Raw genomic sequence first — 57,671 nt, 5'->3', positions numbered from 1 at the left:
GAACTCCTCCAGCCCCTGTCGGCCCTGCCGTCGGTCCGCCTGCTCATCGGTACCCGACGCGACCTGATCCCCGCCCTCGGCCACGCGGTCGAGGTCATCGACCTGGATGCCGACGAGCACGCGCGCGAGGCGGTGACGGAGTACGCCCGAGCGGTGCTGCTCGACGCCCACGACCCCGACAGCCTCTCCCCCTACCGGGCGGATCCGGAGCCGGCCCGCCGGGTCGCCACCGGCATCGCGGCCCAGGCCGGCCGCTCCTTCCTCGTCGCCCGGATGAACGCGCGGGCGCTGGTGCACCGGCAGGAGGTCGTCGACACGAGTGTCGAGGGCTGGGAACGGACGCTGCCGAGCGACGCGCGGGAGGCCTTCGCGGCGTACCTGGACCGTTTCGGCGCGGCCCGCCAGAGGGTGGTTCGTCTGCTGCGCCCCCTCGCGTACGCGCAGGGCGAGGGCCTGCCGTGGTCGACGGTCTGGGCACCGCTGGCCGAGGCGCTGTCGGGGACGCCGTGCACGAACGACGACCTGGACTGGCTGTTCGAGAACGCGGGGTCGTACATCACGGAGTCGGACCACGGCACGGGGTCGGTGTACCGGCTGTACCACGAGACGATGGCGGAGTACCTGCGGGTGCCGAGCCGGGCGGCGGAGCATCACCGGGCACTCGCGACCGGCCTGACGGCTCTGGTGCCGGCCGATCCCCTCAACGGCGAGCGTGACTGGGCGACGGCCCACCCCTACGTCCTCACGCATCTGGCGAGCCATGCGGCGGCGGGGGGTGGCCTGGACCGGTTGCTGACCGATGCGGAGTATCTGGTGCACGCTCATCCCGCTTCCCTGCTGCGGGCGTTGGACTCCGCGACGAGTGAGGAGGGGCGGAGGGTCGCGTCGGTGTACCGGACGTCAGCGCATCTCCTGCCACGGCTGAGCATCGGCAACCGCCGGGACGTCCTCTCGGTGGACGCGGCGCGCTACGGCGAACAGGAGTTGTCACGGCGGCTGGCCCGGGGGCGGGGGTGGAGGGTGCGGTGGGCCACCGGGGGGCTGGTGCATCCGGCGCATCGGCGGACGTTGACGGTGGAGGACGACGTTTCCGCCGTATGCAGTACGAGCATCAACGATCGCCCGCACGTACTTGCGGCCTGCGACAGTGGCGTGGTGCACGTGTGGGATCTGCAAACCGGGGACTGCACGCTGACCCTTGACGACGCCGAGGGCATAACAGAGGTCAGCGGCATCGACATCGGCCATCAGCCCTACGCCCTCACCTTCGGCTACCAGGACACCGTGTGCCTGTGGAACCTGCTGACGGGAGAATGCCGACTCGTCATCAAGGAGCCCGGCGACGTCCGAGCACTCTGCGGCGTGACCCTCGACGACCGCCCTCACGCCCTCACGGGAGGCAGGAACGGAATTCGTCTCTGGGACCTCCTGACGGGAGAACGTGTTCTCGACCTCGGTGAACCGAAGGGCGTCAGCGCCCTCTGCGGTGTCACTGTCGACGACCGGCCGCATGCTCTCACCTGCGACGGCGACGGCATCGTACGTCTCTGCGACCTCCGCAGCGGGGAGCACACACTCACTCTCGACGCACGCACCACCGCCCTCGTCGCCTGCAGCGTCGACATCGACGGTCGGCCGCACGCCGTCACCACCAGCGACGAGACCGTAGACCTGTGGGACCTGCGGACCGGGCAGCGCCTGCGCACACTCGCCGGACACACCGCCGGCGTGCAATCGGTCTGCGGTGTCACCGTGGACGGCCGACCTCATGTCCTCACGTGCGGCGACGACGAAACCGTCCGTCTCTGGGATGTCCGGACCGGCGACTGCGTCCTCGTCCTCACGGGACACACGAACGCCTTGCTCGCGGTGTGCGCAGCCACGGTGAACGGCCGCCCCCACGCCGTCTCCGGCGGTTACGACACCACACTGCGTGTGTGGGACCTGACCAGCAGACACATCGCCTCCCCGCGCGGCTGGCACAGCAACTGGATCACCGCGATCGACAGTGTCCTCGTGAACGATCGCCACCACGTCATCACCAGCGGCTACGACAATTCGGTACGCCTCTGGGACCTCGGCACCGGGCAGTGCGTCGACGCTTTCGTGCCGCTGGACGGCGTTCGGAGCGTGCAGTTCGCCGTCATCGACGGCCGACCCCATGCCGTGACCAGGGGCTCGGAGCGCGCCCTGCACGTCTGGGACTTCCGGACGAGGCAACGCGTCCTCACCTTCACGGGACACGACAAGATTGTCCGGGCGGTCGGCCTCCTCGATGTGAAGGACGGGCCCCGCATGGTGACATGCGACTACGACCATTCCCTGCAACTCTGGGATGTCACCGACGGAGCACTCGTCCGGGTCGTTCCTCAGGCGGTCGCCAATTCCGTGGAGGGCGCTGTCGCCGGCGTCCTCCTCGAGGATCGCCCGCATGCTCTCACCGCCACGTTCGACGGCCGGGTGGAAGTGTGGGACATCGAGGCGGGAAAACGTGTCCGCACGCTCCACGGGCACAAGCGGGGCGTGGAGGCGATCTGCTCCACGACCCTCGACCACCGCCCCCACGCTCTTACCGGAAGCTACGATCGCACGGTGCGTCTGTGGGACCTCCACACCGGGGAAACCGTCCTCTGCCTCACCGGGCACACCGCCCGGATCAACCTGGTCCGCAGCATCACCCTCGACGGCGAACCCCACGCCCTCACAGCCTCCGACGACCACACCACCCGCCTCTGGAACCTCCGCACCGGCGAATGCACCCACACTCTCGCCCTCCCTCTGGTCGCCACCGCCGTCACAGCCGTCGACAACCAGCTCGTCCTCTGTTTCGCCAACGACATGGCCCTGTTCGAGAGGTAATACAAAGCCCCCCATGCCCAGAGCCGGCCTCACCCCCGACCGTCTCGTCGCGGCCGCAGCCGACCTCGCCGACGAGGCCGGCTTCGAGCACGTCACCCTGTCCGCCCTGGCACGCCGCTTCGGGGTGAAGGACGCGAGTCTCTACTCGCACGTCAGGAACCTCCAGGACCTGCGCACCCGCATGGCCCTCCTAGCGGGCGGCGAGATGATCGACCGGATCGCGGCAGCCGTCGAAGGACGGGAGGCCGGGAAAGAAACCCTGGCGGCCTTCGCGGGGGCCTACCGGGCCTACGCCCTGGAACACCCCGGGCGGTACGCGGCGACCCAGATCCCCCTCGACCAGGCCCTCGTCACCGACTCCCCCGCGTTGCGCCGCACGGCCGACGTCACCTACGGCATGCTGCGCGCCTACGGCCTGGAGGAGCCCGACCTCACGGACGCCGTACGCCTGCTGCGCAGCACCTTCCACGGCTACTGCGCCCTGGAGTCCACCGGCGCGTTCGGCGCACCCCGTGATCTGCAGGCGTCCTGGGACAGGGCGGTCGACGCCCTGCACGTACTGCTGGAGAACTGGCCCGGCGAGAAGAGGACGGCTCATGCGTGACACGGCGGACCGGATAGCGGAGACCTACGGCCTCGGGCCCGGTCCCTGGACCATGTCCCCGGTCACCCGGGGCGCCCTGGGCCAGATCTGGAAGCTCTCCGGGAACGGGCACGCGTGGGCCGTGAAGGAGCTCCTCTTCGGCTGCGACCCGGCGCAGGTCGGCCGTGAGGCCGCGCTGCGGGACGCCGCGGCGGACCTGGGCATCGCCTCGCCCCGGCTCCACCCCGACCGGCACGGCGCGCACGTCACGTGTCCCGGCCTCCCGGGCGGGTCGTACGTGAAGCTGTACGACTGGGTCGAGGGCACGAAGGCGGACGCGTCCGACCCGGAGGTCCTGGACTGGTTCGGCCGGACCATGGCGCTGCTGCACCGGGCCGGTGCGGGCGCCGTCGAGGCGCCGGGCGACTGGTACGAGCGGTGTCCGGACGACGCCGAGTGGGAGGACGTCCTCAAGAAGGTGCGGGACGCCGGCCTGCCGTGGTCGGAGGAGCTCGCCCGCTTCGTCGCGACGACGGCGCCGCAGCTGGCCCACTGGGTGACACCGTCCGCGCCGAGCGGCCTGGTGACCTCACACCTCGACCTCCAGCCCCAGAACGTCCTGGTCGGCCCGGACGGGCCGGCCCTCCTCGACTGGGACAACGCCGGGCCGGTCTCGGCGGAACGGGAGTTCGCGCGGGCCGTCTACGTGTGGTCGGGCCGTAACGAGGTCGACGTCGCATCCGCACGGCGCCTCGCCCGGGCCTACCGCAGGGCCGGGGGCCCGGCCGCCGTGACCGGCCCGGAGTCGTTCGCGATGCTCTTCGCCACGGACCTGAACTACATCCACGTGCAGGCCGAGACGGCCGTCGATCCGGCTGTGACCGACGCGCAGCGCGAGTTCGCGGGACGCCAGGTACTCACCTTCCTGCGCGACGTGCCGGACCTGGCCGTGATCGCCCTGCTGGTCGCCGCGCTCGACACATAGGGCAGTGTCATCGGTGCGGGATCGGCCGGAGATTGACCGGAAACGCATCCGATGTCTTCGGTCCGGACCATTGACCACGTGACCTCGTGGCGCAACTCTGTATGGCGCTGCCGAACGAGTCGCTGAACTCAGTACACCCATGTGAACGCCGCTGCCCTGGACTTTCCATGCCCCCCACCTTCCGGAAAGCAAGGTCGCATCCATGAGCAGGACCACGACGCCGACCGCGTAGACGGAGGCTCCCCGGTCGCCAGACATCGGATGAAAGGGTCCGGCAGGCCAATGGCCCGTTCCGCAAAGGCCCCACCGCAAGGCCTTTTTCGAAAGGGAGGAACATGAGACGCCGACGCATGTCCGCAGCGCTGACGACCGTCGCCCTGGCCGCCGTCACCCTGTCCGCTCTCCCGGCGGCCGCCCCGGCCGTGGCCGCGGGCGTGCGGCCCGCGAGCCGCCCGGCCGCCGCCCCCGACTGGTCTGTGGCCCTCGTCGACTCCACCATGGCCCGCTACACCCCGAGCACCCTCGGCAACTGGTCCTACCCGGTCGGCCTCTACCTCTACGGCCAGTACCTCACCTACCGGCGCACGCACGAGGCCCGCTACCTCACCTACATCAAGGACTACGTAGACCGCTTCGTGAAGAGCGACGGCTCCATGGACCAGCCGTTCAACAGCCTGGACAGCATGCAGGCCGGCCGGCTGCTGGTGATCCTGCACCACGAGACGGGCGACGACCGCTACCGCAAGGCGGCGAAGAAGATCCGCGACCGCCTCAACACCTTTCCGCGCACCTCCGACGGCGGTTTCTGGCACGCCGACACCGCCAGCCGCGCGGGTCAACTCTGGGCGGATGGCGTCTACATGGTGAACCCGTTCCTCGTCGAGTACGGCAAGGAGTTCGGCGACCGGACGTACGCCAACGACGAGGCGGCCCAGCAGCTCGCCCTCTACGGCGGCCACCTGCAGGTCGCGAGCGGCCTGCTGAAACACGCCTACGACGAGTCGAAGAGCGTGAGCTGGGCGGACCCGCAGACCGGGCTCGCCCCCGAGCACTGGTGCCGGGCCGTCGGCTGGTACTCCATGGCGATCACCGACGTGCTCGACGCGATCCCCGCCAACCATCCCCGCCGGGCCCAACTCCTCAGGATCTTCCGCAAGTTGGCGGCCGGCCTGGAGAAGTACCAGGACCCGGCGACCGGGCGCTGGTTCCAGGTGATCGACAAGGGCGACAGCAGCGGCAACTGGACCGAGACGTCCTGCTCCAGCATGTTCACCTACGCCCTCGACCGCGGCGCGCAAAAGGGATACCTCGACCGCCACTACGAGGCCGTCGCCCGCCGCGGCTACCAGGGCGTCCTGGCGAAGCTGTCGATCGGCACCGACGGCCGCACCGAGCTCGCCGACATCTCCGAAGGCACGAACGTCGGCGACTACGCGTACTACATCGCCCGCAAACGGGCCACCAACGACTTCCACGGGCTGGGCGCGTTCCTGATCATGAACGAACAGCTGCGAGGTGATTAGTGTCATGAGCACATCCAGAAGGAGGCTGCTGGGTGCCGCCCTCGGCGGCGCGGCGGGAGCCGCGGTCGGTCTACCGGCCGCCACCACGGCGCACGCCGCCTCCTGGCAGCAGAAGTGGGCGCCGTCCGCGAGCGAGGACGGCCTGGGCGCCTTCGAGACGATCGAGGACGACCGCGCCGACTCGCACACCGCCGGACAGCCGCACATCTACGCCACCGGCAACAACTGGCGCTTCAACATGCACACGGTCGACCGCGACACGTCGACCGACCGGCAGCGGCAGGAGGTCACCGGGCTGCGCACCAGCGGCAGCAGCTACCTCAAGTGGACCCAGGGCCAGACCTGGCGGGTCACGTACTCCATGTACATCCCGAGCTCGTTGAAGGCGACCACCACCTTCACGCACATCATGCAGATGAAGCAGCCGGGCAGCGGCAGCTCGCCGATCGTCGTGCAGTCCCTGCGCCGGGTGGGCGGCAGGCAGACCATCGAGCTGAAGCTCGCCATCGACGACATCCTCATCGGCCGCACCGATCTGGACCCCCTGCACGACAAGTGGACCGACGTCGACTTCCAGATCAAGGTCGGCAACGGGTCGGCGGGTTCGGTCCGCTGGATCCTCAAGAGCGGCGGCTCGACCGTCATCGACGCGTCGAAGACCGGCGTCGACACCTTCCTGGCCGACCGCGTGCGCCCGAAGTGGGGCATCTACCGCTCCCTCGGTGACACCTCCGGATCCCTGCAGAACACCTACCTCCTGCTCACCAACCTCCGCGGCTACCAGCTCGGATGAGGAGCGACACCCCATGAGACCCCCCACCGTTCCCGGGCCCCGGGTCGCGGCGATCGTTCTCTTCGCCTTCGCCGTGGTCCTCGGACTCAGCCAACCCTCCGCCCCCGCGGCCCCGCAGACCACTCCCCGCGCCGCCGCCTTCGAGGTACGTGACAACGGCACCGGGGCCGACGGCTCCACCAACGGCACGCCCGCCATCGACGGGGCGAAGCCGCTCGACCTGGAGAACCCCCGCCAGGAATTTTTGCGCAACTCCGTCGGCGGTCTCTTCCTGCACTGGGGCCTGCGCACCGCGCCCGCCCACACCAGTTGCACCGACTGGGAGAACGACGTCACCGACGGCGGCTGGAACGCCGGCTACTGGGTCAAGGAGGCCCAGAAGCTGCACACGCAGTACCTCGTCCTCGCCTCCTTCCACAGCCGCCTCGGCTACGCCCGCGCCTGGCCGTCGAAGATTCCCGGCTCCTGCTCCACCGAGCGGGACTTCCTCGGCGAGCTGGTCAGCGCCGCGAAGGCCAAGGGGCTGAAGGTCATCCTCTACATGACCGACGACCCGCAGTGGCACGCCGAGGGCGGCCATGAGTGGCTCGACTCGGCGGCGTACTCCTCGTACAAGGGCAAGGACGTCGACCTGACCACCCGGGACGGCTTCGGGCAGTTCAGCTACGACAACTTCTTCGAGGTCATGGACCGCTACCCCGACCTCGGCGGCTTCTGGATCGACAACGACAACGCGTACTGGGAGAGCAACAACCTCTACGCGCAGGTCTACCAGAAGCGCCCGAACTACACGATCAGCAACAACAACGAAGACACGCCGATCATGGACATGATCAGCAACGAGCAGAAGACGGGAATGACGCCGGCGTACGACTACCCGCAGGCGGTCTACACGGCCCAGCCCCGCCTCACCGAGGCCGACTTCAAGCTGCCCTCCACGGGCTCCTGGTGGTACGGCGGTACCGACCCGGCGGTCGACAAGATGCTCACCCTCGGCCGTCTCGTCACCAACGCAGGCTCGTCCGTGAAGGCGCTGATGGCGGAGACCGCCCAGGTCAACGGCAAGTTCCCGGCCAACCAGGCCGACTTCAACGACTTCGCGAACTCCTACCTCGATCCCATCTGGGAGTCCCTGCACGGCACCGAGGGCGGCGGCTACATGTACGGCGGGCTCAAGCCGGGTTTCTGGAACGACGGCGCGCACGGCGTGACCACGATCAGCAAGACCAACGCCAACCGCCAGTACATCCATGTCCTGACCCCGCCCGGCACCAGTACCCTGCGCGTCCGCGACAACGGCTACCGCGTCGCCTCGGTCACCAACCTCCGTACGGGCGCGGCGGTTTCGTGGTCGCAGTCGGGCGGCGTCCTCACCCTCACCGGGCTCGGGAACTGGGACCCGTACGACACGGTGTTCAAGGTCACGACGGCCGGCCGCCAGGGGATCCTCTCCGGCGTCAAGGTGAGCGCGAGCGCCTCGGCGAGCTCTCACGCGGCCTCGGCCGCCGGTGACGGCGACTACCGCACCTACTGGGACAACGACAAGACCCTCCCGGTGAACCTCACCTTCGACCTCGGCAGCTCGAAGAAGGTCCAGTACCTCGGGCTCAACCAGCGCGAGGACTCCGTCGCCTACGCCCGCTCGGACACCGAGCAGTCGGCGCGGATCAAGGACTACAAGGTGTATCTGAGCGCCGACGGCTCGACCTGGGGCAGCCCGGTGAAGACCGGCCGGCTGCCGAGCCGCCGCGGCATGCAGGGCATCGACCTGACCGCCGCCAACGCCCGTTACGTACGCCTCCAGGTCGACTCCACCTGGGCCGCGGCCACCGACACGACCCGCTACCAGCGGCTGCGGATCGACGAGGCATGGATCGGCACCTCGTACGCGACTCCCGCGAAGAGGGGACAGTCATGACAGGCATCACCCGTGTCACCCGCGTCAGATCACTGGTCGTGGCCCTGGTCGGGCTGCTGATCGCCTCGGCCGTCCCGCTGCTGGCCGCCGCCCGCCCGGCAGCCGCCTCCGACAACGGCCAGTCCATTCGCCCCGCCATGGGCTGGAGCAGCTGGAGCTTCACACGCCGCTGGCCGACCGAGGCGAAGATCAAGGCCCAGGCCGACGCGCTGGTGTCCAGCGGCCTCAAGAACCACGGCTTCGTCCACGTCAACCTCGACGACTTCTGGCAGAAGTGCGACGACAACGGCTTCGTCGTCGACTCCTACGGCCGCTGGTCCGTGGACACGGCCAAATTCCCCGGCGGCATCAAGGCGCTGGCCGACTACATCCACTCCAAGGGCCTGAAGTTCGGCTTCTACGTGACGCCCGGCATCGCCAAGAACGCCGTCACCAGGAACACGCCGATCGAGGGGACCTCGTACCACGCGAAGGACATCGCGGACACCTCGAAGACCGAGAAGAACTACAACTGCAAGAACATGTACTACATCGACTACCAGAAGCCGGGCGCGCAGGAGTTCGTGAACTCCTGGGCCCGGCAGTTCGCCTCCTGGGGAGTCGACTACCTCAAGATCGACGGAGTGGGCAGCCACGACGTCCCCGACGTGCAGGCCTGGGACAAGGCGCTGCGCGCCACCGGACGGCCCATCAACTACGCGCTGTCCAACAACCTCGCGATCGCGGACGCCGCCACCTGGCGCAAGCACGCGAACAGTTGGCGCACCCAGGGTGACGTGGAGTGCTACTGCGGTCCGGGTGACAACGGCAGCGGCTATCCGCTCACCGACTGGTCCCACGTCTCCTCCCGCTTCAACAGCGCGGCCTCCTGGCAGCCGCACGCCGGTCCGGGCGGCTGGAACGACCTCGACTCCCTGGAGATCGGCAACGGTGACCGGGTGGGGCTCACCGCCGACCAGCGCCGGTCCCACTTCACCCTCTGGGCGATGGCGGCCTCGCCGCTGCTGCTCGGCACCGATCTGACCGATCTCGACCCGGTCGACAAGGCGATGCTGACCAACGACCGGCTCATCGGGGTCAACCAGGACGGCGTCGCCGCCAAGCGGATCGTGAACAGCGGGGTCAAGCAGGTCTGGAGCAAGAAGGAGAGCGACGGCCAGTACGTGGTGGCCCTGTTCAACACCGCTACGTCCGGCAACGCGACGGTCGCCGTGGACTGGTCGAAGGTCGGCTTCACCGGCTCCGGTGACGTCACCGACCTGTGGTCCGGCTCCCACAAGGGCGTGATCGCCGACTCCTACAGCGCGACCCTGCGGCCCGGCGAGACCCGGCTGATCCGCGTGAAGCCGGTCAGCTCCCTGAAGGCCGAGGCCGCTTCACCGGGTATGGCCGTCGCCCCCTACGAGTACCTCACGGGCTGAGGGGAATCGATTCATGAAGCGACCCACCAGAACCGTGGCGTGGGGCCTCCCGCTGGCCCTCGCCCTACCGCTCGTCGGCCTCACCGGGGGCAGCGCCCGGGCGGCCACCGACTACCAGGCCGAGGACGCCGCCATCTCCCAGGGCGCCGTCGCCACCAACCACACCGGCTACACCGGCACCGGCTTCGTCGACTACACCAACGTCACCGGCTCCTCCGTGGAGTTCACGGTGAGCGCGACCGCCGCCGGGACCTCGTCGCTCGCCCTCCGGTACGCCAACGGGACGTCCGCCAACCGGCCGATGGACATCTCCGTGGGCGGCACCGTGGTCGCCTCGGGTGTGTCCTTCCCGGCCACCGCCGACTGGGACACCTGGGCGACGAAGACAGTGAACGTGCCGCTGAAGGCCGGGTCCAACAAGCTCCGCGCGACCGCCACCACCGACGCCGGGGGACCCAACCTGGACCGCGTCAGCGTCGCGGCGGCAGCCGACAACCAGGCGCCCACCCGCCCTGGTCAGCCCGGCTGTCCGGACATCGGCGAGAACGGCCTGACCCTCGCCTGGGGCGCCGCCACGGACAACGTGGGGGTGACGGCGTACGACATCTATGAGCACGGCAACAAGATCAGTGAGGCGTCCGGGAGTTCGGTCTCCAAGGTGCTGACGGGCCTCACGCCCGGCACGACGTACAACCTCACCGTCATCGCCCGGGACGCGGCCGGCAACACCTCCTCCGCCAGCCCGGTCGTCGACTGCACGACCAAGCCGAGCTCCGACACCACACCGCCGAGCAGACCCGGCACGCTGTCCGCGGCCGGCGTCACCTCGAACGCCGTCGACCTGACCTGGGGCGCCGCCGCGGACGACCGGGCGGTCGCCGGGTACGACGTGCGCAGCGGCACCGCGGTCTACAAGACGGTCACCAGCGGCACGTCGACCACCCTCACCGGGCTCGCCTGCGACAGCCCGTACGCCCTGAACGTCGTCGCACGCGACGCGGCGGGCAACGTCTCCCCGCAGAGCAACACGGTGAACTTCACCACCAAGGCGTGCGCCACGGACGGCGGTGTCCCGTCGTCCGTCTCCACCCTGTCCACGGGCTGGACCATCCCGTGGGGCACCTCCTGGCTGCCCGACGGACAGTCCGCTCTGGTCACCGAGCGGGACGACTTCCGCGTCCGGAAGGTCACCAAGGCCGGCGCGAAGACCCAGGTGGGGACCGTCCCCAACGCCGTCACCACCAATGGCGAGGGCGGACTTCTCGGCGTCGCCGTCGACCCGAAGTGGGCGGCCAACCACTACGTCTACTTCATGCACACCGCGTCCGAGGGCAACCGCGTGGTCCGTATGACGTACGACGGCACGAAGCTCGGCGACTACACGGTGCTTCTCCAGGGCATCAAGAAGAACCGCTACCACAACGGCGGCCGCCTCGCCTTCGGCCCCGACGGCTACCTCTACGTCTCCACCGGCGAGGCCCAGACACCCGACCTGGCCCAGGACAAGAACTCCCTGAACGGCAAGATCCTGCGCATGACGACGGACGGGAAGGCGGCCCCCGGCAACCCGTTCGGGAACTACGTCTACAGCTACGGGCACCGCAACCCGCAGGGCCTCGCCTTCGACCGCAACGGCCGGTTGTGGGAGGCGGAGTTCGGCAACAGCTCCAAGGACGAACTGAACCTGATCAAGCCGGGCGCCAACTACGGCTGGCCGACCTGCGAGGGCAACTGCGGCGTCTCCGGGATGACCAACCCCAAGGCCACCTGGAACGTCTCCGAGGCCTCACCCAGCGGCATCGCCATCGTCCGCAACGTCGTCTACATGGCGTCCCTGCGCGGAGAACGCCTGTGGCGGATCCCGATCAACGGCGACTACGAGAGCGTCGGCACCCCGACGGCGTACTACGTCGGCACCTACGGCCGCCTGCGGACGGTCACCAAGGTGCCTGGCGCCGACCAGCTGTGGCTGTCGACCACCAACAGCGACAACAACGGAGGGGAGGCGGACGGTTCGGACAAGATCTTCCGGGTCGATATCAGCTGAGGGGTGTTGCGGGAGATCCACTTTCGCAACGGCTCTAGCCGGTCGCAAGCCCCGCCACCTCTGCGTACGACGGTGCCGCACCGCTGGGCGTCCGGCCCGCCCTGATGTCCGCCATCGCCTCCAGGGCCGCGCCCAGTGCCCGCCGGTACAGCAGGGAGCCGACGCTGACGCGGCGCACGCCGGCTGCGGCGAGGTCGGCGACGGAGGGGCCGCCGGGCGAGTGGAGGACGTTGAGGGGGGCGTCCAGCCGGCGCACCAGGGCGGTGATCTCCCGCAGGTCGGTGAGGCCGGGGACGAAGACCCCGTCCGCGCCCGCCTGCCGGTAGGCGTCGAGGCGGGCGAGGGTGTCCGTGAGGTCGCCTTCGCGGAGCCAGTGGGTGTCCGTGCGGGCGTTGACGAACAGGCCCGGAGCGGCCCTCTTGACCGCGGTGATCTTCGCCGCCAGCCGGTCGACGGGGCCGCAGCCGTCCTCCAGGTTGATGCCGGCGACTCCGACGGCGTACAGCTCCCGCGCGAACTCCGCCACCTCGTCCGGGTCCTCGCTGAAGCCCTCCTCGGCGTCGACGGACAGCAGGAACGGCTCGGACCCGAGGGCGAAGGCCAGGCGGAGTGTCTCCTCACGGGTCGCCGCCACCGCGTCCGGGAGGCCCGCGACGGCGGCTACGCCCAGGCTGGTCGTGGCGATCGCCCGGTATCCCTGCGCCGCCAGCATCCGCGCCGAGGCGCAGTCCCAGGCGTTGGGCAGCAGGAGCGGCTCCTCGGCACGGTGGAGGTCGGCGAAGGCGGTGGCCGTCTCCGCGGCCTGCGCGGTCTGCGGCTGCTTCGGGTGGTGTGCGCTCATGAGCACACGCTAGGTCCGGGTCGCTTCGGCCCGGACCGAAGTACGTCCGTGTCCCCACACCGCCCTGGACTCAGGAGACGTTCACCCCCGGACCGTCGAGCCGGACCCGCACCTCGGGGCCCTCGCCCCAGCGGACCGTCAGCTCCCCTTCGTCGGAGCTGACGGCGACGGTCCCCGCCAGCGGGACGGGATCCTCCTCCGCCGTCAACCGGGCCAGGGCGACGAAGAGGGCGGTGCCCTCGCCGGTGACGCCGGTGAGGGTCTCGTCCAGGCCGATCGCGGGCAGGAGTTCCGCCCGGACACCCTCCGGCGCCGACCAGCCGGTCACCCGCACCGGCGTGCCCGGCTCGGCCCCCGACACCCAGTGCGCCCGCACCTCCGTCGCTCCGCGCGCCAGCACCACGCTCGTCACCCGTGCCCCACCGCCCGCCGTGTGCCGCGAGGCCGCCCAGCCGTCGCCGGTGCCCAGCGGTTCGATGCCCGTGCGGCTCGGGTCATCGCCCACGAACACGCTGTTGTCGTACGACGGCGCCGGAGCCGTCACGGTCGAGTAGGCCAGGCGCGTGTAGTACGGGTCGTAGCGGACGTCCTCGCTGCCGTGGTTGTGCAGGCGGACCACGCCGTCGGAACGGGTGGACTGCAGCAGCCAGTTGGGCGGGCCGACGGGGGTGACGGCGTCCGCGCGCTCGGCCGGGGCGGGTTCCTCCGTCGCCGTCCACACCTCGTGGCCGGCAGGCAGGAGCAGGCCGAGGAAGCCCTTGCTCGCCCAGTACGGGGAGGCCGGGCCCGAGTAGCCCTGGAGGACGGACTCGTCGGGGCCGTGCCAGCCCAGGGACAGCAGGCCCCGGTCGTCCACCGCGCCCCGGTCGAGGAAGTAGCGCAGGGCTCCGGAGGCGAGGCGCCGGGTCTCGCCCGGCGCCAGCGGTGTACGGCCGGTCAGGGCGCCCAGCCACAGCGGGGCCGTCGTCGCGAAGCGGTACGTCAGGGAACGCCCCTGGTGCAGGGGCGCGCCGTCGCCGCCGAACAGGCGGGCGTAGTCGGAGAGGTGACGGGAAAGGCGCCCCCCGTACAGGTCCAGCAGGCGCTCGTCGCCCTCCAGCCAGGCGTGCAGCACCGGGTAGAGGTGCATCGCCCAGCCGTTGTAGTAGTCGAACTTGCGGCCGTCGCCGTCGGTGTACCAGCCGTCGCCCACGTACCACTGCTCGATGCGTTCCAGGCCCCGGTCGATCGCCGCGCGGGACGCCTCGGGCTCGTGGCCGATCTCGGCCAGGAAACCGCCCACGGTGACGGGGAACAGCTCCCAGTTGCAGGGCCAGGGTTCGGCGGTGAGGGCGTCGCCGAGCCAGGCGGCCGCCCGCTGCCGTACGCCGTCGTCCAGCCGGTCCCACAGCAGCTCCCGCGTCAGCCGCAGGGCGAGTGCGATCGAGGCCGCCTCCACCAGCGGCTGGCTGCGGTCCTCGATGCGGGGCCAGACGCCCGAGACGCCGGCGGCGAGGCCGTCGGCGTAGCGCTCCAGGGCCTTTTCGTCGCGGCGGAAGGCGGCCAGGAGCAGGGTGCGTGCGTAGCCCTCCAGGCCGTCGGAGAGGCGGCCGGACCAGCTGCTGCGGTCGCCGGGCAGGTGGTACAGCGCGCGGTCGTCGGTGGCGTACGGCTCGACTGCGGCGAGCAGGGCGTCGGCCGCCGCCTCCCAGTGGGCGCGGGTGTAGCCGGTGGCGGGGCTGGACGTGTGGTCGGCGGGCGGCAGTCGCATCGGTTCTCTTTCGTGCTCAGGACGCTCGGAACGGTCGGAACGGGTGAAGCCTGGAGCGCCCCGGTTCCGGTCGGGGCGCCCCAGGGGTTCATCTCACCCGCACCTTGCCCTTCGGCACCAGATGCCGGGTGACGAGTTCGTCGCGGACCAGGGCCGCGTAGGCCGTCGCACCGCGCACGGAGGTGTGCGTGTTGTCCCGCGCCTCGTTGTAGAGGTACAGCGCCTTCGACCCCTCCACGCCCAGGGACTCGACGAGTTCCTTGGTCTTCGCCGTCAGGTCGATCAGCGGGACGTCCCGCGCGGCCGCCACCGAGCGCGTGACCGCCGGGTGGTCGACGCCCAGCCCGTTGACCAAGAGCGCGGTTCCGTTGTTCAGCGTGCCGTCGGGGTTGAACCAGCGCCGCACGATGGGAGTGACAAGGACCGGCTGTCCGCCCCGCTCCCGGACTCCCGCCACCAGGGTCTCCAGGTTGGCCCGGTAGGTGGTCTCGTCCGTGGTCTTGTCGTTGTGGGCGAGCTGGATCAGGACCAGGTCGCCGGGGCGGATCAGGGGCCGTACGGTGGCCCACAGCTTCGGGTTCCCCAGATAGGAGACCGTACTCTCCCCGGAATCGGCGTAGTTGGCGACGGACACGCCCTCGCGGAGGTACTGGGGCAGTTGCTGGCCCCAGCCGGAGTACGGGTCGCCGGGCTGGTCGCAGACGGTGGAGTCGCCGACCAGGAAGATCTGTCGGGCGTGCCGGGCGGGGGTGACCCGGATATCGGCGAGGGCGGGCGCCGAACCGCCGATCCGCAAGGAGAGGCCGGGGGTGCCGTCGGGGCCGGTGGGCTCGCCCTCGGGTGTGCGGACGTTCACGGTGAAGCTGCGGGTGAGGCGCTTCCCGGCCGGGGCGGCCGTCTCGGGCAGCAGGGAGCGGCGGGTCTCGCCGCTGACGCTCGTGCTGGACGCGGCCGCTGCGCCGAGGGTGACCCGTACGTCGTACGTGCCGGGCGGGACGTCGAAGTGGCAGGTGCCGGCGGCGCAGTGCGCGAGGCCCGGCCTCCCGCTTCCCCCGTCGGCGTGGGCGGGCACGGCGGACAGGGCGGTGCTCAGCGTCACGGCGGCCAGCAGGCCGATGGTGAAACGTCTCACTCGTGGCTCCTCCGTACGACGACAAGGTCCGGCCGCTGGACCGTACCGCTTGCCGCAAGCGCTTTCTACCCCTTCACCGCTTTTCCCAGCGGTGCTTTCACCTGAAGCGTGAAAGCCCTTTCGCGAAATCGATTCAACTGTCACCCTCGCTCACACCCGCAAGCCCCCCACCTCCGGAGGAGACACCCCCCATGCCCGGATCCCCGAACAGACCGGTCGGCCGCCGCACCTTCGTCCTCGGCGCCACGGCCGCCGCCGGCACCGCCCTCGCCGGCACGGCGCGCGCCGCCGGCTTCGGCTGGTCCGACGACGGCTCGAACTACGTCGTCGACACCGGCGCACAGCTGGTCTTCAAGGTCAGCAAGTCCACCGGCGACCTGACCTCCCTGGTGTACCGGGGCACGGAGTACCAGGGCTACGGCGGCATGAACTCGCACATCGAGTCCGGTCTCGGCACCTCCACGGTCGGCATCAGGCAGTCCGGTTCGACGATCCTCGTCTCCGTCACGCACGGCACGCTGAAGCACTGGTACGCGGCCCGCAGCGGCGAGAACAACGTCTACCTGTGGACGAACAAGGCCGACGCGTCCGTCTCGGCGACCCGGTACATCGTGCGCGTGAAGAAGGGCGCGTTCCTCAACGACGAGCCCGACTCCTACACCTACGCGCCGGCCACCATCGAGGCCTCGGACGTGTTCCGGAAGTCCGACGGGCAGACCCGCTCCAAGCACTACTCCAAGCGGCGCGTCATGGACTACGACTACGTCGGCTGGTCTGCCGGAGGCGTCGGCCTGTGGGTCGTGCGCAGCAACCACGAGAAGGCCTCCGGCGGGCCGTTCTACCGCTCGCTGCTGCGCCACCAGAGCGCGGACGGCGGCGGCCTGTACGAGATCCTCTACTACGGGCAGAACCAGACCGAGGCGCAGCGCTTCGGCCTCCAGGGCCCGTACGTCATCGCCTTCACGGACGGCGGGGCGCCCTCCTCGGCGCTGTTCCCGGGCACGCTCACCACCCCGTGGGCCGACGCGCTCGGCATCTCCGGGTATGTGCCGGCGAGCGGCCGGGGCAAGGTGGCCGGTGTCGGGATCTCCGGGCGGAACCCGGCGTACCCGTACACGGTGGGGCTGGCCAACGCGGCGGCGCAGTACTGGGGTTCGGCGCGCTCCTCGGACGGCTTCTTCTCCGTCCCCGGGGTCCTGCCGGGCACGTACACGCTGACCGTCTTCAAGGGCGAGCTGGCGGTGTACACCACGTCGGTGAGCGTGACGGCGGGCGGGACGACCACGCTGAACACGATCGCCGTCCCGGCCTCCAACGACCCGTCCCACGCGAGCGCGATCTGGGGGATCGGCGACTGGGACGGCACTCCGGGCGGGTTCAAGAACGCGGAGCTGATGACGTACGCGCACCCGTCCGACGTGCGGGCCGCGTCCTGGACGGGCAACGTCGTCATCGGCAACGGGGAGACGGCGGCCTTCCCCTGCTACCTCTGGAAGGACGTCAACAGCGGCATCCTGGTGTACTTCAAGCTGACCTCGGCCCAGGTGGCCGCCGCGCACACCCTGCGCATCGGGGTGACGACGGCCTACGCGAACGGCCGCCCCCAGGTCACCGTCAACGACACCTGGACGTCCGCCGTCCCCTCCCCGCCCACCCAGCCGAACACCCGGTCGCTGACCAACGGTTCGTACCGGGGCAATAACCACACGTTCACGTACAGCGTCCCGGCGTCCGCCTGGAAGACGGACGCCGGTCAGTACAACGTGCTGAGGATCGACGTGGTGAGCGGGTCGGGGGCGACCGGCTACCTCAGCGCGGGCACGGCGATCGACGCGATCGACCTGCTCGCCTGAGTTCCGGTCAGGTGCCGCGCGTCCACTGCTGATTGGTTCCTCCGTTGCACGTGTACGTGATGAGCGCGGCGGAGTTGGCGGTGGACGCGCCGTTCACGTCCAGGCACTCCCCGGTCGCACGCGCCTTGACGTTCACGTACGAGCCGGTGGTGGTCAGCGACCACTGCTGGCTCGTCGCGGAGGCGTTGCAGTTCTCCTGCGTGACGGTGCTCGCGTTCTCCTGCACGCACAGGCTGCTGTTCCTGACCATCAGCTGGTAGTAACCGCTTCCGACGGACTTGAACCAGTACTTCTGGTTGGTGCCCCCGTTGCAGTCGTACTGCTTGAGCTGGGCACCGGCCCAGAGCGACTGGCTCGTCACGTCCGCGCACCTGGCGGAGTGGCGGGCGATGAGGGTGTTGTACGTGGCGTTGGTGCCGGAGACGGTTCCGGCGGCCGTGTCGACGGTGACCTCAGGCGACCAGGACATGGACATCGTGGTCGAGTTGGGGAAGGTCAGCGGCAGCCACACGTACCGGGAGTCGTTGACGGTGCCGCCGAAGGAGTTGCCCCAGCGGTCGCCCAGGTAGAGGTACGAGGTGCCCGAACCGCCCTGCACGGGCAGGACGAACGCGGTCTGCGAGCCGTAGGCCGTGGAGTCGCCGATGTTCTTCATGGCGGACCAGGGGCCGGCGAGGCTGGTGGCCGTGGCGTACTGCTGCTGGTTGGGGTTCCAGCCGGTGGCACCCGAGGTCAGCATGAAGTACACGCCGTTCCGCTTGAACAGGGCCGGGGCCTCGCGGTGGCCGCCGGGCCAGGGGTTGGCGACCAGGCTCGCGATGCCGGTGTAGTCGGCGGTGAGGCGGTAGATCTGGAGGTCGTAGTTCTCGCGGGCGGCGGAGATCATGTACCCGGCGCCGTCGGTGTCGACGAAGACCGTGATGTCCCGGGACATGTGCTGGCCGAGCGGGCGGAAACTGCCCTTCCAGGTGTAGTTCCCGTCGACGGTGTCGGAGACGGCGACGGCGGCGCGGGCCTCGCTGTAGTCGGTGCCGTTCTCCTTGTGCATCCACATCACGAACTTGCCGGTGGCCGCGTTGTACATGACCTTGGGCCGCTCGATGTTGGCGGTCGCGAGCTCCGGATCACTGGCCTCGGTCAGGACGTGGTTGCGGAACTCCCAGTTCTTCAGGTCGGTCGAGCGGTAGGCGTCGACGTACCGGAAGGTGTTGTCGGCGTTGCGGTGTTCGCCGAACCAGTAGTAATAGGAGCCGACTTTGAGGACTCCGCCGCCGTGCGCGTGGACGGGGTCGCCCGAGGTGTCCGTGAACTGGGTGCCGTTGGTGACGGTCCGGGGCGCGGCCTGGGCTGGTCCGGCGGTGGCGAGCGCGCCGAACAGCCCTAGACACAGGGCGAGGAGGAGCGCGTACGCACGTCTCATCTCATGCACCCGCCTTCGCGGTGTCGGCGACCGGGATGCCGAAGTCGGGGGTGCCGTCCGGCTTCCAGCCGAGCTTCTGGACGCGGGTGTGGCGGTTGGGGTCGTTCAGCGGGTCGCCGTTGATCTCCTTGTACTGGCGGGCGTGGTAGACGAGGACGTCGGTACGGCCGTCCTCGGCGACCGTGAAGCAGTTGTGGCCGGGGCCGTACTGCTTGGTGGTGTCGTTGCTGGTGAAGACCGGTGTCGGCGACTTGGACCAGCTCATGGGGTCCAGGAGGTGGCTGTCGGCGTCGGCGGTCAGCAGGCCCATGCAGTAGTTGAAGTCGGTGGCGCTGGCCGAGTACGTCATGAACAGGCGGCCGTTGCGCTTCAGTACGTACGGCCCCTCGTTGACCTTGAAGCCGATGCACTCCCAGTCGTACTCCGGGGTGGAGAGCCGCACCTGCGGGCCCGTCAGGGTCCAGGGGTTCGCCATCTCGGACAGGAAGATGCCGGTGTTGTTGTCGAGGCCGGGCTCGTGCTGCGCCCAGGCGAGGTAGCGCTTGCCCCGGTGGGTGAAGGTCGTGGCGTCCAGGGAGAAGGTCTCCCAGGCCGTCTTGACCTGGCCCTTCTCCACCCAGGTGCCCTTGAAAGGGTTGGGGTGGGCGTTCTCCAGCACCCATATGCGGATCGCCCAGACGTCCTCGGCGGGCGCGGAGGCGAAGTAGATGTACCACTTGCCGCCGATGCGGTGGAGTTCGGGCGCCCAGATGTGCGCGCCCATGGGGCCGGTGGCGTGGGCGCGCCAGATGACGGACTCGGCGGCGGTGCCGAGGCCGTTCAGGGTGCGGGAGCGGCGCAGGATGATGCGGTCGTACTCGGGGGCGGTGGCGGTGAAGTAGTAGAAGCCGTCCTTGTGCCGGTTGACGTGCGGGTCGGCCCGGTTGCGGACGAGCGGGTTCACGTAGGGGGCCGGCTTCGGGGGCCTGGCGAGCTCACCGGCCTGGGCTACGCCGGGGACGGCGGCGAGGGCACCGGCGGCTGCGGCGCCCTTCAGCAGCAGTCTGCGGCTGGGGGGTTCGGGCAGAGCGGGGTCGCGGTCGCGGCTCATGGGGAGGGGCCTGCCTCTCACTGGGGGACACACGGTGTTGTCTGGTATGTCGAACACCATCTGTCATTACGAACGCCGAAAAGGTAAGGGTGAGTCACGAGGAGGTCAACGGGTCTGACGGGACGAAGGCGTCCGGGGCTTCATGGACTCCTGAACCCGCAGTGGCCGGATTTCTGTTATCGGCCGCCCGCCACCAGGTCTCCTTTCATGTGCGCAGCCTCCCCCTCCACACCACAGCAGCGGCCGCGGGCGTCCTGGCGGCGTCCCTGCTCGCCGCTCCCCCCGCCGAAGCCACCCCGAACCGGCCTCCCACCCCACCCTCGGCGTCCGCACCCGACGACACGACCTCCCGCGACACCGGCGCCTCGGAACCCATCGGCTTCGGCTGGTGGCCCTACGCACTGGCCTCGGCCCTCGCCGTCAGCCTGGCCGTACCGACGACCTCCCGAGGCGGCCGGCGCCCCGTGAGCAACCCGGTCCACGGGGAAAACGGCTCGTCGCTCCGGCGGCCGTACGGGAAACTGCACATGTGATGCGCACAGGTGACCCCTTCGCCATGCTGGGCGGCAACGGACCGTATCTGGTCGACCGTGCCGATGGCGGGCTGCACTGCATCGGCGTCCTGTCGGCGTTGGATGGTCAGTGGGAATCCGACTACCGGGTGCGCATCCGTGGGTTGTCCGTTCGGACCCCGGTGGACGATCTGCACGACGAGATCCGTGCCGTCGGTGCCGCACAGGGGCATGTGCGGGCCGTTCGCGTGCTGCGCAAGAGGCTGCCGGTGCTGTCACCGGCGCGAGCTCTCGCGTACGTACGCGGGTTGCTCGTCGGCGATGCCCCGCCCGACCTCGTGGCGGTCGCGGTCGAGCAACTGGTCGAACCCGTCGATCCCGTGCTCGCCGTACGGACGATCCGGCCGGGGCGTGCGCTCACACCTCGGACTCGCCCCACGACGTGACGGTCGCCTCGTCACCGACGGAGAGCTTGCCCGTTCGGAGTACGGCGTACTTCGTGCCGAAGGCGACACCGCCCTGGGCCGCGCGCCGGTAGGCGGCGAGGGTGCGCAGAGGTTCGGGGCCTGCCTTGGCTGCGGAGGCCTGGTCGACCATGGTGACGGCGCAGCGGATGGCGAGTTTCGCGTAGCCGAGTTCGGTGTCGCCGAGGCGGATGCGGTGGGCGCGGTCCTCGGTGTGGGGGTCGGCCCAGCCGTCGATGACGATGTTGGGGCGGAAGCGGTTCATGGGCAGCGGCGGCGCGCCGCGTTCGGTCAGCTTGCGGTTGAGCAGGTCGAGGGTGGAGCGGGAGATGACGTGCAGGGCGCAACTGTCGGCATAGCCGGAGGTGCCCGGGGTCATGCCGTCGGTCACCCGGTCGTGCTCCGGCGGCACGCGCACGAGCCGGCTGCGGACGCGCAGCACCTCCGAGAGCCAGTCGGCTGCCGCGCGGCCCTGGTCGATGCCCCGGTAGGGGGCCCCGAACAGGTCCACCTCCTGGCGCGCGCCGGAGGTGTCCACGTCCAGGTGGAGCGCCTCGATGCCTGGGGCCCGGAGGGTGAGTTGCTCGCCGTCGGCGCTGACGTCCGGCCGGACCAGGGCCAGCCTCGGGTCCCGGCGCTGGGTCCGGTACACCCCGTCCTCGCTCACGACCATGAAGCTGCGGTCGTGTGCGAGCCCGGCCGGTGTCAGGAGGACCTCGCGCGCGGAGGTCCCGGCACATCCCTTGAGGGGGTAGTACGACAACTCGACGACACGGGCCATGGCCATGGCCTTCCCCCTGGAATCAGCATGCGCGGCAGCGCCCTACGGCACCCCCGATGCTATGCCGCCGCCTCCGCCCTGTCCTTGCGCCCGCGCAGCCAGACGTACACCGGGATCCCCGCGAACAGGAACAGCACGCCCTGGTAGACGGCCGCGTAACCGGCCCCCGCGATCAGCCAGAAGGAGAAGGCGAAGGAGACGACCGCCACGATCAGGTCGCGGGTGAGGCCCGCCGGGCGGACTCGGTCGCGGCTGCCGCGGGCCAGCCAGTACAACTGGGCGGCGGCCGACAGCAGATAGGGCACGCAGCCGGTGAACGTGGTGATCAGGACGAGGACACGGAACGTGGTGTCCGGGCCGGCCGTGTAGTTCAGGGCGATGAGGAGCGTGCCCAGGACGGCGCAGGCCCAGACGCCGAAGCCGGGGACGCCGCCCTTGCCGACCCGGGCGAAGCGCGCCGGGAAGAGACCGTCACGGGCGGCGGCGTACGGCATCTGCGCCGCCATGAGGATCCAGCCGTTGAGGCACCCGGTGATCGAGGCGACGGCGACCAGGGCGATCGCGGTGCCGCCCCAGCCCCCGCCGGTGATCGTGTTCACCGCGTCGGCGAACGGGGCCCCCGAGTCGACGAGCCGGTCATGGGGGACCAGACCGAACACCGCGACCGTGCCGAGGATGTACACCAGGGCCGAGGCCAGCGTGCCGAGGACACTCGCCCGGCCGACCGTGCGCTCCGGGTCGCGTACCTCGCCCGCGCTGACGGCGGCCGACTCGACACCGAGGAAGCTGTACAGCAGCAGCGCGGCGGAGGCGGCCAGCGCGCCCGAGACGCTCTGGCCGGAGGCGTTGAACGGGCCGAAGTTGTCCGCGTCGACGAAGAACAGGCCGATCGTGGCGAGCAGGAGCAGCGGGACGAACTTCAGGACCGTGGAGACGACCTGCACCGCGCCGACCCACCGGGTGCCCGCGAAGTTCGCTGCGGCGGGCAGCCACAGGGCGGCCATGGCGACGGCGGCCTGGAGGACGTGGTTGCCGTGCAGGGGTATCAGCACGTCGACGTAGCCCACCACCGCGACGGCCAGGGCGGCGATGCTGACCCAGCACATCGTCCAGTACGACCAGGCCGACAGGAACCCGGCGAACTCGCCGAAGGCGTCCCGCGGGTAGACGTACAGCCCGCCGGTGACCGGGCTGCGCCGCGCCAGCCTGCCGAAGAGCAGCGCGAGCGCGACCGCGCCGACCGAGAGCACGACGAAGGCGAGCAGGCTGACCGTGCCGTAGGGGGCGACGGTGGCGGGCAGGGCGAAGATGCCGCCGCCGATGATGTTGCCCATGACGAGGGCCGTGGCGGCGGCGAGGCCGAAGGTGCGGCGGGGAGCGGTCGTGGGGGCCGGGGCCGGTTCCGCGGGTTCGGCGGCCTCGGTGGGGGTGGGGACGGTCATGGGCGTTCCTGGTGCAAGCGGAGGGGGGAGGCCGTGATCGTAACCCGCCATCCCATATGCTGGGCGACCTGTTCATCTGATGGACACAATCGGCTGGGGTCCACCACCGGATCTCGATTACCGTCGTCCGTATGACCAGCACCATCACCCTCGCCGAAGCCCTCGCCGCCGGGACCGTCGTCCTCGACGGCGGCATGTCCAACCAGCTCGAGTCCGCCGGGCACGACCTGAGCGACGAGCTGTGGTCGGCACGGCTGCTCGCCGAACAGCCGGAGGCCGTCACCGAAGCGCACCTGGCCTACTTCCGGGCGGGCGCGGACGTGGCGATCACGGCCAGCTACCAGGCCACGTTCGAGGGCTTCGCCAAGCGCGGCATCAACCCCGGCCGGGCGGCCGAACTCATGGTGCTGAGCGTCGAGTCGGCCCGGGAAGCCGCCGGACAGGCGGAAGCCTCCCGCCCCTTGTGGGTGGCGGCCTCGGTCGGCCCGTACGGGGCGATGCTCGCGGACGGCTCGGAGTACCGGGGCCGCTACGGGCTGACGGTGGACGAGCTGGAGCGCTTCCACCGCCCGCGGATGGAGGTGCTGGCCGCCGCCCGTCCCGACGTCCTCGCCCTGGAGACGGTCCCGGACGCCGACGAGGCCGAGGCCCTGCTGCGGGCGGTGCGCGGGCTCGGGGTGCCGGCCTGGCTGACGTACTCCGTCGCCGGCGGCAGCACCCGCGCCGGGCAGCCGCTGGAGGAGGCCTTCGCCCTGGCCGCCGACGTGGACGAGGTGATCGCGGTGGGCGTCAACTGCTGCGCGCCCGAGGACGTGGACGGGGCCGCCGCGACGGCGGCGCGGGTCACCGGCAAGCCGGTCGTGGTCTACCCCAACAGCGGCGAGACCTGGAACGCCGAGGCCCGCGCCTGGACCGGCCGCGCCACCTTCACCCCCGGCCAGGTGCAGGGCTGGCAGCAGGCCGGGGCCCGGCTGATCGGCGGCTGCTGCCGGGTGGGGCCGGAGGCGATCTCGGGGATCGCGGGGACGCTGGGGGCGGCGTGAACAGCAGCCCGCGGCGGTAGGCGCACACCCCTCCTCCGCTTCCCCCTCCACTGCTAGCCTCCGTCATGGGAACCGGTTGCCGTGATGTTGCCGCGGGTTCCCGCGGGGGCGGGTGCGCACCGGTGCCCGGGAGAGACGAGGCAGGCATGACGAGGAAGAGCGGGGACGCGAGCCGCAGCACCATCAGGGACGTCGCGGCCCGCGCGGGGGTCTCGGCGTCGACGGTGTCGCGGGTGCTGGGCGGCGTGTACCCGGTGAGCGCGGCGACCCGCGGGCGCGTGATGCGGGCGGTACGCGAGATGGACTACGTGGCCGACGCCCGGGCGAAGGCGATCGCCGGCGTGGGTACGCCCACGCTGGCATTCGTGCTGGAGGACATCACCGGGCCGTCGTTCGCGCTCATGGCCCACGGTGTGGAACGCGAGGCGACCCGCCTCGGCCATCTCTGTCTGGTGTGCAGCACGGAGGGCGACGTCCGGCACGAGCTGGAGTTCGTCGAGATGATGCGCGCCCAGCGGGCCGCCGCCGTGATCCTGGTCGGCGGCGCCGCCGACACCCCCGAGTACCGCGAGCGCACCCACCGCATGGCCGACTCCCTCGCCTCGGCCGGTTCCCGCCTGGTCCTGTGCGGCCGGCCACCGCTGGACCCCGGCGCCCCGGTGACGGTCATCGAGTACGACAACGAGGGCGGCGCCTACACCCTCGTCGCCCACGTCCTCGCCCAGGGGCACCGCCGGGTGCTGTTCCTCGGCGGCGGGGCGGACCACACCACGGCCCTGGGCCGGGAACGCGGCTACCTCGCGGCCCACCGGGCCCGGGGCCTCGACCCCGACCCGGCCCTCGTCCTGCACGGCGACTTCACCCGCGACTCCGGCCACCGCCTGATGCAGCAGGCGCTCAAGGAGGACATGGAGTTCACCGCGGTCGTGGCCGCCACCGACATGGTCGCGGCAGGCGCCCTCACCGCCCTGCACGAGGCGGGACTGACCGTCCCCGGTGACGTCTCACTCGCCGGCTACGACGACATCCCCTTCGCCCGCGACCTGCATCCCGCCCTGACGACGGTCCACGTCCCCTACGAGGAGCTGGGCCGCCTGGCCGTCCGCACGGCCCTCGAACACACGCAGGGAGCCGCGGACGAACACCTGCTGCTCGGCACGCATGTCGTCGTACGGGACTCGGTGGGGCCGCCTGCGTCCCGGTGACTGCCGTAAGTAGGTGTTTTTGATCCCTGGCCGTGAGGTGTGTACGGCCGGATCATCTGGGTTGTGGGGGCTGACAAGACGGCTCGGCGGTACTGCCGGGAGTGCGGTGATCCGCTGCCGCAGACGATGACGGCAGAGGCCCAGTGCGTTGACCGCCCGGTCACGGTGGATGAGAAGGTCCAGGCCGTCGCCGGTCTGACCCGTGATGACGAGGTCGCCGCGCAGGTCGCCACCGATCTGCTGAAGCGGCCGGCCGTGACCGAGCGCGTCACCCCGGCCGAGCGGGTGCGGGTTGTCACGGAACTGACCAGGGACGACACGGTCGCGAAGGAGGTCACGACCAGCCTGTTGCGCCGTCCTACTGTCGCCCGGAACGGCGATGCGGGACGACACCACCCGGATGCTCGTCAACCGTGCTCAGTTCGAAACTCGAACGAGACGCGCGAGCGGACCCGGGAGCGCACTCCGGCTGTCCGCGCGATCGAGCACACCATCGAGTACCTCGACCCGGTCGGCTCCTGCCACGGTTTCGTCGCCACCCTGGGCCGCCTGGTCCCGCAGCTGCGGGGGCAGGAGTTCCCCGAGGACGAGCGCGAGACCGTCCGCCGGCAGATCGGCCGGGTCCGCGCCGCGGCGGACTGGCTCGAAGGGGCGCTCGACAACGGCGAGTTCACCCTGGACGAGCAGCTGGTTCAGCTGCTCAAAGGCGAGGAGTGGCCGTGCCGCGGCGCCGGGAGGCTCGGCCGCTGGCCGAGCACTACGGCGACCTGGTCCGCGTCGCCCTGATGGAAGCCAGGCCCGCGGGCTGCACACCTACCAGCTCATGGCCGCCACCCGCCTGACCCGCTCGCAGGTCGGCCGGGGTATCCGGCACGTCCGTGACGTCGTCGCCGCGGAGAACCTGACGCCGATCACCTGGACCCGCCGGGACGGGTTCATGTTCTCCGACGACCCCGCGGACTGGATCGAGTACGACAAGCGGCAGTTCCGGCAGATCCTCGGCCGCCTCACTCGGGTGATCACGGGCACGCTCGACCCGCACCTGGCCCGCTACCCCGACGAGGAATGGGCCCAGCTCGCCACCGCCCAGCTCACCGGGGTCCGTGCCACACTCGCCCAGCTCTCCAAATAGCCCCCGTCCACCGCAACGCACGCGACTACGAACGCCTTCCGCAGCACTCCGAAGCCCACCTGAATTGGGCACTCATCACCATGATGACCCGGCGTCTCACCCGCAAGAGCCCCCGAACCGACACTTGGTCGCGAAAGCCACGGTCCCATCAGGGCTGATTCCGTACAAGCGTATAGCGCCAGAACAACCGTCGCCGCAGCCGTGCGCCAGGGAGGACGTCCCTGGCTTCATGGACGATGTCGTCAAAGGTCATGTCCGCTGAGCGAGATGATCACGCTTCCGCTTCCCGGCCTGCCCCGGCCGAAGCGGGGGCGTCAGGCCGAAGGCTCGGTGCGCTCCGGCTGCTGCACGAGCAGGGACTGCTGCGGGAGGTACTGAGGCTGCTCGGCGACCGGCATGGTGGTGTGGGTGCGGCGGTGGAAGGCGAGAAGGCCGACCAGGGCGACTGCGGCGAACCACACCAGCTGGATGGCGAAGTACCGCGTCAGTGGAGCGGCGGAGAACGCGGCGCCGGTGCTGGCCTGCATGGCCCCGTAGGCGGGGAGGTAGTGCACGATGGGGCTGTCGGACGAGGAGCTGTAGAGCGGGTTCTGCAGGGCGAGGTCGATGACGCTGATCATGACGATGGCGAACATGCCCTCGACCTCGCGGCGCAGCAGTGAGCCGAAAGCCACGCCGAGGGCCCCGTAGGTCAGTCCCACGCAGAACAGCGCGGCGGCGAATTGGAGCGGTTGTTCGGGGACCCGGAACATGCAGGTGAAGGCGGTCGCGTAGAGGGCCACTACTCCGGAGGCCAGGGTGAGGGACGTGATCTTGGCCAGGACGAGGTGCGTGCGGGGGTAGCCGGCCATGGCGAGCCGCCGGTCGAAGCGTCCGCTGGAGAAGGACGCCGCGAACATCATGAAGCCGATGATCAGAGTGACGGCGTTGAGGGCTCCGGTGATCTCGGTGAGCTGGTTGCCGCCGGGCGTCAGGGTCTCGCCCGTCGCCCGGAGCTGGAAGCGGACTTTGGTGCTGGGGACCGACAGGAACGCGAGGGCGGTCCACATCGGGATGAAGAGGGCTACGAGCACCATGGCGAACCGGTTGCGCAGGTGCTCGGTCAGCGCGTACCGGGTGGCGGTGGCGAAGAGCGTCCAGTGCCTTGTCGACGAAAGGCGCTTCATGCGTGCCGCTTCGTGGCGTAGTCGTGCAGGAGGCCGTTGTTCAGCCGCCACAGCACGTCGAGGCGCTCGGCGTCGTAGGCGAGGTGGGAGACGACGAGAACGGAACATCCCTCCTCGCGCAGCCGCGTGGCCAGGTCCCAGAATCGTTGATAAGTGTCCCAGTCGAAGCCCTGGTAGGGCTCGTCCAGGAGCAGTACCTGTGGGTCGTGCATGAGGGCCAGGGTCAGGTTCAGCTTCTGTCGGGTTCCACCGCTCAGGACGCTGACCCGTTCGTCTGCGTACTCGCGGAAGTGGAGCACTTCCATGCACTCTTCGGCCCTGCGCAGGTCTGGCAGGGAGTAAGCGGCTTTGAAGAAGAGAAGGTGCTGTTGGACGGTGAGAGCGTCGTTGAGGACGACCGCCTGCGGGCAGTAGCCGAACCTGCCGTTGTGGTGGACTTCGCCGTGGTCCGGGCGGAGTTCACCGGAGAGGATCTTCAGCAGTGTCGTCTTGCCCGCACCGTTCTCACCGACGATGCCGGCCAGCGTTCCCCCGGGCAGGTCGAGGTCGACACCCCGTAGCACCACGCGGTTGCGGTAGGTGTGGCGTACATTGCGGACCTCCATCGAGGGTTGCCTCCCGGTGTGATGAACGCAGCGACGAACTGGCCTCCGTTCAACGACGCGTGACGTGGGGGGACACGCCAACGGTAGTGATTGTTTTCGTGTTTCATCCAATGCAGTGGATATTGGTGTGATCGTCATCGGCTGCGGAGCGATGACCTTAGGTTGTCGGGGGTGATGACTCCCGTCTTTTCGTCCACGACGCAGGTGCCTGCGCAGATGCCGCGCCCAACCGCCGATGTGGCGGCCTTCGGCAACCCGCACCCATCAGCCGGCGTTGAGATCTGGTATCTGTTCGGACACCTGCGCGACGAGGACGGGCTGTCCCACACCTGGACGTGCAGCGTCCTGCGTCATCATGACGTGCAGGACCCCACCGCCGGGCCCGGCTACTGCCTGTGCGTCACGCACCACGGCTCGCAGGGCCTGTCGTACGGCACGTGGATCACGCCCACTGCCCTGAAGGTCATCCGTCAGGCGATGAGCGATGACCAGGTCATGGACCCGCGGGTGCGCACCGCGCTGACCGACGCCCTGGCGCAGGGCCCGCTTCTGCCTGACCGTCTGCTGCTGGAGCCGGTGACGGAGTCGGCCGGAAACCTGGACATCAGGGTGGGCGACGTGGCTGCACTGCGCCGCGAGGATGACGGGGCATTCCGCCTGACCTTCCGCGAGCAGGACCACTTCGAGCTGCTTCTCACTGCGGACAAGCCGGCAGTACCACAATTTGACGCCACGGGACGCCTCCCGGGCGATGTCGACCTCACCTCGTTCATCCTTCCCCGCCTGCATGTCCAGGGCACCCTGCTCACCAAGGACGGCACACGCAAGCGAGTGGAGGGACAAGCGTGGTTCGAACAGGACTGGGGCACGACCTATTACCGGAACCAGCAGACGCGTGGCATGTTGGACCACTCCTGGGAGTGGGCTGGTCTCCAGCTCGATAACGGGTGGGAGGTCAGCATCACCCATGCGTGCGCAGCCGGCTCCGCCACAGCCCCAGTCTTCTCGCGCGCGACTGCCGTCGCGCCGGACGGCACCGTCAGCCACCACGATGTGACCTGGCAGCCGACTCGTCACTGGACTTCATTGGCGACGCTCAACACCTACCCGACGGCGGTAACCGCGAGCGTGCCCGCCCTCGGCTTGGAGCTGGAGATCACCGCTCCCGCCACCGCACGGGAGATCCGCACCCTTACTGTGGGCCGCGCTTTCTGGGAGAGCCACGCCACCGTGCGCGGCACTGTGAACGGCCGGCCCGTAGCCGGGGCAGCAGTCGTGCAGACTCTTCCGGACAACAGCATCGGCGACATCGAGCAGTACATGCGGCGCAGCCACGACATCGCCCGGGTGGAAGCGGCCGCTGTGTATCCGACCGACCCGGCCGACACCGCCGCCGTGGGCCTCCTCGCGGGCACCCACGACGGAACGCAGCTCGACGCCAGCGCTCACGCCCGCCTCCACCAGGCTCTCGTTGCCCCGGTCCTGCACCTGCTGGACAACCCCGGACGCTCCTGGCGGCCATACATCTCAGCGACCGTCTTCTGTCTCTTGGGAATCGATCCTGAGCCCTATCGCCCTCTGACCGCCGGCACCGAACTCCTGCACACCGCGGCCCTGATCGTCGACGACATCCAAGACCGCTCCCCGACCCGACGCGGCCAACCAAGCGTCCACGAGGTCTTCGGCACTGCCGAAACGATCACCTCCGGGACCCTGTGCTACTTCACCTTTGATCCCCTCTTCCAAAGCATCCCCCAAGCCGATGCGCCCACCATGCTGCGCATCTACCAGCTCTACCTGCGCGCCATGCGCGCCGGCCATGCCGGCCAGGCCCTCGACCTAGCCGGCCACCACGATGCCTTCGACGACGCCATCACCACCGGGGATCCCCGCGCTCTGCTGGAACAGATCCTCACCACACACCGCCTCAAGACAGGCATGCTCGTCCGCTGTACCGCCGAGATCACAGCCATCCTCGCAGGCTCCGACGACGAGCAGCTCAAAGCCGTCTCCCAGTACTTCGAGGACGTCGGCGTCGCCTACCAGATCAGCGACGACGTCATGGACCTGTACGGCCAGTGCACCCCGGAGGAATACCGGCGGGGCCTCGCCGTCCGTACCCCCGCCGAAGATTTGATCAACGGCGCCGTCACCTATCCTGTGGCCCACGCCGCTGGCCTCCTCGACCCCCGCGACCGCCAACTCCTGCGCGAAGCCCTTTACCTCCGCACTGACGCCAGCGCCCTCCAGGCATCGGACCTGCTGATGCGCAGCGGCGCCCTGGAGGTATGCCTCGCCGAAGCCCGAGACCTGGTCGACCGGGCCTGGCAGACCCTCGACCCGCTCCTGCCCCACACCTCCCACAAGGCGATGGTGCGCGCCCTGGGCTGGTACGCCGCGCAACGCGTGTCGGAATACGATCCGCAGGCCCCGACCGACGACACCTCATCACCCAGCCCGTCCAATTCGTGTTGACCCGGTAGCGACTCGTGATCGTCGTCACAAAGGCGCCGGGCATGACCGGTCCGAAACGACGTTGCTCCGGCTGCCAGGGCGGCCCACCGTGCGCTCAGGGTGGGCGGCAGGGACGGAGCGCATCGGGGCGCGAACAGGCGAATGAGCCTAAGCGGTGCCTTCAGCGCCCGGGCTGTCACCGGATTTACGGACCGAGGCTCGGGTCAGAGCGCTGATCTCGATCCGTCTACCGGGGAGACCGTGTAGTCACCTGCATGCGCAGTCCGTTGGGGGACAGCGCGATCGCCATGGAAGGGCGGATGCGGCAGCCGGGAACCGGGGTCAGACGCCAGCGGGCGGTGATGGTGGCCAGGGCGATGGTGGCGTGAGTCATGGCGAAGCCTTCGGCGATGCATTTGCGGGCGCCTCCTCCAAAGGGGAGGAAAGCGTGGCGGGGCGGCTGTGGACGCCGTTCGTGGTCCCAGCGGTCGGGATCGAAGCGGTCGGGCTGCTCGTACAGGTCGCGCTGGCGGTGAATGACGTAAGGGCTGTAGATGATGGTCATTCCGGCGGGAACGTGATGGCTGCCCAGCCGGGTGTCGGCGGTGGCGGTGCGGGGAACCAGCCAGGCCGGCGGGTACAGGCGTAGCGCTTCCTTGATGACCTGAGCGGTCAGCGGCAGGCGGGGCAGGTGTTCTACACCTGCCCCGGCGCCTGCAAGGACTCCATCCACCTCGGCGTGGACTCGGTCTTCGACCTCTCGGTGCTGCGCCAACAACAGGAGTGCCCAAGCCAGTGTGGTGGCAGTTGTGTCCGTCCCGCCCAAGTAGAAGGCGGTGAGCTGGTCGATGATCTCTCGGTGGGTGAAGCGCTGGTCTTCGGATTCTGTCCCTGTCGAGGGCCGGGCGGCCAAAAGGGCGGAGAGTAGATCTCCGGGGCTGGCCACGTCGTCGCAACGTTCGCTGAGGATGCCGCCGGTGACCTCCCGCAGGCGGATGCCTGCCTGGCGGAAGCGGCGATTGCCGACCAGCGACAGCCGAGCCACCGCGGGAGGCAGGACGGTCAAAGGGCCACTGAGCTTGGCCAGGGTGAGAATGTCCTCGGTCGTCTGACGCAGCATGCCGGGTGACGGGGCATCTGAGAACATCGCGCGTACCAGAGCGCGCGTGATCAGTAGCGTCATCTCGCTCGGGACGTCGAACTCCTGCCCGTCGCGCCAGGCACCGGCGGCGGCCGCGGTCTCGCTGGTCATCATCGTGGCGTAGCCGGGCAGACGGCTCGGGTGGAAGACCGGCTGAACCAGCCGACGAGTCCGGCGGTGCGCGCTGTGGGGACAGATGAGGAGGCCGTCACCCATCACCTCACGGCCTTTGCCGTACCACTCGGTCTTGTCGAAGGTGCGGTCGCTGACGAGTACCTGGCGCGTCAGTTCTGGTTCACGGACCAGGAGCGCCGGTTTTCTGCCCAGAAGCAACCGGACCACGTTGTGGTCGGGCAGGGATTCCAGAAAGCCCAGCGGGTCGCGGAGCAGAGCCGGCCCATGGCCGAGCAGCGGCAGAGCACCGGGGGCCTTGGGGATGCTCCTCGTCATGTCCACGAACCCTCCAACGGCGCACTGCCGAGAGTCCGTTCCGAGCGCCGCGGGCTCGGGTAGTGCACGTGCTCCTGAACTGTCGAAGCCGGGTGCAGCACGGTGTTCTGTGGGCAGTATCCCATCTGCCCGCGGTATCGAACCGTTCCCCCGTCAGCTGCTGTCTGTCCCGCCAAGAAGCGCAGCACCGGCCGTCGGCCAACAGCCAAATGCACGTCGTGCAGACGCAGAAGAACACGCGTAGGTAGTGGAGTTGAGAAGGTCATCGTCATCCTAACGATGAGGTGGCGTAATGGTAGCGGGCACGCACCCACGCTGATCAGGCCCTCCAACCAACGAGGCGATCGAACCGCGCATCTCGCCCTCGCCCATCCCGCCCTCGCCCTGCCCCACTGGAACGACACCCAAGCCGCAGAACAGCCCGGCGGTCCGGCAGAACGTCCACGCGCTGCGCGACGCGGGCATCGCCGCTCACGGTGAACTAGCCGGATCCGGCGCCGACGGCGGCGACGTGCCCCGCGAGTTCCGGGGCGATGATCGCCCACCGGTCCCGCAGGGAGGCGCGGGCGGTCGGGAGCTCCCAGGCCCGCTCGGTGACCAGCGCGCCGATCGCGGCACCGAGCCCCATCGGCTCACGCCCGCCGTGTCGCACCGTACGGACCGGCTGCGGCTGCTTCTTCGCTTCTTGGCTGCTGCCGTTCTTCCCGGCTGCCTCCACTGAGGCCCGCAGCTCGACCCGCGCCAGGTCGACGCCGGACGTCTCTCCGCCGCTCATGCCTGCTCCGTAAGTTGTTAGGCGGCCCGGGAGGGCCGGATGTGGCTTATGCCTGCTTGCCTTCAGTGGCTTCCTTGGAGTGGCCGTCCGGCTCTCCGGGGCGCCCTGGCTGCTGATTGAGATGTGCGCGCTACGTGCGGTCGCTGTTTACGGAGATGACAGCGGGGTGTTCCTCGGGCCGACGGCAGTCTGTGCGTAACGAGGAGGGGCGAGTGAGCGAGCGTCGGGCCCGGGTGTGGGTCGGCATCGATGCAGGCAAGGGCCATCACTGGGCAGCGGTCGTCGATGAGGCGGGGACCACGCTGTGGTCCAAGAAGATCGACAACGATGAGTCGGCGATCCTGGCCGCGCTCGGTGAGATCCTCGACCTGGCGAACGACGTCCACTGGGCCGTGGACATCACCGGGACATCCTCCGCGCTGCTGCTGGCGCTGCTCACGGCGCACGGCCAGCAGGCCGTCTATGTGCCCGGCCGCACGGTCAACCGGATGTCGGGCGCTTACCGGGGTGAAGCGAAGACCGACGCCCGCGACGCCTATGTCATCGCCGAAAGCGCCCGCCACCGCCGGGACTTCGCCACTATCGAAGTGCCCGCCCAGCTCGCTGCCGACCTTGCGCTGCTGACCGCGCACCGCTCCGACCTGGTCGCCGACCGTGTGCGAATGGTCAACCGGCTGCGGGACGTGCTGACTGGCGTCTTCCCCGCACTGGAGCGTGCCTTCGACTACTCCGCCCATAAGGGTGCGCTGGTGCTTCTGACCGGCTACCAGACTCCGGCCGTGATACGCCGTCGTGGCCGGGCGCGGCTGATGACTTGGCTCGCCAACCGTGGCGTGCGCAATGCCGACGCAGTCGCGGCCACCGCCCTGGAGGCTGCCCGGGCCCAGCAGACCGCGCTGCCCGGCGAGGAGGTCGCTGCACAGATCGTCGCCGACCTGGCGGTACAGCTCCTGGACCTGGACGACCGGCTCAAGCGCATCGACCGGCAGATCAGCGAGACGTTCCGGGCCCACCCGCAGGCAGAGATCATCGAGTCCCTGCCCGGCATGGGCCCGATACTCGGCGCCGAGTTCGTCGTCGCGGCCGGCGATCTCACGGCCTACGCGGATGCTGGCCATCTTGCCTCCGCGGCCGGGCTCGTCCCAGTTCCACGTGACTCCGGCCGCCGAACTGGCAATCTGCACCGACCCAAGCGCTACAGTCGCCGCCTGCGCCGGGTCTTCTACATGTCCGCTCAGACCAGCATGATGCGCGAGGGACCTAACCGGGACTTCTACCTCAAGAAGCGCGGCGAGGGCTGCAAACACGTCCAGGCTGTCATCGCCTTGGCCCGCCGACGAGCGAACGTGTTGTGGGCGCTCCTGCGAGATAACCGGGTCTTCACCTCCGCCCCGCCGGTCCCGCAAGCGGCTTGACTCCGTCATTGAGACTCCCAGGTGGTGTGTCCGAGGACCAGGTGGTGGGTGCGGGACAGGCGCTGTGCCTGGTCGACCAGGTAGTGAGGCTCCGCCTCGGAGGCTCCGGGCATCGCGGCGTCGACGGCGGCCGCGACCGCGTGACGCCGGGCACGGCGGTCGACCTGCCCGTCCTCGCAACGCGAGCAGTCCCGCCCGGAGTCGATGAAGGCGGCCGGGATGTCCATCGTGACATCGGGCACCGGCCCTCCGCATCGACGATGCGTTGCAATGGGTCAGCTCACACGGGGAGTTGACCGAGTTGCGCCCATGAGGGCAGATCCGCTGCCCATCTGGATCTCGGACCGCCGTCCTTCAACGCGCTAGGAAGAAAAAACACCTACTAAGCCGTGACGCCGTTGCTCAGCCGTGCACGTCCTGGCAGCGTTCGTCGTAGGAACCGGATGTGCAGAAGACGCCCGGCACAGAGTCGCCGAACGCCTATCTGGAGGTGCAGACGGCCGCCCGGCAGACCCGGACCGTGGACCTCGCCGCGCTGCCGGAGGAAGAAGCCCGGGCCGTGCTCGCGGAGTTGACGTCCCGCCGGGACGAGCAGAACCGGGCCGCCGACCCGCCGGGCCGGCGCGCGTACCGGCGGGCCCAGGCCAACATCGGCTCCGGCGGGCAGACGTACGCCGTGGACCGTGGCGGTCAGCAGTAGCCGGGTCCCGCGAACTCGCACCACACAATCTTGCCCGGGCGCCTCTCCCCCACGCCCCACTTGTCCGCCAGCTCCGACACCAGCAACAGCCCCCGGCCGCCTTCACCGGGCTCCTGGACGTCCTGACGCGGCTGGACCGGCACGCCCTCGCCGCTGTCGTGCACCTCGACGCGTACGCCGCCGCCCTCGCCGTAGGGCACGAGCCTGAGCAAGAATCCCCGGCCGGGCGGCACGCCGTGCACCAGGGCGTTCGTCGCCAGTTCGCTGACACACAGCAGTACGTCGTCCGCCCGTCCGTACCCGCCCCAGTCCCGTAGCGTCTCTTGTGCGAACGCCCGTGCGGCCGGTACGGACTGGCGCTCCCGGCGGTAGAACCGCTGGCGTGGAGTTTCGTCATTCACGGGACGACGGTGACACTCCGTGGTCATGATGAAACAGAGCGCGCACCCGTACAGCTGCTCTGTACGTGGGAGCGACAGGGAAAGTACGCATGCGGGTGGGGAGTTCGCCGCCATGAGCACCACGACACGGTCACGACGGTCACGCAGGAACGCCTCGGCGATGAAGATGGTGGGCGCGCTGCTCGCTCTCTTCCGCGAGGCCGCCGGGCACACGCAGAGGTCCCTCGGGGAGATCTTCGTCGTCGGCGAGCAGCAGATCGCGTCGATCGAGCAGGGCAGACGGCCACTGAAGCCGGATCTCGCCGAGCAGCTGGATCAACTTCTGGACACCAAGGGGGCGTTGGCGGCGGCGCTTGCGGAGATGCCTGAGGTGGATCTTGTGCCGCTTTGGGCGGAGGAGTACTTGGACAGGGAGCGGGAGGCCATTGCGATTTCCTGGTACGAAAGCCTGCTGGTTCCGGGTCTGCTTCAGACCGAGGCCTACGCTCGTGCCGTCTTCCGCAGCCGAGTTCCGGTCTACGACGAGGACGAGATCGAGCAGTTCGTCGCGGCCCGCATCGAACGGCGGCAGCTCTTGCATCGCAAGGTGCCGCCCACCGTGAGCTTCGTGATCTGGGAGGCCGCTCTGCGCGACCGCCTGGGCGGAACGGAGGTGTACCTCGAACAGTTGCGACATCTGCGTGAGTACGGGGGCCTGCCCGGGATCGCTCTCCAGGTCCTGCCGCTGGGTCGCACCTCCCATGCCGGGCTGGAAGGCCCGTTCATCCTGCTGGAAACCCCCGATCACCAGCGGCTCGCCTACAGCGAGACTCAGCGTGGCAGCACGCTCGTGGCAGCCCCGGACGAGGTGGGGATCCTTACCCAGAAGTATGCGATGCTGCGAACGCAGGCCCTCAACACCGAAGACACGAGGGACCTGTTGGACCGTCTTCTGGGAGAAGCATGAGCGGCACCGCACTTGAGTGGTTCAAGTCGAGCTACAGCAGCGGCGAAGGCGGCGCCTGCCTCGAAGTCGCCACCCACCCCACCGCCATCCACATCCGCGACAGCAAGACCCCCACCACCCCTCACCTCACCATCACCCCCGCCGCCTGGACCGCCTTCCTCTCCTCAGTGCCGTCGGAGCCGTCGCAGGGCTGACCGCGTCGCCGGTGTGAGTTTCACAGGCTGCGGGACCGGGTCCGTCGCCCAGAGGGCGAGTTCACGGTCGCGTGGCCCGTACGCCGTGTAGGCCACGCCGTGCTCCGCGTCCGGGGCGCGGTCTCCGAAGATCCGTACCGGGTGGGACGCGTCCCAGCGTTCCCAGCCCGGGTCGCCGTCCGTGGCGAAGCGGACCCACGCCGCGTGCATCGCGTCGGCCAGCTCCTGCGGCGCCCCCTCCCCGGCGAGTTTCCGGGACTCGGGCGCCTCCCCGGTGTCGAAGACGAAGCCGAGCTCCAGGGCGTGGCAGGCGCCGAGGCCGGGGAGGTTCGAGGGCCAGGCGAACTCGTAGACGTACGAGGGTTCCGTGCGGGCGTCGGCCAGGTGGTGCAGGGGGATGCGGAGGAGGTGGTCGGTGACGAGCTGGCCGACGGTCTCCGCCGTGCTCGCCCCGGGGTGCAGGGCGCGGTAGCCGCGCGGGACCTCGCTGCCGCAGTGGCAGCGCGCCATGGCACCGGCCAGGGCGACGGCTCCCAGGCGGTCGACCCGGTCGAGCAGGCCGCCGGGGACCAGCCAGAGCCGGTATTCGTCGCGGGTCCAGCCCATCAGCAGCTGCACGCCCGGCGCGGCGCCGTCGGTGAGGGCCTCCAGGGGGTCGCGTGGGACGACGTCGCCGTCGATGACGAGGCCGAAGGCGGGGCCTCCGACGACGGGGCTGCTGAGCCGGCTCACCTCGGCCTGGGTGCGCAGCAGCAGGTCGCGGTCGACGGCGGCGAAGGCCTCGGCGGTGGCGGGGATCTTCAGCCGGGAGGCCATCCGGCGCACCATCCGCCGTACCTTGGCCCGCTCGGAGACCTCGGGCGGGCCGCTTTGCAGGACCGCCCGCCTGACCAGGCCCTGGGTCTGCGGGGCGGCGACGAGGGCGCCGATGCTGATGGCTCCGGCGGACTGGCCGAAGAGGGTAATGCGGCCGGGGTCGCCACCGAAGGCCTCGATGGCCTCGTACACCCAGGTCAGGGCGGCGATCTGGTCGCGCAGGCCGGGGTTCGGGGGCGTGTCCGGGAACAGTCCGTACCCTTCGACGCCCAGTCGGTAGTTGATCGAGACGCAGACGACGCCGTCGCGGGCGAAGGCGTGCCCGTCGTAGACGGGGACGGCGGAAGAGCCCCTGGTCAGGGCGCCGCCGTGCAGCCAGACCAGGACGGGGAGGCGGGCTGCGGGGTCGGGTTGCGGGGTCCAGACGTTCAGGTTGAGGCAGTCGTCGCCCGGCACGACCGGGTCCGAGAGGTAGTGCGCGAAGGCGTCGGAGTAGGGGGGCTTCGGCGGGGTGGGGCCGAAGGCGTCGGCCTCACGGACGCCGTCCCAGGGCTCCAGGGGTACGGGCGGCCGGAAGCGGCGGGGACCGAAGGGGGGCGCCGCGTAGGGGATGCCGCGGAAGACGGCGACACCGTGCTCGTGGCGGCCCCGCAGGGCGCCGTAGCGCGTCCTCACCACGGGATCTGCCTGGACTGCCGTCATGACGTCCACCAGCCTCCTCACCGCGCTCGTGCACCGTGAAGATCAGAGCAACTCATTGTGGCCCGATATTCCGGCGCGCGAGCGGGTGAGAGGGCTGTTCGGCGTACCCGGTCACTCGGTGTACCCGGTCACTCGGCGTGCACTGTTACTTGGCGTACACGGTTACTTCGCGTACATCAGCGTGCCGAAGCCGAGCTGATCGAAGCCGCCGCTGGTGGTGCCGTAGTCTCCTCCTCCGCCCTCGGGGGCGACCGAGAAGCACATCTGGGCGATGTACTTGTCGTCGAGGAGCAGGCGCCGCCCGTAGTGGTAGTGGAGCATCGCCCAGACCGGGCGGACCTGGCCCCGGGAGGCCGAGCCGAGCACGGTCTGCGACTGCTGGGAGCAGTTCTGGCCGCTGCCCCAGGTGTAGGTGGTGAACGGCACGTCCATGTTCAGGTTGTACTTGGCGACGTACTGGGCGGCCTTCATGAAGCGGCGGCCGTCGTAGGAGTAGAGGTCGTCGCCCTGGTTCCAGGCCATCTCGCAGATCGCGCCCATCTGGCCCATGCCCATGACGGTGTGGCCCTGGTCCCGCCCGGACTCCTGCCACTGGCCGAGGTCGTAGCCCTCGACGTTGCCGTACAGGAACGGGACGGCGTGCTGGATGGAACCGTTTCCGGCGCCGGTCTTGAAGTAGGTGACGGCCTGGTCGTACTTGGCGCCGTTGTCGGTGAGGATGCCGATGGCCATGATCGAGGCCATGTTGCACAGGTCCCAGTTGGCCCAGTAGTTGGTGATGCAGGCGTCGTTGTGGCCGGTCAGGAACTGGTTGTTGAGCGGGTAGAAGACCCTGACCATCATGTCCTGGGCGGCGGCGAGGTCGAACGCCGGGTAGTCCCGCATCAGTTCGCAGGCGTTGGCGAACTGCCAGCCGTAGATGCCGGCGGCGAGGAACCGGTCGGCGTTGCCGGTGATGGTGGTCAGGGTGCGTGACCAGGCGTTGAGGATGGTGGCGGCGCACTGGGCGTTGGCCTCGGTGCCGCCGACCTTCCAGCGCAGCGCGTTCTGGTAGGCGGCCGCGATGTCGTTGTAGAGCTGCGGGTAGTTCTCTCCGGTGCCGCCGCGGATGATCGTCGCGGTGGCCCGGTTGGTCCAGGTGGACTGGGAGTGGGAGTTGGCGGTCAGCTTGTTCCAGCCGGACAGCCAGGGGTCGGTGCCCGCGGCGACCCTGACCTTGGCGCGGTTGATGTCGCCGGCGTTGTGGAGCATGCCGGGGTGGGTGAAGGTGGCGGGGGCGGCGTCGGCCGTGGTGGCGGTGGCTCCGGCGCCGAGGGCGAGGGCCGCGGTGAGGCCGCCGGCGGTCTTGAGCAGACCGCGGCGGCTCACCTGGCCGCCCTCGTGGTGCGGGTGGGGGGAAGTGCGGCTCATGTGGGGGTTTCTCCCATCGGTGGAGGGCTACATGGGGGTGATGCTCACCTCGTCGAATGCGGTGGTGCTGCGGGCCAGGGGGTCGCGGGAGCAGACCACGAGGCCCACGTGGTAGGGGGCGTCACCGAAGCCGGGGATGTCTCCCTCGGCGAGGGGGGTCCAGGTGGCGCCGTCATCGGTGGAGGCGGATGCGGCGAAGTGCGTCCCGGTGCGCTTCAGCCGCAGCAGGCAGGGGGCGGTGACCGCCGCGTTGCCGGTGAACGTGGACTTCCCGGCGACGGTCGGGCGCAGCATCAGCTGGGCGCTGGTGCCGCCGGTGACGATCGCCCCGGCCGCCTGGTCGAACGGTGACAGGGACTTGGCCATGAGCAGGCCGACCCGGTCGCCGGTGGCTCCGGCGCGGGAGACCAGACGGGCGGTGACCTCGCAGTCGCCGCTGACGGGCCGGCGGACGAACTGGCCCGTCATGCCCTGGTTGTTGACGGTGAGGTCGGTCCCGGCGCCCCGGACCACGAAGGTCCCGTCCTCGTGGGCGGTGCTGCCGGGGGTCTGCACGGCGACCACGCCGAGGGTTCCGTAGGCGCGGTCGTCGAGGATCACGTCGCCGAGGTCGCCGTAGGTCCAGGGCGCGGGTGGCGGGGTGCCGACGGTGAGGGTGAGGGTTCCGTTTGCGGATCCGGCGGCGTTTCCGGCCGTGGTGGTGACGGTGAACTCGCCGGTGCTGGTGGGGGTTCCGGAGATCAGTCCGGTGCGCTTGTCGACGCGCAGGCCGTCGGGCAGTCCCTGCGCGGTGAAGCGGATCGGCTCGTGCGAGGCCCGCAGGAGGTGCCGGAAGGGGACGCCCTTGTTCGCGAAGGCCGCCGAGGGCGAGGTGAGCCGGGGCACGGAAGGCGTCGGCATGGTCGCCCCGGCCGTCTCCGACCGGGGTCCGCGTCCGGCGCGGTTCGTCTTCGCCACCGCGTAGTGGTAGGCCGTGCCGGGGTCGCCGGTGGCATCGACGTACCGGACGCGGGTGCCGAAGCCGACGGCGCCGATGCCGGTGGCGATCGTCTCGAACGGGCCCTTGGGGCTGGTGGAGCGCAGCACCGTGTAGCGGGCCGACAGGTCGGGGTCGGTCCAGGCCAGCTCGACCGCGTCGGCGCCCGCGCTCGCACGCAGGTCTCCGGCGGCCCGGGCCGGGCGCGGCACGGACCAGACCGAACCGCCCGTGCGGGAGGTGACCTGGACGTTGTCGAAGGCGCCGGTGCCGGTCTCGGCGTAGTCCTGGTCGACGCCCAGGCAGGAGGTGAGGGTCAGACCGACGTAGGCCGTCTTCCCCAACTCGACGTCGTCCGCGCCCACTTCGGTCCAGTGGACGCCGTCCGGTGAGATGGCGCCGGTGCAGCGGCCGCCCCGGCGGGTCACCCGGACCCAGTAGGGCATGCGCATCCGGTAGCCGTCGCCCGCGCCCTCCACGTACGGGGCCTGGAGCGGGGTCGCCGACTCCGGCAGCTCCCCGAGGGAGGAGATCGGGAAGGCGGCGGCGGTGGTGATCGCCTGCTGCTGGGACGGCGGCACGGGTGTGCTGCCGGTGCCCCTGACCCGGGCCCCCGCCTTCGCCCGGACGCTCCACACCCCGCTCCAGGTGTGCAGCGGCAGGCCCTGGATCAGCATGGCGGCGTGGGCGGCGTCGGCGTCCAGGCCGGCTCGTACGGTGACGCCGATCCTGGAGTACTGGGAGCTCAGCGGCCACACGATCCGGGCCGTGACGGTGCCGTCGCCGCGCAGCGGCAGGTAGGCCAGGCGGTGGGAGTCGGCGGTGCCGGACGCCTCCAGGACGAACCGCTCGCCGTCGAAGAGCGCCGAGCCGGGGATCGCCACGTTCCCGATGTCCCGGGTCGACCAGGGGCCGGGCAGGCCAGGGGCGGCGGACGCCCATGCGGAAGCGGCGCTCCGCCCCTGGGAGTTGACAGCGGTGACGGTGTAGTAGGAGGGGTGCCCAGGCCGGGCCCGGCGGTCGGTGTAGACCGGTTTGCCGACTCCGGTGGCGATCGTCTCGTACGGTCCGTCGACGTGGGCGGCCCTGCGGACGGTGTACGACTCGGCCCACGCCGACGGCAGCCACGCCACGGTGACGGACCGGTCGCCGCCGACCGCCGTGACACCGGCCGGAGCCGTGGGCACGGCCGGGCCGGGCGTCTTCGTGCCGGCGAAGGTGAGGGTGCCCCAGCTGGGCAGGTCGTCGTTGCTGCCCTCGACGACGCGGGCGCCGCCCGTGCCGCGGAAGACGGCCGCCTTGGTGTACGGGGTGTCGAGGCCCCGGACACCCGCGTAGTGCGCGTACGCCATCTCGTAGATCGGGGGCAGGGTGCCGCGCCCGACGGCGGACACGGACGTCTTGACGTACTTTCCTGTGCGGTCCAGGTCGGGGACGAACGGGACGTCGCCGCCGAGGTTGTAGCGGGCGGCGTACTCGACGTTGCGCAACAGCCGGTTGCCGTCGAAGGCGTACAGGTCGACGCCCTGGTTCCAGGCGACCTGCGCGGCGTCGGCGAGCAGGCCGACGGCGAGCTGCTCGTGGCCCTGGTCGCGGCCGGACTCCTGGCCCTGGCCGGCGTCGGTCACGATGCGGTGCGGGACGCTGCCGTTGCCGGCCCCGGCGGCGGCGAAGCGCAGGGCGTCCTCGAAGAGGCTCGGCTCCTCGCAGAACACGCCGATCGCGAGGATCGACTGGACGGACGTCAGGTCCCAGTTGCCGTTGGCGTAGAGCATGTAGCCGGAGATCGCCGGATACCAGACGCGCAGGAAGGACTCCTCGCAGCGGGCGATGTCCTCCTTCGCCCAGCCGTCGTAACCGGTGTACCGGAGCAACTCGGCCGCGTTGACGAACTTGAAGGCCTGCAGACCGGCGCCCAGTGGCCCATCCGCTCCGGTGACGGCGGTGAGGGAAGCCGACCAGGCGTTGAGGATGTCCCGGGACTTGTCCGCGTAGGCGCGGTCGCCGGTGATGCACCACATCAGCGCGGTCTGATAGGCGGCGGCCGAGTCGGCGACGGCCTGGTTCTGGAAGTTGGTGGGGCCACGGCCCCAGGAGGTGATCTGGCCGGTGTTCTGGACGGCGTAGGTCGCCTTGGAGCGCGCGTGGGCGGCGAAGGCGAGGTAACCGTCGTAGATCGGTGTTTCCTTCGCGGCGACGGCGGCCTTCATCCGGGCCAGGTCGTCGGCGCTGTGCAGCAGGCCGGGGTGCGTGAAGGCGCGTGGTGCGGTGGTGCCGGCGGCCCGGGCGGTGCCGGGGGCGAGCAGGCCGCTCGCGCCCGACACGAGCAGCAGGGCGGCGGCACCGCCGAGGAAGCCCCGGCGGCTCGGTGCGATCGGTCTCAGGGGGCTGGTGCTCATGACGCGGCGGCCGCCTCGGCCGTGGTGAGGAACTTCAGGCCGAGCACGTGCTCGTTGGCGTGCATCGGGATGGTGTCGGTGGTGAGGTACCAGGTCGGCTTCTTCATCGAGTCGGCGATGACCGTGCCGTTGACGACGAGGTTCTCGAAGGTGACGTCCTTGATGGCGTGCTTGGCGTCGTAGCCGAGCAGCAGGCAGGTGGCGAGCGGCTTGCCCGTGTAGGAGAGGTCCTTGACGTAGACGTTCTGGATGCCGCGGCCGACCGAGGTGTTGTACTTCGTGTTGTACATGACCCGCATGTGGATCAGCTGGCCCCAGCGGAAGTCCTCGACGCGGACGTTGTCGACCTTGACGTTCTTGATGAGGTTGCTGTCGCCGGGGTTGAGGGCGATGCAGCCCTGGTAACCCATCTGGGGCTCGCGGTGGTCGCAGATGTCGAGGTTCCTGAAGGTGAGGTTCTTCAGTGTCTCGGGGTTGTCGCTGTTGCCGTGCGTCCCGACGTTGATGGGGTGCGCGACGTCCGCCCAGAGGGTGGAGTTGCGGACGGTGATGTCCGTGGTGTCGCCGTAGTACTCCCAGCGGTGGGTGTAGATGGCGATGCAGTCGTCCGAGTTGCGCATGAAGACGCCGTCGACGACGACGTTGCTGCTGCAGAAGATGTCGATGCCGTCGCCCCAGCCCTTGGAGCTGAAGGAGCCGAGCCCCTTGATGGTGACGCCGGTGGCTTCGCCGAGCTGGACGGCGTAGCCGTTCGGGTTGAGGACGGTGACGGCGCCGATGGAGATGTTCCGCGAGTTCTCGACCAGGGCTCCGCCCGCGGCGGTGCCGGCGAGGACACCGCGGCCGGCGATCCCCGCGTGCTCCACGTTCCGGAAGACGACGGTCGCCTTGAGGACGGCTCCGCCGTCGAGGTAGACGGTCTTGCCGGAGGGGACGTTCAGGTAGCCGTCGGCGGTGGTGTGGACACCGGGGCCGTAGTAGAGGACGTTCGGGTCGTCCTGCGCGGGGATCTTCTTCTCGACCGCGCGGGCGAACAGGTGCAGGACGTCGAAGATGTCGTCGTTGATCTGCACGACGACGTTGCGCGGCTTGTCGAGCGTGAACCGCAGGGTGTCGCCGCCCACTTCGGGCTTGATGCCGTAGGAGTCCGGTCTGACCCGGACCTTGGTGGTGCCGCCCTTGAGATAGGTGACCTCCACCTCGACGGAACCCTGGAAGTCGAAGTACGCCAGCGAGGAGTTGTAGATCTTGCTGGAGCCGGTGGTCGGGTTGATCTCCCCCAGCTGGGGCCGCCAGATGTCGAGGGTCTGCCACTCGCCGTCGGGGGAGGTACGGACCCGCACCTTGAAGCTGGTGTTGGTCGGCATGGCGGACGGGCGGGGGTAGGTCACCAGCTTCGGCGCGGCGGCGGCCTCGTCGGCGCGGGCGGCCGTGGCCGTCAGGTCGGTGAGCCCTGCGGCGAGCACGGTGGCGCCGGCCGCCTGGAGGGCGCCACGGCGGGACAGGGACGGGGTCATGGTGAGCTCCTTGCGGAATACGGAGACGAGAGAGGGGCAGGCCTGGGGGCCGGGGGTCACTTCAGGCCGGAGGTGGACATGCCGGCGACGAAGCCGCGCTGGGCGATCAGGAAGATCAGCAGGATCGGTACGACGTACATCACGGAGGCGGCGGCCTGGAGATTGGCGACGGGCGTTCCGGCCGAGGTGACGTAGGTGGTCATGACGGCGACGGCCAGGGTCGACCTGTCGGTGGAGAGCAGCAGTTGCGGGGCGATGTAGTCGCCCCAGGACCAGGTGAAGGCGATCACGAAGCTCGCGGACAGCACCGGCCAGGACTGCGGCAGGAAGATCCGCCAGAAGATGGTGCCGTAACCGCAGCCGTCGACGATCGCGGCCTCCTCCAGCTCGCGGGGCAGTCCGGCGAAGAACTGCCGGAAGAGGAAGACCAGGTAGGGGGCGGCGGCCAGTCCCCAGAACACCCACGGCCAGTACGTGTCGACCATGCCGAGCTTCGCGAAGATCAGGTAGGTCGGCAGCAGGGTGATCATCTGGGGCAGCATCATCGAGCCGATGAGGATGCCGAAGAGCGTTTTCTTGCCGGGGGCTTCCAGGCGGGCGAAGCCGAAGCCGACCCAGGCCGAGCTGAGCGTGACGAGCGTGGCGTAGATCAGGGCGATGATCAGGGAGTTGCGTGCGTAGCCGAGGAAGTCGATCAGATGGAAGGCGTCGGCGAAGTTGTGCCACTGGACGTGGGTGGGCAGCCAGTGCACGGGCGAGGCGGCCAGTTCCGCCGGGGTCTTCAGGCCGGAGAGGATCAGCCAGCCGAAGGGCCCGATGAACAGCCCGGTGAGGGCGACGAGGACCGTGTAGAGGACGAGGCGGCTGACGCGCACCCGCACCCGTGGGGCGGGATTCGGGGGCAGGCTGGTGGCGGTCACTTCTTCGCCTCCGGGTCGACGTTGTAGAACACCACTCCGGACGTGAACCTGAAGATGAGTCCGGTCACGATGAGGATCAGGACGAAGAGCACCCACAGCAGCGCGGAGGCGTAGCCGTAGCGGCCGAGCGCGAAGTACTGCGAGAACACGTGCATCATGTAGAGGTAGTTGGACTGCGGCAGGGCGGTGACACCGGCCGTGGTGCCGTCCGGTGAGAGCAGCAGCGGCATGATGGTCTGCACCGAGGCGATCACCCCGGTCACCGTCTGGAAGAGCAGCACCGGCGACAGCAGCGGCACGGTGATGCTGCGGAAGGTCCGCCAGGCGCTCGCCCCGTCGATGCGGGCGGCCTCGTGGAGCTCGCGGGGCACGTCCTGGAGCCCGGCCAGCGAGATGATCATGACGTTTCCGGCGGCCCACAGCACGCTCATCAGCAGCACGTAACGGGCGTAGGGGTCGGCGAGCCAGCCGAGCGCGTCGAAGCCGAAGAGGGTGATGACGCCGTTGGCAGCACCGGAGTTCTGGTCGAAGAGCGCCTTGAAGGTGAGGCCCACGCCGACCGGGGGCACCACGGCCGGCAGATAGAGCAGGGTGCGGAACAACCCGCGCGCCCTGATCGGCCGGTTCACCAGGACGGCGAGCCCGAGGCCGGCGATGATCGACAGCGGCACCGAGGTGATGGCGAACAGGCCCGTGCGGCCGAGGGAGTCCCAGGTCTGCGGGTCGGAGAACAGCTCCGAGTAGTTGCCGAGGCCGACGTACCGCCAGTGCGGCGAGATGCCGTCGTAGGTGGTGAAGCTCAGCCACAGCGCGTAGGCCATCGGAACGATCGTCAGCAGCAGGAAACCGATGATCCAGGGCGAGGTGAACAGGTAGAAAGCGCGATGCCTGCGTGCGGTCATGGAGATCCGGGGCCGCTGGACCGGTGTGATGCGGTCGGCGCGCGCGGCCGGGCCGGATCGGTCCGTGACGGATATCTGGTCGACCGTCATCCCACCTGCTCCTTACCGCGCTTCAGCTGCTCGTTCATGACCGAGTTCAGGCGGCCCGCCAGGGTGTCGACGGACATGTGGCCGTTCATCGCGGCCGGGGCCTCCTGGTTGAAGAGGGCGTAGAGCGAGTCCGCCGTGGCGTAGGGCGTGTAGGCGATGACCGAGAAGTGCTTCAGCTCGGCGTTCTGCACCTTCAGCACCCGCTTCTGGTAGTCCTCCTGGGCGGGCATCAGCGGGCGCAGGGACTTCAGGGTGGGGATGCCCCAGCCGCTGGAGGCGCGGGCCTTGGCCGGCCCCTCGCCGAAGAACCACTCGAAGACCCGCCAGGCGGCGTCCTTGTTCCTCGCCTTCTTCGGCATCCACAGGCCGGTGCCCGCCTGGCAGGGGCTGACCCGCCGGCCGCCCTCGAACAGCGGCGCCGGTGCGAGGCGGGCGTGCGGCGCCAGCTTCTTGTCGGAGTTGATCAGGCCGCCGAGCCAGTAGCCCGAGTTCGACATGGCCATGCGGTTCGCCTGGAAGGTGGGCCCGTCCCAGGTGTTGGGGTCGGGCTGGACGATGCTGGGGCCGACCCTCGCGCGGCCGTACTCGATGTACCAGCTCAGCGCCTTGCGGGCCTCGGGGGTGGTGAAGTCGATGCGGGAGAAGTCGTCGGTGAAGAGGCTGCCTCCGGCCGCCGCCGTGAGGCTCGCCAGGAGGTTGGGCGTCAACACGCCGTTGTAGCTGCCGCCGAAGACGGTCGTCTGGCCGCTCTTGCGCCGGGTGAGCCGCTTGGCGTTCTCCAGCCACTCCTCGAAGGTGACCGGCTCGGTCTCCGGCGGCTGGTCGACGCCCGCCCGGTCGAAGAGGGCGGTGTTGTACCAGAACATGGAGTCCTGGGAGAAGTCCTTCGCCATGCCGTGGCGGGGGCCCTTGCCCTGGGTGCGGCCGTCGTAGCGCCACAGGTCGTTCACGGGGTCCAGGTCGTCGACCTTGAGGACGCTGCTCCCGGCGAAGTAGGGGTCCAGGTCCTCCATGACGTCCCGCGCCGCGAAGTAGGGCGCGTCCGTGGCGCCGACACCGCGCACCAGGTCGGGCGGGGCACCGTTGGTCATCATGCCGATGAGCTTGGTGATGTCGTAGCGGACCGTGACGATCTTGACGCCGATGTCCTTCTGGGCCTGCCTGACCAGCTCCGGGGAGATGTCGTCGGGCTTGACCATCAGCGTGACCGTCTCGCCGCCGCCGCTGACACCACTGGAGACCTGCATCGCGCAGCCGTTCAGCGCCGCCGCTCCGGTCGCGGCGCCGGCTGCGGACAGGGCGAGGAATCGGCGGCGGCTCAGGGAAGCACCAGCATGTGGGTGCATGAACGCACCACCTCCTTGCGTTCCGGCTTGCTGTGGCAACCGGTTGTTGTGCGTCGGGCAGAGCTTCTTCCGGTCGGCATGACGCGTCAAGAGCCTTGACGAATTTTCGAAAAGACTGTGTAACCTCGACGTCATCAGCGAGAGTGCTGATGAGTCCTGTTTTCGGACGTCGCGATCAAGCCGTCGCGGGGTGGCGGGGTGGCCCTGACCAGGAGCGCTCGGGATCTCGTCTCGGCAACAGACTCGGGAACCGGTTGCCGAAGTGGTGCGGCGGGTATCGAGGTGCCGTCGGCGGCGGGTACGACCTTCGCCGCCGCACACCGAAAACCTCGTAAGCGATTTCCACGCGAGGCGCGCACCGAGCCGCACCCGGGGTCGACGACGTCGCCCCGCAGGCCACCGCCCCGCACACCGCCCAGAACCCCACCCTGCCCCCTTCAGCCCGTTCGCCTCGCGTCAGCACACACGAGGACCACGGCCGTTGCCCCGAACCGGGCACATCCAGCCGCCGCCCCAGCCCTGCCGATTGACCGTCGCTTCCCGGCGGATCTACGGTAGAAGGCGCTTTCTGAAACTGTTTCTGTCATCCTCTGATCCAGGAGAGCCATGCCCAGCCCCCAGCTGCCGCGGGCCGTGTTCGCGATGGACCCGGTGCACCTCCCGCTGCTCTTCCCCCCGCCGCTGATGGAGCGGTTGAGGCGCACGGCCGACATCGACCCCGGGTTGGTCGTACGGGACTTCACCGATCCGGCCTCGGCCGACGCCCTGGCCTCCGCCGAGGTGCTGATCACCGGCTGGGGCTGCCCTCATCTGGACGCCGGTGCGCTCGCGGCGGCCCCGAAGCTCGACGCCGTCCTGCACGCGGCCGGCTCCGTGCGCTCCCTGGTGGGCGACGCCCTGTGGGAACGCGGCGTCAGAGTCTCGAGCGCGGTCACGGGCAACGCCCTGCCCGTCGCCGAGTACACGCTCGCGATGATCCTGCTCCTGGGCAAGGACGCCTTCGACCACCGGGAGCGCTTCCGCCGCACGCACGCCTACCCGGGCCCCGGGGAGACCGCGGCGACCGGCAACCTCGGCCGTCGCGTCGGTGTCATCGGCGCGTCCCGCGTGGGGCGCAGGCTGCTGGAACTGCTGCGGCCGCTCGACCTCACCGTCCTGCTGCACGACCCGTACGTGAGCCCGGCCGAGGCCGCCGCCCTCGGCGCCGAGTCGCTGTCGCTGGAGGACCTGCTCGGGCAGAGCGACATCGTCAGCCTGCACGCCCCCGACATCCCCGAGACCCACCACATGCTCGACCGCGAGCGGCTCGCCCTGGTGCGGGACGGCGGCGTGATCGTCAACACCGCCCGCGGCGCGCTGGTCGACCACGAGGCGCTCACCGAGGAGTTGGTGTCCGGCCGGCTCAGCGCGGTCCTCGACGTCACCGACCCGGAGCCGCTGCCCGCCGGTTCCCCGCTGTACGACCTGCCCAACGTGTTCCTCACCCCGCACATCGCCGGCTCGCTCGGCAACGAACTGGAGCGGCTCGGCCGCATCGTCGTCGAGGAGCTGGAGCGCCTGGTGGCGGGCTCGCCGCCGGCCCACGAGGTGCTGCGGGCGGATCTGGCGCGGGTGGCGTGACAGGGTGCCGGGCCGCGGGTCCGGGCGGTTGTCCACAGGGCCTCCGGGCTGGAGTAACGATGGGATACGGTTTCCGCACGGGTGCGGGGCGGCCGCCCGGACGGCGGGTGCGTCGGGGCCGCTCCGAGCCGGCAGTGCGCCGGGGCCGCCGCGGACCGGGGCGCGACAGACCGGAGCGCACGGCATCGGGCCACTACGTGAAGGAGCCGCAAGGGTGAGTCAGCGCAAGGCGACGAGTGACGCCGGCCGGGCGACCATCCGCGATGTCGCGGAGCGCGCGGGCGTCTCCGTGGCCAGCGTCTCGCGGGTGCTGTCCGGCAACTACCCGGTGTCGGAGGAGCTGCGCCGCCGGGTGATGAAGGTCGTCCGCGACCTGGACTACGTCACCAACGCCCATGCCCGTTCGCTCGCCGGCGGTGGCACACCGACGGTGGCGATCCTCATCAACAACATCACCGGTGCCGCGTTCGCGCACGTCGCGAAGGGCGTCGAGGGCGCCGCCACGCTGCGCGGCTGGCTCTCCCTTGTCGGCACGACCGGCGACGACCCGGAGCGCGAACTGGCCCTGGTGAACCTGATGCGCCAGCAGGGCGTCGCCGCCGTGATCCTGCTCGGCGGCGCGTACGACTACGACGAGTACCAGCTGCGCATGGCCCGCTTCGCCCGCTCCCTGGACGCGGCCGGCTCGCATCTGGTCCTGGTGGGCAGGCCGCCGCTGGAGGGCGACGTCCCGGCGACGACCGTCGACTATGACAACGAGGGCGGCGCCTACGCGATGGCCAGCCACCTGCTGTCGGCCGGTCACCGGCGCGTCCTCGTCCTGCCCGGGCATGCCGAACTGACCACCGCGCAGGGCAGGTTGCGAGGCGCGCAGCGGGCCTTCGAGGCGTACGGCGTGCCGTTCGACCCGGGCATGGTCCGGCACGGGCCGTACGACTACGAGCACGGCTACGAGGCCGTCGAGGCCGCCCTGCACGACACGCCGGACTTCACGGCCGTGCTGGCCGGGACGGACGTGGTCGCCGCGGGCGCCATGCAGGCCCTGCGGGCGGCCGGGCTGCGGGTGCCCGAGGACGTCTCGATCGTCGGCTACGACGACATCCCGCTGGCCTCCCAGCTCACCCCCCAACTCACCACGGTGCACGTGCCGTACGAGGAGATGGGCCGCGTCGCCCTGCGCGCTGTGGCCGACCGGCGCGAGGGCGGCGCGGGCCGCCGCAAGAGCGCCGACGGGGACCATCTGGTGCTGGGCACGCATGTCGTGGTGCGCAGCTCGGTGCGGCCACCGGCTTCGCAGGGATAGCCGACCGGGTTAGTTACCTAACCGGGTTAGTTACGTAACCGTTTTCCCTTGTCTTTTACGGCGGGCCAGGACCCCCGCCGCCGCACCCGTCGAGTCCCGAACCAGGGTTTCTGATACCGCTCCGACCTGGGCATTTATCGCGCCGAGCGACGGCGGCCCCTCGCACGCCCGTCGATGACCCCACGGACGAACCGCAGTAACAAATTGCCGCACACCTCTTGCTATGAGCGGACACCTCCGCCTACCGTCCCAGCAACCGCTTACTACAGCTTCTGCTTGGCCCACCCCCCGCAACCGCGAGCCGACGGTTATCGGCCGCCGTTCCTGGCCGGCACCACCGAGCCGCCGCCGTCCTCTCGTTCTGAGAACGCCCTATTCCGAAGGATCACGGTCAGATGAACTTCACCAGCCCCCGGAGAAGGTTCGCCTCCGCCGCTGTCGCGGGCATCGCGCTGACAGGTCTGCTCTCCGCCTGCGGCGGTTCCGACTCGGGTGACGATGCGGCGTCGAAGTCCGGCCCGGTCACCCTGCCCTTCTGGGGCTGGGCCAACGGCCAGGAGGCGGTCGTCAAGGCGTTCAACGCCTCGCACAAGGACATCCAGCTGAAGTACACCAAGGTCACCGACCAGCTGACCATGCAGAAGCAGCTGACCAACGCGGTGAAGGCCGGCAACGCCCCGTGCCTGGTGCAGAACACCGCCGAGTACGTGACCAGCTGGGTGTCGCAGGACGCGCTGGCCGACATCACGCGGTACGTCGAGGGCGACAAGGACAAGTTCAACACCGGCGCCTGGGCGAGCGCGCAGGTGCAGGGCAAGCTCTACGGCGTGCCGACCAGCTCGGCGCCCCAGTTCACGATCTACCGCACCGACATCTTCAAGAAGTACGGGCTGAAGCCCCCGGCGACCTGGGACGACTTCATCGCCGCCGGCAAGGAACTGAAGAAGCACGGCATCAAGATCACCAACTACGCCGGTGAGGACCCGAGCACCCTGGAGGTGCTCGCCATGCAGGCCGGGGCGCACTGGTACGCGATTCGTGGCAACGCCTGGAAGGTGAACTTCCAGGACGAGGGCACCCTGAAGGCCGCCAAGGTGATCCAGGAGATCATCGACAACGACCTCAACGCCAAGCTGTCCTTCGCCGACTACGCGGCCGTGCAGCGCAGCTACGACACCGGCGCCACCGCGACCCGGCAGATCTCCACCTGGCAGATGGCCGGCATGGTGCAGAACTTCACCAAGTCCTTCGGCGACTGGGCCCTGGCGCCCTGGCCGACGTACCAGGGCGAGGCGGCGAAGACACCGGCCGGTACCAACCTGACCGGCAGCGTGACCCTGGTGACCAAGCAGTGCGAGAACCAGGAGCAGGCCGCGAAGGCGGCGCTGTGGATGTCCACGAACCAGGACGCGGTCAAGACGATGGCGAGCCCGGAGACCGGCAACGGAGTGATGCCGGCGCTGGCCGACAGCAAGGCCTACGTCGGTGAGTCGATCTCGCAGAAGCTGCTCGGCAAGAACTACGAGCCGGCCCAGAAGGTCGTGACGGACAGCCTGGGAACGGTCACCACGGACTGGACCTTCGGGCCCAACTGGACCGCGATGTTCACGGAGTTGCAGGCGGGCTGGGCCAAGGTCGTCAACAAGCAGGAGAAGGTCACCGATCTGCTCGCGCACATGCAGGAGTGGACGGTCAAGGACCTGAAGTCCCGCGGTATCAGCGTCAAGGGCTGAGGCGTTCGATGATTCGCTCCATGCGCTGGAAGGGTGCCGCCTTCACGGTGCCCTTCCAGCTCGGCTTCGTGTTTCTGTATCTGCTCCCGATCGGTTACGCCGTCTACGAGTCGCTGTTCACGGAGAAGCAGTCCGGGCTCGGGCTCGGCGGTGCGACGACGGAGTTCGTCGGACTCGACAACTACACCCAGGGGCTGACGGACTCGGCGTTCATGAACAGCATCCTGCGGGTGGTGCTCTTCGCCTGTGTCCAGATCCCGATGATGCTGCTGATCAGCCTGGTGCTGGCGCTGTTCCTGGACGCGCTCACCTCCAGGGTGGCGAGCCGGTTCCGGATCCTGCTGCTGGTGCCGTACATGATCCCCGGCGTGGTCGCGGCGATCGTGTGGGTGAACCTCTACAGCCCGGACGTCGGGCCGCTCACCCCGATCGGCAAGGCCCTGGGCCTCGACTGGAACTTCTTCGCGCCGTCGATGGTGTGGCCGTCCATCGGCAACCTGCTGACCTGGCACGGCATCGGCTACAACATGGTGATCATCTACTCCGCGCTGCAGGGCGTGCCGCGCGAGCTGTTCGAGGCCGCCCGGCTCGACGGGGCCTCGGAGCTGCGGATCGCGCGCAGCATCAAGATCCCGTACGTGCGCGGGGCGCTGGTGCTGACGGGGCTGCTGTCGATCATCCAGATGCTGCAGATCTTCAACGAGCCGGCGCTGTTCCGGAACATCACCCCGCAGACGGTCAGCGACAGCTTCACCCCGATCATGATCATCTACAACCAGGCGTTCAACGCGGGCAACTACAACTACGCGGCCGCCCTGTCCGTGCTGCTCGCCCTGATCCTCGGGGTCGCCTCCTTCCTCTTCTACCGGCTCACCTCGAAGGAGGCCGACTGATGGTGCTGACCGAGCAGACCACCGAGCGGCCCGAAGTCCAGGGCGTGCGGCGGCTGTCCCGCCCGGACCCGAGGTCCCGCGGGCGGGGCGGCCAGCGCTTCCTGCTGGTCGGGCTGGTCCTGGCGAGCGCATACAGCCTGTTCCCGGTGTGGTGGCTGATCGTCGCCGCGACGAAGGACCGTACGGCGCTGTACCAGAGCAACGGCCTGTGGTTCTCGGGCTGGCACCTGTGGGACAACCTGGAGCAGGTGTTCACGTACCAGGACGGCATCTTCCTGCGGTGGACGGCCAACTCGTTCCTCTACGCGGGAGTCGGCTCGCTCGGCGGCACGCTGATCGCACTCGCAACCGGTTACGGGCTGGCGCGCTTCGACTTCCCCGGGCGTAACGCGATCTTCGCGTGTGTCGTGGGCTCGTTCCTGATCCCGATCGCGCTGCTCACGCTGCCGCTGTACCTGCTGTTCTCCGCGCTCGGCATGGTGGACACCCCGTGGGCGATGCTCATCCCCTGCCTGATCAATCCGTTCAGCGTGTACCTGGCCAAGGTGTACACCGAGGCGACGGTCCCCTTCGAGCTGCTGGAGGCGGCCCGGATCGACGGGGCCGGTGAGCTGCGGATCTTCTTCAGCATCGTGCTGCGGATGATGACGACGGGCGGCGCGACGGTGTTCCTGCTGGCGTTCGTGAACACCTGGAACGCGTTCTTCCTGCCGCTGACGGTGCTGCGCGGCAAGGAGAACTGGACGCTCAACCTGGGCCTGTACAACTGGACCGGCACGCGGCTGGAGTCCGGCATCGACCTCACCGGGCTGGTGCTGACCGGAGCGCTGCTGTCCATCGTCCCGATGGCGATCATGATGGTCGCGATGCGCCGCTACTGGCGGACGGGTGTGACGCTCGGCGCCCTCAAGTGACCCCCGCCCTCAAGTGATCCCGGTCCTCAAGTGACCCGAGCTCTCAAGTGATGCCCCTCGCTCTTCCCTGACTCCGGGGGCCGCGGGTGACCCTGACTCCCCGCGGCCCCCGGGCGCCCAACTGCCCGGGAGTCCCGCGTGACCGTTCTGCACAACCCCGTCCTCCGTGGCTTCGCGCCCGATCCCTCCCTGGTCCGGGCCGGCGGCTGGTACTACATGGCGACCAGTTCCTTCGAGTGGTTCCCGACGATCCCCGTCCACCGCTCCCGGGACCTGGCCCACTGGGAGTACGCGGGGCACGTCCGGGGCGCCGCCCCGGGGGACTCGCTCGCCGGAGTGCCCGACTCCGGGGGCATCTGGGCTCCGTCGCTGAGCTGGGACGGGGAGCGGTTCTGGGTGACGTACACCGTCGTGCGCTCGGTCGGCACGCCCTACTTCGACCTGGACACGTACGTCTCGACGGCCGGGGACGTGGGCGGCGAGTGGAGCACACCGCGCCGGGTCGCGAGCCACGGCTTCGACCCGGCCCTGTTCCACGAGGACGGCCGGCTCTGGCTGCTGAACCTGCAGAACGACCACCGGCCGGGAGGGCAGCGGTTCGCCGGGATCGTCCTCGCGGAGCTGGACCGGGACAGCCTGGCACCCGTCGGGGAGACACGTCTGCTGCTCCAGCACGACCGGTTGATCGAGGGGCCGAAGCTGCTGCGGCGCGAGGGCTGGTACTACCTGGTGCTCGCGGAGGGCGGTACGGGCTGGGAGCACGGGGTGCGGGTGGCGCGCAGCAGGGAGCTGACCGGGCCGTACGAGCTGGACGACCGGCCCTTGCTGACGACCCGGGACGATCCGGGCGTGCCGCTGCAGAAGGCCGGGCACGGTGAGCTGGTCGAGACGCCGGACGGGCAGTGGCTGCTCAGTCATCTGACGGCCCGTCCGCTGCACACGCCGCAGGGCCGCCGCTGCCCACTCGGCCGGGAGACCGCGATCCAGGCGGTGACCTGGGACGCGGAGGGCTGGCCCCGGCTGCGGCAGGGGGGCTGGCATCCGGCGGTGGAGGTCGAGGTGCCGACGCGGCCGCACCCGCTCCCCTCCCGACCGCACCTGCTGCCGGCCCGTCCGGTTCCGCTCTCCTCCCGGCGGCACGCACTGCCGGCCGATCAGGTACCGCTGCCTCCCGCCGCCCCGCCCGAGGACCTGTCCTGGCCGTGGAGCACCCTGCGCGAGCCGCCGGACCCGTCCTGGGCTGACACGACGGCCCGCCCCGGCTGGATCCGGCTGCGCGGCCGGCACGGGCCGGAGTCCCGCTGGGCGAGCAGCCTGCTGGCCCAGCGCATCACCGAGCACCGGGCGGAGGCCCACGTCACCGTCGAGGCCCGGCCGGTGACCTTCACGCAGGCCGCCGGGCTGGTGCTCTGGTACAGCGCCGAGGCGTATCTCAGCCTGGACCTGACCTGGGCGGAGCCGGACGGCGAGCCGCAGCGGGGCCAGCAGTGGGGAGGCCACGCGGGGGGCCGTGCGGTTCTCAGCCTCGTCGAGCGTGAGGAGAGCGGTGCCCGGCAGATCGCGGTCGTGGAAGCGCCCGCGGGGCCGGTGACGCTGGGGGTGACGGTCGAGGGCGCCGACGCCCGGTTCTGGTACGTACGGGACGGGGTGCGCACGGCGGTCGGACCGGCCCTGGACTTCACCCGGCTGTCCGACGACCACGGCTCCCGGCTGCGCTTCACCGGCGCGATGGCGGGCATCCACGCCCGGGACCTCGTCGACGCGGCGTTCACGGCGGACTTCACGGGGTTCCGCCTGACCTGCACACCTGGTTGAGCACCCCTGGGGCGGGCCCGCTCTCGTTGTTCGGGGTTTCGAAAGTTTTGACCCACGTGAATCATGAATTCACTTCTGTCTTCCCGCCGTCCGGCGCCCCACCTAGAGTAGGAAGCGCTTTCTGCCCGGTCGGGACTCCGGACCGCCGTGAGCAGCGCTGGTCGAAACTTTCCACGGCCCTCGGGCGGGCCGGAGAGGCGGGTTCCCGATGGTGCGTACGGCGAGTGCGAGCGTGGCGACCGGTCCGACGCTGGCGGTCGTGGCCCGCGAGGCGGGGGTGTCGGTGCCGACCGCGTCGAAGGTGGTCAACGGCCGGGAGGACGTGGCGCCCGAGACCCGCCGCCGGGTCACCGAGGCACTCGACCGGCTCGGCTATGTGCGCAGACCCCGATTCGACGCGACGAAGACGCCCCGGCTGGTCGACCTGGTCGTGCACTCGCTGGACAGCTCCTGGTCGGGGGCGGTGCTGCACGGGGTGGAGGAGGCGGCGCACGACGCGGGCCTGGAGGTGGTGGTGTCGGCGGCGCTGACCCGCACCCGGGCCGGGCGCCCCGAGCGCGGCTGGCTGGACAAGCTGGTGGCCCGGGGCTCCTCCGGCGTGCTGTTCAACCTGGCCGAGTTGAGCGACTCCCAGTACGCCTGGCTGGAACAGCACCGCATCCCGTTCGTGATGATCGACCCGGTCCAGGAACCGCCGGAGGGCGTGGCGTCGGTGGGCGCGGCGAACTGGCAGGGCGGTCTGACGGCCACCGAGCACCTGCTGTCCCTGGGGCACGAGCGCATCGCCGTCGTCGCGGGGCACCGGCGCACGATGTGCAGCAGTGCCCGGGTCGCCGGCTACCGCTCGGCGCTCGCGTCCGCCGGTGTCCGGCACCGCGCCGAGTACGTGCGGCACGCCGGCTTCGACGAGGGCCAGGCCCGCCGCCGCATGCTGGAACTCCTCGACCTGCCCGACCCGCCGACGGCCGTCTTCGTCTGCTCGGACCGGATGGCGCTGGGGGTGTACGAGGCGCTGGCCGAGCGGGGGCTGAAGGTTCCGCACGACGTGAGCGTGGTGGGTTTCGACGACCTGCCCGAGGCCCGCTGGGCCTCCCCCGCCCTGACCACCGTCCGCCAGCCGCTGTCGGAGATGGCCGCGACGGCCCTGCGGTCGCTGCTGCGCCTGATGGACGGCCACTGCCCGGAGAGCACGCGGACGGAGTTGTCGACTCGGTTGGTGGAACGGGCCAGTACGGCGGTGGCGCGGGTGTAGGGCAGCGGCTCTCGCGGGCGCG

General features: G+C 69.9%; 47 protein-coding genes and 2 pseudogenes (1 of these 49 running past the window's edge). 28 read left to right on the top strand and 21 right to left on the bottom strand.

Going from position 1 to position 57,671, the window contains the following annotated elements; genetic code table 11:
• The 8 genes from ABZ016_RS25825 to ABZ016_RS25790 all read left to right on the top strand — a co-directional run.
• On the top strand, nt 1-2,859 hold the 3' portion of the coding sequence (locus ABZ016_RS25825; RefSeq protein ID WP_356919062.1) for a caspase family protein. Its footprint begins 1,242 nt before the window's first position; only the last 2,859 of its 4,101 coding nucleotides appear in the window; its start codon lies off the left edge, out of view; it ends in the stop codon at nt 2,857-2,859.
• Between the two features lie 13 nt (nt 2,860-2,872).
• Nucleotides 2,873-3,463, top strand: a complete 591-nt coding sequence (locus ABZ016_RS25820) for a TetR-like C-terminal domain-containing protein (RefSeq protein WP_356919061.1) — start codon at nt 2,873-2,875, stop codon at nt 3,461-3,463.
• On the top strand, nt 3,456-4,427 hold the full coding sequence (locus ABZ016_RS25815) for an aminoglycoside phosphotransferase family protein (protein WP_356919060.1): 972 nt from the start codon (nt 3,456-3,458) through the stop codon (nt 4,425-4,427). Before ABZ016_RS25820 ends, ABZ016_RS25815 begins: the two co-directional genes overlap by 8 nt.
• Before the next feature lie 335 nt (nt 4,428-4,762).
• A complete protein-coding gene (locus ABZ016_RS25810) occupies nt 4,763-5,950 on the top strand; it encodes a glycoside hydrolase family 88 protein (RefSeq protein ID WP_356919059.1) in 1,188 nt (395 codons plus the stop codon).
• A gap of 4 nt (nt 5,951-5,954) precedes the next feature.
• Entirely contained in the window at nt 5,955-6,743 is a 789-nt protein-coding gene (locus ABZ016_RS25805) for a Tat pathway signal sequence domain protein (protein WP_356919058.1), read from the top strand.
• Between the two features lie 13 nt (nt 6,744-6,756).
• A complete protein-coding gene (locus ABZ016_RS25800) occupies nt 6,757-8,661 on the top strand; it encodes a discoidin domain-containing protein (RefSeq protein ID WP_356919057.1) in 1,905 nt (634 codons plus the stop codon).
• Nucleotides 8,658-10,082 carry a glycoside hydrolase family 27 protein gene (locus tag ABZ016_RS25795; protein ID WP_356919056.1) on the top strand — a complete coding sequence of 475 codons (1,425 nt, stop codon included), beginning with the start codon at nt 8,658-8,660 and terminating at the stop codon, nt 10,080-10,082. The genes ABZ016_RS25800 and ABZ016_RS25795 overlap by 4 nt, the downstream gene beginning before the upstream one ends.
• A 13-nt stretch (nt 10,083-10,095) precedes the next feature.
• Nucleotides 10,096-12,129 (top strand): PQQ-dependent sugar dehydrogenase, encoded by a 2,034-nt coding sequence (locus tag ABZ016_RS25790; RefSeq protein WP_356919055.1) that lies wholly within the window; start codon nt 10,096-10,098, stop codon nt 12,127-12,129.
• Between the two features lie 34 nt (nt 12,130-12,163).
• Here ABZ016_RS25790 and ABZ016_RS25785 read toward each other — a convergent pair whose 3' ends face one another.
• From ABZ016_RS25785 to ABZ016_RS25775, 3 genes are all read right to left on the bottom strand, one after another.
• Nucleotides 12,164-12,970 carry an isocitrate lyase/phosphoenolpyruvate mutase family protein gene (locus ABZ016_RS25785; RefSeq protein ID WP_356919054.1) on the bottom strand — a complete coding sequence of 269 codons (807 nt, stop codon included), beginning with the start codon at nt 12,968-12,970 and terminating at the stop codon, nt 12,164-12,166.
• 70 nt (nt 12,971-13,040) lie between these two features.
• Nucleotides 13,041-14,720, bottom strand: coding sequence for a DUF2264 domain-containing protein (locus ABZ016_RS25780; protein WP_356919053.1), 1,680 nt, complete (start codon nt 14,718-14,720; stop codon nt 13,041-13,043).
• Nucleotides 14,721-14,808: 88 nt separating this feature from the next.
• A complete protein-coding gene (locus tag ABZ016_RS25775; protein WP_356919052.1) occupies nt 14,809-15,852 on the bottom strand; it encodes a rhamnogalacturonan acetylesterase in 1,044 nt (347 codons plus the stop codon).
• A gap of 191 nt (nt 15,853-16,043) precedes the next feature.
• Between ABZ016_RS25775 and ABZ016_RS25770 the strand changes: the two genes are divergently transcribed.
• Nucleotides 16,044-17,705 (top strand): rhamnogalacturonan lyase B N-terminal domain-containing protein, encoded by a 1,662-nt coding sequence (locus ABZ016_RS25770; RefSeq protein WP_356919051.1) that lies wholly within the window; start codon nt 16,044-16,046, stop codon nt 17,703-17,705.
• A 7-nt stretch (nt 17,706-17,712) separates the two neighbouring features.
• Here ABZ016_RS25770 and ABZ016_RS25765 read toward each other — a convergent pair whose 3' ends face one another.
• The gene (locus ABZ016_RS25765; protein ID WP_356919050.1) at nt 17,713-19,125 is read right to left on the bottom strand and encodes an RICIN domain-containing protein; all 1,413 of its coding nucleotides are present in this window, start codon (nt 19,123-19,125) and stop codon (nt 17,713-17,715) included.
• 1 nt (nt 19,126) lies between these two features.
• Entirely contained in the window at nt 19,127-20,215 is a 1,089-nt protein-coding gene (locus ABZ016_RS25760; protein ID WP_356919049.1) for a glycoside hydrolase family 43 protein, read from the bottom strand.
• A 209-nt stretch (nt 20,216-20,424) separates the two neighbouring features.
• Here ABZ016_RS25760 and ABZ016_RS25755 point away from each other — a divergent pair, with 209 nt between their 5' ends.
• Together ABZ016_RS25755 and ABZ016_RS25750 are read left to right on the top strand one after the other, a co-directional pair.
• Entirely contained in the window at nt 20,425-20,748 is a 324-nt protein-coding gene (locus ABZ016_RS25755; RefSeq protein ID WP_356919048.1) for a hypothetical protein, read from the top strand.
• A complete protein-coding gene (locus ABZ016_RS25750) occupies nt 20,745-21,173 on the top strand; it encodes a hypothetical protein (protein WP_356919047.1) in 429 nt (142 codons plus the stop codon). The genes ABZ016_RS25755 and ABZ016_RS25750 overlap by 4 nt, the downstream gene beginning before the upstream one ends.
• On the opposite strand, the gene ABZ016_RS25745 is transcribed toward ABZ016_RS25750, so the two are convergent.
• Nucleotides 21,145-21,972 carry an MOSC N-terminal beta barrel domain-containing protein gene (locus ABZ016_RS25745; RefSeq protein ID WP_356919104.1) on the bottom strand — a complete coding sequence of 276 codons (828 nt, stop codon included), beginning with the start codon at nt 21,970-21,972 and terminating at the stop codon, nt 21,145-21,147. The two genes, ABZ016_RS25750 and ABZ016_RS25745, sit on opposite strands and share 29 nt — an antisense overlap.
• Before the next feature lie 59 nt (nt 21,973-22,031).
• Nucleotides 22,032-23,414, bottom strand: coding sequence for an amino acid permease (locus ABZ016_RS25740; protein ID WP_356919046.1), 1,383 nt, complete (start codon nt 23,412-23,414; stop codon nt 22,032-22,034).
• A gap of 131 nt (nt 23,415-23,545) precedes the next feature.
• Between ABZ016_RS25740 and mmuM the strand changes: the two genes are divergently transcribed.
• The 5 genes and pseudogenes from mmuM to ABZ016_RS25715 form a co-directional block, all read left to right on the top strand.
• On the top strand, nt 23,546-24,457 hold the full coding sequence (gene mmuM / locus ABZ016_RS25735) for a homocysteine S-methyltransferase (protein WP_356919045.1): 912 nt from the start codon (nt 23,546-23,548) through the stop codon (nt 24,455-24,457).
• A 146-nt stretch (nt 24,458-24,603) separates the two neighbouring features.
• Nucleotides 24,604-25,662 carry a LacI family DNA-binding transcriptional regulator gene (locus tag ABZ016_RS25730; protein ID WP_356919044.1) on the top strand — a complete coding sequence of 353 codons (1,059 nt, stop codon included), beginning with the start codon at nt 24,604-24,606 and terminating at the stop codon, nt 25,660-25,662.
• 63 nt (nt 25,663-25,725) lie between these two features.
• Complete coding sequence (locus ABZ016_RS25725; protein ID WP_356919043.1) at nt 25,726-26,448, top strand: DUF6192 family protein; 723 nt, start codon at nt 25,726-25,728, stop codon at nt 26,446-26,448.
• 37 nt (nt 26,449-26,485) lie between these two features.
• Nucleotides 26,486-26,794, top strand: coding sequence for a hypothetical protein (locus ABZ016_RS25720; protein ID WP_356919042.1), 309 nt, complete (start codon nt 26,486-26,488; stop codon nt 26,792-26,794).
• A gap of 11 nt (nt 26,795-26,805) precedes the next feature.
• Nucleotides 26,806-26,956, top strand: a pseudogene (locus tag ABZ016_RS25715) (IS5/IS1182 family transposase); the annotation flags it as partial.
• Here the strand turns inward: ABZ016_RS25715 and ABZ016_RS25710 are convergent.
• From ABZ016_RS25710 to ABZ016_RS25700, 3 genes and pseudogenes are all read right to left on the bottom strand, one after another.
• Nucleotides 26,949-27,062 (bottom strand): annotated as a pseudogene (locus ABZ016_RS25710) (SAM-dependent methyltransferase); the annotation flags it as partial. The pseudogenes ABZ016_RS25715 and ABZ016_RS25710 sit on opposite strands and share 8 nt — an antisense overlap.
• 46 nt (nt 27,063-27,108) lie before the next feature.
• Complete coding sequence (locus tag ABZ016_RS25705) at nt 27,109-27,960, bottom strand: ABC transporter permease (protein ID WP_356919041.1); 852 nt, start codon at nt 27,958-27,960, stop codon at nt 27,109-27,111.
• Complete coding sequence (locus tag ABZ016_RS25700) at nt 27,957-28,565, bottom strand: ABC transporter ATP-binding protein (RefSeq protein WP_356919040.1); 609 nt, start codon at nt 28,563-28,565, stop codon at nt 27,957-27,959. Before ABZ016_RS25700 ends, ABZ016_RS25705 begins: the two co-directional genes overlap by 4 nt.
• A gap of 174 nt (nt 28,566-28,739) precedes the next feature.
• On the opposite strand from ABZ016_RS25700, the gene ABZ016_RS25695 reads away from it, so the two are divergent.
• On the top strand, nt 28,740-31,040 hold the full coding sequence (locus tag ABZ016_RS25695) for a polyprenyl synthetase family protein (RefSeq protein ID WP_356919103.1): 2,301 nt from the start codon (nt 28,740-28,742) through the stop codon (nt 31,038-31,040).
• 226 nt (nt 31,041-31,266) lie between these two features.
• Here ABZ016_RS25695 and ABZ016_RS25690 read toward each other — a convergent pair whose 3' ends face one another.
• Entirely contained in the window at nt 31,267-32,610 is a 1,344-nt protein-coding gene (locus ABZ016_RS25690; RefSeq protein WP_356919039.1) for a cytochrome P450, read from the bottom strand.
• A gap of 481 nt (nt 32,611-33,091) precedes the next feature.
• Nucleotides 33,092-33,385, bottom strand: coding sequence for a hypothetical protein (locus tag ABZ016_RS25685; protein ID WP_356919038.1), 294 nt, complete (start codon nt 33,383-33,385; stop codon nt 33,092-33,094).
• Nucleotides 33,386-33,597: 212 nt separating this feature from the next.
• On the opposite strand from ABZ016_RS25685, the gene ABZ016_RS25680 reads away from it, so the two are divergent.
• On the top strand, nt 33,598-34,800 hold the full coding sequence (locus tag ABZ016_RS25680) for an IS110 family transposase (RefSeq protein ID WP_356919037.1): 1,203 nt from the start codon (nt 33,598-33,600) through the stop codon (nt 34,798-34,800).
• Nucleotides 34,801-34,805: 5 nt separating this feature from the next.
• On the opposite strand, the gene ABZ016_RS25675 is transcribed toward ABZ016_RS25680, so the two are convergent.
• Entirely contained in the window at nt 34,806-35,042 is a 237-nt protein-coding gene (locus ABZ016_RS25675) for a hypothetical protein (RefSeq protein ID WP_356919036.1), read from the bottom strand.
• A 203-nt stretch (nt 35,043-35,245) separates the two neighbouring features.
• On the opposite strand from ABZ016_RS25675, the gene ABZ016_RS25670 reads away from it, so the two are divergent.
• Complete coding sequence (locus tag ABZ016_RS25670) at nt 35,246-35,500, top strand: hypothetical protein (RefSeq protein WP_356919035.1); 255 nt, start codon at nt 35,246-35,248, stop codon at nt 35,498-35,500.
• Here the strand turns inward: ABZ016_RS25670 and ABZ016_RS25665 are convergent.
• Nucleotides 35,491-35,928, bottom strand: a complete 438-nt coding sequence (locus ABZ016_RS25665) for an ATP-binding protein (RefSeq protein WP_356919034.1) — start codon at nt 35,926-35,928, stop codon at nt 35,491-35,493. The two genes, ABZ016_RS25670 and ABZ016_RS25665, sit on opposite strands and share 10 nt — an antisense overlap.
• 85 nt (nt 35,929-36,013) lie before the next feature.
• Here ABZ016_RS25665 and ABZ016_RS25660 point away from each other — a divergent pair, with 85 nt between their 5' ends.
• Both ABZ016_RS25660 and ABZ016_RS25655 read left to right on the top strand, forming a co-directional pair.
• Nucleotides 36,014-36,847, top strand: a complete 834-nt coding sequence (locus tag ABZ016_RS25660; RefSeq protein WP_356919033.1) for a helix-turn-helix transcriptional regulator — start codon at nt 36,014-36,016, stop codon at nt 36,845-36,847.
• On the top strand, nt 36,844-37,041 hold the full coding sequence (locus ABZ016_RS25655; RefSeq protein ID WP_356919032.1) for a DUF397 domain-containing protein: 198 nt from the start codon (nt 36,844-36,846) through the stop codon (nt 37,039-37,041). Before ABZ016_RS25660 ends, ABZ016_RS25655 begins: the two co-directional genes overlap by 4 nt.
• Here the strand turns inward: ABZ016_RS25655 and ABZ016_RS25650 are convergent.
• From ABZ016_RS25650 to ABZ016_RS25620, 7 genes are all read right to left on the bottom strand, one after another.
• Nucleotides 37,012-38,559, bottom strand: coding sequence for a carboxylesterase family protein (locus ABZ016_RS25650; protein WP_356919031.1), 1,548 nt, complete (start codon nt 38,557-38,559; stop codon nt 37,012-37,014). The two genes, ABZ016_RS25655 and ABZ016_RS25650, sit on opposite strands and share 30 nt — an antisense overlap.
• A gap of 162 nt (nt 38,560-38,721) precedes the next feature.
• Nucleotides 38,722-39,969 carry an alginate lyase family protein gene (locus ABZ016_RS25645; protein WP_356919030.1) on the bottom strand — a complete coding sequence of 416 codons (1,248 nt, stop codon included), beginning with the start codon at nt 39,967-39,969 and terminating at the stop codon, nt 38,722-38,724.
• Nucleotides 39,970-39,996: 27 nt separating this feature from the next.
• Nucleotides 39,997-43,344, bottom strand: a complete 3,348-nt coding sequence (locus tag ABZ016_RS25640) for an alginate lyase family protein (protein WP_356919029.1) — start codon at nt 43,342-43,344, stop codon at nt 39,997-39,999.
• Nucleotides 43,341-44,861 carry a glycosyl hydrolase family 28 protein gene (locus tag ABZ016_RS25635; RefSeq protein WP_356919028.1) on the bottom strand — a complete coding sequence of 507 codons (1,521 nt, stop codon included), beginning with the start codon at nt 44,859-44,861 and terminating at the stop codon, nt 43,341-43,343. The genes ABZ016_RS25640 and ABZ016_RS25635 overlap by 4 nt, the downstream gene beginning before the upstream one ends.
• Before the next feature lie 56 nt (nt 44,862-44,917).
• Nucleotides 44,918-45,781, bottom strand: a complete 864-nt coding sequence (locus ABZ016_RS25630) for a carbohydrate ABC transporter permease (protein WP_356919027.1) — start codon at nt 45,779-45,781, stop codon at nt 44,918-44,920.
• Nucleotides 45,778-46,773 (bottom strand): sugar ABC transporter permease, encoded by a 996-nt coding sequence (locus tag ABZ016_RS25625; RefSeq protein WP_356919026.1) that lies wholly within the window; start codon nt 46,771-46,773, stop codon nt 45,778-45,780. Before ABZ016_RS25625 ends, ABZ016_RS25630 begins: the two co-directional genes overlap by 4 nt.
• Entirely contained in the window at nt 46,770-48,119 is a 1,350-nt protein-coding gene (locus tag ABZ016_RS25620; protein WP_356919025.1) for an extracellular solute-binding protein, read from the bottom strand. Before ABZ016_RS25620 ends, ABZ016_RS25625 begins: the two co-directional genes overlap by 4 nt.
• 606 nt (nt 48,120-48,725) lie before the next feature.
• On the opposite strand from ABZ016_RS25620, the gene ABZ016_RS25615 reads away from it, so the two are divergent.
• The 7 genes from ABZ016_RS25615 (at nt 48,726) to ABZ016_RS25585 (ending at nt 57,649) form a co-directional block, all read left to right on the top strand.
• Nucleotides 48,726-49,739 (top strand): hydroxyacid dehydrogenase, encoded by a 1,014-nt coding sequence (locus ABZ016_RS25615; RefSeq protein WP_356919024.1) that lies wholly within the window; start codon nt 48,726-48,728, stop codon nt 49,737-49,739.
• 214 nt (nt 49,740-49,953) lie between these two features.
• A complete protein-coding gene (locus tag ABZ016_RS25610) occupies nt 49,954-51,042 on the top strand; it encodes a LacI family DNA-binding transcriptional regulator (protein ID WP_356919023.1) in 1,089 nt (362 codons plus the stop codon).
• 395 nt (nt 51,043-51,437) lie between these two features.
• A complete protein-coding gene (locus tag ABZ016_RS25605) occupies nt 51,438-52,775 on the top strand; it encodes an extracellular solute-binding protein (protein ID WP_356919022.1) in 1,338 nt (445 codons plus the stop codon).
• Nucleotides 52,776-52,783: 8 nt separating this feature from the next.
• A complete protein-coding gene (locus ABZ016_RS25600; protein ID WP_356919021.1) occupies nt 52,784-53,668 on the top strand; it encodes a sugar ABC transporter permease in 885 nt (294 codons plus the stop codon).
• Nucleotides 53,668-54,582, top strand: coding sequence for a carbohydrate ABC transporter permease (locus ABZ016_RS25595; RefSeq protein ID WP_356919020.1), 915 nt, complete (start codon nt 53,668-53,670; stop codon nt 54,580-54,582). The genes ABZ016_RS25600 and ABZ016_RS25595 overlap by 1 nt, the downstream gene beginning before the upstream one ends.
• A 138-nt stretch (nt 54,583-54,720) precedes the next feature.
• Nucleotides 54,721-56,397: a glycoside hydrolase family 43 protein gene (locus tag ABZ016_RS25590; protein WP_356919019.1), complete on the top strand. Its 1,677-nt coding sequence runs from the start codon at nt 54,721-54,723 to the stop codon at nt 56,395-56,397.
• Between the two features lie 208 nt (nt 56,398-56,605).
• Nucleotides 56,606-57,649 carry a substrate-binding domain-containing protein gene (locus ABZ016_RS25585; protein WP_356919018.1) on the top strand — a complete coding sequence of 348 codons (1,044 nt, stop codon included), beginning with the start codon at nt 56,606-56,608 and terminating at the stop codon, nt 57,647-57,649.
• Nucleotides 57,650-57,671 lie beyond the last annotated feature (22 nt).

The sequence above is a fragment of the Streptomyces sp. NPDC006372 genome (genome assembly GCF_040612515.1).
Lineage (GTDB): Bacteria > Actinomycetota > Actinomycetes > Streptomycetales > Streptomycetaceae > Streptomyces.
The sequence above is the reverse complement of the archived record's forward strand: the minus strand, read 5'-3'. Positions and strand labels throughout refer to the sequence as shown.

Excerpts from the sequence above, each read along its gene's own strand:
- ABZ016_RS25780 (WP_356919053.1), bottom strand. The coding sequence starts at position 14,720 with ATGCGACTGCCGCCCGCCGACCACACGTCCAGCCCCGCCACCGGCTAC.
- ABZ016_RS25660 (WP_356919033.1), top strand. The coding sequence starts at position 36,014 with ATGAGCACCACGACACGGTCACGACGGTCACGCAGGAACGCCTCGGCG.
- ABZ016_RS25790 (WP_356919055.1), top strand. The coding sequence starts at position 10,096 with ATGAAGCGACCCACCAGAACCGTGGCGTGGGGCCTCCCGCTGGCCCTC.
- ABZ016_RS25705 (WP_356919041.1), bottom strand. The coding sequence starts at position 27,960 with ATGAAGCGCCTTTCGTCGACAAGGCACTGGACGCTCTTCGCCACCGCC.
- ABZ016_RS25585 (WP_356919018.1), top strand. The coding sequence starts at position 56,606 with ATGGTGCGTACGGCGAGTGCGAGCGTGGCGACCGGTCCGACGCTGGCG.
- ABZ016_RS25625 (WP_356919026.1), bottom strand. The coding sequence starts at position 46,773 with ATGACGGTCGACCAGATATCCGTCACGGACCGATCCGGCCCGGCCGCG.
- ABZ016_RS25785 (WP_356919054.1), bottom strand. The coding sequence starts at position 12,970 with ATGAGCGCACACCACCCGAAGCAGCCGCAGACCGCGCAGGCCGCGGAG.
- ABZ016_RS25695 (WP_356919103.1), top strand. The coding sequence starts at position 28,740 with ATGACTCCCGTCTTTTCGTCCACGACGCAGGTGCCTGCGCAGATGCCG.
- ABZ016_RS25740 (WP_356919046.1), bottom strand. The coding sequence starts at position 23,414 with ATGACCGTCCCCACCCCCACCGAGGCCGCCGAACCCGCGGAACCGGCC.
- ABZ016_RS25800 (WP_356919057.1), top strand. The coding sequence starts at position 6,757 with ATGAGACCCCCCACCGTTCCCGGGCCCCGGGTCGCGGCGATCGTTCTC.
- ABZ016_RS25770 (WP_356919051.1), top strand. The coding sequence starts at position 16,044 with ATGCCCGGATCCCCGAACAGACCGGTCGGCCGCCGCACCTTCGTCCTC.
- ABZ016_RS25620 (WP_356919025.1), bottom strand. The coding sequence starts at position 48,119 with ATGCACCCACATGCTGGTGCTTCCCTGAGCCGCCGCCGATTCCTCGCC.
- ABZ016_RS25700 (WP_356919040.1), bottom strand. The coding sequence starts at position 28,565 with ATGGAGGTCCGCAATGTACGCCACACCTACCGCAACCGCGTGGTGCTA.
- ABZ016_RS25810 (WP_356919059.1), top strand. The coding sequence starts at position 4,763 with ATGAGACGCCGACGCATGTCCGCAGCGCTGACGACCGTCGCCCTGGCC.
- ABZ016_RS25820 (WP_356919061.1), top strand. The coding sequence starts at position 2,873 with ATGCCCAGAGCCGGCCTCACCCCCGACCGTCTCGTCGCGGCCGCAGCC.
- ABZ016_RS25815 (WP_356919060.1), top strand. The coding sequence starts at position 3,456 with ATGCGTGACACGGCGGACCGGATAGCGGAGACCTACGGCCTCGGGCCC.
- ABZ016_RS25765 (WP_356919050.1), bottom strand. The coding sequence starts at position 19,125 with ATGAGACGTGCGTACGCGCTCCTCCTCGCCCTGTGTCTAGGGCTGTTC.
- ABZ016_RS25605 (WP_356919022.1), top strand. The coding sequence starts at position 51,438 with ATGAACTTCACCAGCCCCCGGAGAAGGTTCGCCTCCGCCGCTGTCGCG.
- ABZ016_RS25730 (WP_356919044.1), top strand. The coding sequence starts at position 24,604 with ATGACGAGGAAGAGCGGGGACGCGAGCCGCAGCACCATCAGGGACGTC.
- ABZ016_RS25745 (WP_356919104.1), bottom strand. The coding sequence starts at position 21,972 with ATGGCCCGTGTCGTCGAGTTGTCGTACTACCCCCTCAAGGGATGTGCC.
- ABZ016_RS25650 (WP_356919031.1), bottom strand. The coding sequence starts at position 38,559 with ATGACGGCAGTCCAGGCAGATCCCGTGGTGAGGACGCGCTACGGCGCC.
- ABZ016_RS25600 (WP_356919021.1), top strand. The coding sequence starts at position 52,784 with ATGATTCGCTCCATGCGCTGGAAGGGTGCCGCCTTCACGGTGCCCTTC.
- ABZ016_RS25640 (WP_356919029.1), bottom strand. The coding sequence starts at position 43,344 with ATGAGCACCAGCCCCCTGAGACCGATCGCACCGAGCCGCCGGGGCTTC.
- ABZ016_RS25720 (WP_356919042.1), top strand. The coding sequence starts at position 26,486 with ATGGCCGCCACCCGCCTGACCCGCTCGCAGGTCGGCCGGGGTATCCGG.
- ABZ016_RS25690 (WP_356919039.1), bottom strand. The coding sequence starts at position 32,610 with ATGACGAGGAGCATCCCCAAGGCCCCCGGTGCTCTGCCGCTGCTCGGC.
- ABZ016_RS25615 (WP_356919024.1), top strand. The coding sequence starts at position 48,726 with ATGCCCAGCCCCCAGCTGCCGCGGGCCGTGTTCGCGATGGACCCGGTG.
- ABZ016_RS25760 (WP_356919049.1), bottom strand. The coding sequence starts at position 20,215 with ATGAGCCGCGACCGCGACCCCGCTCTGCCCGAACCCCCCAGCCGCAGA.
- ABZ016_RS25655 (WP_356919032.1), top strand. The coding sequence starts at position 36,844 with ATGAGCGGCACCGCACTTGAGTGGTTCAAGTCGAGCTACAGCAGCGGC.
- ABZ016_RS25635 (WP_356919028.1), bottom strand. The coding sequence starts at position 44,861 with ATGACCCCGTCCCTGTCCCGCCGTGGCGCCCTCCAGGCGGCCGGCGCC.
- ABZ016_RS25645 (WP_356919030.1), bottom strand. The coding sequence starts at position 39,969 with ATGAGCCGCACTTCCCCCCACCCGCACCACGAGGGCGGCCAGGTGAGC.
- mmuM (WP_356919045.1), top strand. The coding sequence starts at position 23,546 with ATGACCAGCACCATCACCCTCGCCGAAGCCCTCGCCGCCGGGACCGTC.
- ABZ016_RS25805 (WP_356919058.1), top strand. The coding sequence starts at position 5,955 with ATGAGCACATCCAGAAGGAGGCTGCTGGGTGCCGCCCTCGGCGGCGCG.
- ABZ016_RS25665 (WP_356919034.1), bottom strand. The coding sequence starts at position 35,928 with ATGACCACGGAGTGTCACCGTCGTCCCGTGAATGACGAAACTCCACGC.
- ABZ016_RS25595 (WP_356919020.1), top strand. The coding sequence starts at position 53,668 with ATGGTGCTGACCGAGCAGACCACCGAGCGGCCCGAAGTCCAGGGCGTG.
- ABZ016_RS25795 (WP_356919056.1), top strand. The coding sequence starts at position 8,658 with ATGACAGGCATCACCCGTGTCACCCGCGTCAGATCACTGGTCGTGGCC.
- ABZ016_RS25685 (WP_356919038.1), bottom strand. The coding sequence starts at position 33,385 with ATGAGCGGCGGAGAGACGTCCGGCGTCGACCTGGCGCGGGTCGAGCTG.